General features: G+C 66.4%; 58 protein-coding genes (1 of these 58 only partly in view). 29 read left to right on the plus strand and 29 right to left on the minus strand.

Going from position 1 to position 54,669, the window contains the following annotated elements:
• Together EJI01_RS10170 and EJI01_RS10175 are read right to left on the minus strand one after the other, a co-directional pair.
• Nucleotides 1-22: the beginning of an alpha/beta fold hydrolase gene (locus EJI01_RS10170; protein WP_126836995.1), read on the minus strand. Its footprint begins 776 nt before the window's first position; 22 of the gene's 798 nt are visible here — the first part of the coding sequence; it begins with the start codon at nt 20-22; its stop codon lies off the left edge, out of view.
• Nucleotides 23-889, minus strand: coding sequence for a fumarylacetoacetate hydrolase family protein (locus EJI01_RS10175; RefSeq protein WP_126837290.1), 867 nt, complete (start codon nt 887-889; stop codon nt 23-25).
• 171 nt (nt 890-1,060) lie between these two features.
• On the opposite strand from EJI01_RS10175, the gene EJI01_RS10180 reads away from it, so the two are divergent.
• The 3 genes from EJI01_RS10180 to EJI01_RS28745 are packed head-to-tail and all read left to right on the plus strand — an operon-like array spanning nt 1,061 to nt 2,810.
• Nucleotides 1,061-1,768: a TetR/AcrR family transcriptional regulator gene (locus tag EJI01_RS10180; RefSeq protein ID WP_126836996.1), complete on the plus strand. Its 708-nt coding sequence runs from the start codon at nt 1,061-1,063 to the stop codon at nt 1,766-1,768.
• Between the two features lie 14 nt (nt 1,769-1,782).
• A complete protein-coding gene (locus EJI01_RS10185; RefSeq protein ID WP_126836997.1) occupies nt 1,783-2,667 on the plus strand; it encodes an alpha/beta hydrolase in 885 nt (294 codons plus the stop codon).
• Complete coding sequence (locus tag EJI01_RS28745) at nt 2,664-2,810, plus strand: hypothetical protein (protein WP_185878888.1); 147 nt, start codon at nt 2,664-2,666, stop codon at nt 2,808-2,810. Before EJI01_RS10185 ends, EJI01_RS28745 begins: the two co-directional genes overlap by 4 nt.
• Nucleotides 2,811-2,826: 16 nt before the next feature.
• On the opposite strand, the gene EJI01_RS10190 is transcribed toward EJI01_RS28745, so the two are convergent.
• Both EJI01_RS10190 and EJI01_RS10195 read right to left on the minus strand, forming a co-directional pair.
• Nucleotides 2,827-3,237 (minus strand): RNA recognition motif domain-containing protein, encoded by a 411-nt coding sequence (locus EJI01_RS10190; protein WP_126836998.1) that lies wholly within the window; start codon nt 3,235-3,237, stop codon nt 2,827-2,829.
• Between the two features lie 185 nt (nt 3,238-3,422).
• Nucleotides 3,423-3,638 carry a DUF3820 family protein gene (locus EJI01_RS10195; RefSeq protein ID WP_126836999.1) on the minus strand — a complete coding sequence of 72 codons (216 nt, stop codon included), beginning with the start codon at nt 3,636-3,638 and terminating at the stop codon, nt 3,423-3,425.
• Between the two features lie 40 nt (nt 3,639-3,678).
• Between EJI01_RS10195 and EJI01_RS10200 the strand changes: the two genes are divergently transcribed.
• Nucleotides 3,679-4,923 (plus strand): DEAD/DEAH box helicase, encoded by a 1,245-nt coding sequence (locus EJI01_RS10200; protein ID WP_126837000.1) that lies wholly within the window; start codon nt 3,679-3,681, stop codon nt 4,921-4,923.
• Here the strand turns inward: EJI01_RS10200 and EJI01_RS10205 are convergent.
• The 5 genes from EJI01_RS10205 to EJI01_RS10225 all read right to left on the minus strand — a co-directional run bounded on the left by EJI01_RS10205 (nt 4,918) and on the right by EJI01_RS10225 (nt 9,858).
• Complete coding sequence (locus tag EJI01_RS10205; protein ID WP_126837001.1) at nt 4,918-6,078, minus strand: acyl-CoA dehydrogenase family protein; 1,161 nt, start codon at nt 6,076-6,078, stop codon at nt 4,918-4,920. The genes EJI01_RS10200 and EJI01_RS10205 overlap by 6 nt on opposite strands.
• A gap of 46 nt (nt 6,079-6,124) precedes the next feature.
• Nucleotides 6,125-6,886 carry an MHYT domain-containing protein gene (locus tag EJI01_RS10210; protein WP_126837002.1) on the minus strand — a complete coding sequence of 254 codons (762 nt, stop codon included), beginning with the start codon at nt 6,884-6,886 and terminating at the stop codon, nt 6,125-6,127.
• Nucleotides 6,887-7,109: 223 nt separating this feature from the next.
• Entirely contained in the window at nt 7,110-7,937 is an 828-nt protein-coding gene (locus EJI01_RS10215) for an ABC transporter permease (protein WP_126837003.1), read from the minus strand.
• A gap of 65 nt (nt 7,938-8,002) precedes the next feature.
• On the minus strand, nt 8,003-8,938 hold the full coding sequence (locus EJI01_RS10220) for an ATP-binding cassette domain-containing protein (RefSeq protein WP_126837004.1): 936 nt from the start codon (nt 8,936-8,938) through the stop codon (nt 8,003-8,005).
• Nucleotides 8,939-8,973: 35 nt separating this feature from the next.
• A complete protein-coding gene (locus EJI01_RS10225; protein WP_126837005.1) occupies nt 8,974-9,858 on the minus strand; it encodes a LysR family transcriptional regulator in 885 nt (294 codons plus the stop codon).
• Nucleotides 9,859-9,972: 114 nt separating this feature from the next.
• Between EJI01_RS10225 and EJI01_RS10230 the strand changes: the two genes are divergently transcribed.
• Complete coding sequence (locus EJI01_RS10230) at nt 9,973-10,614, plus strand: glutathione S-transferase family protein (protein ID WP_126837006.1); 642 nt, start codon at nt 9,973-9,975, stop codon at nt 10,612-10,614.
• A complete protein-coding gene (locus EJI01_RS10235) occupies nt 10,611-11,573 on the plus strand; it encodes a pyridoxamine 5'-phosphate oxidase family protein (RefSeq protein ID WP_126837007.1) in 963 nt (320 codons plus the stop codon). Before EJI01_RS10230 ends, EJI01_RS10235 begins: the two co-directional genes overlap by 4 nt.
• A 6-nt stretch (nt 11,574-11,579) precedes the next feature.
• Here EJI01_RS10235 and EJI01_RS10240 read toward each other — a convergent pair whose 3' ends face one another.
• On the minus strand, nt 11,580-12,734 hold the full coding sequence (locus tag EJI01_RS10240; protein WP_126837008.1) for a cytochrome P450: 1,155 nt from the start codon (nt 12,732-12,734) through the stop codon (nt 11,580-11,582).
• A 51-nt stretch (nt 12,735-12,785) separates the two neighbouring features.
• On the opposite strand from EJI01_RS10240, the gene EJI01_RS10245 reads away from it, so the two are divergent.
• A complete protein-coding gene (locus EJI01_RS10245; protein WP_126837009.1) occupies nt 12,786-13,478 on the plus strand; it encodes an ArsR/SmtB family transcription factor in 693 nt (230 codons plus the stop codon).
• Nucleotides 13,479-13,603: 125 nt separating this feature from the next.
• Here the strand turns inward: EJI01_RS10245 and EJI01_RS10250 are convergent, their stop codons facing one another.
• The 7 genes from EJI01_RS10250 to EJI01_RS10280 form a co-directional block, all read right to left on the minus strand.
• Nucleotides 13,604-15,121 carry an AMP nucleosidase gene (locus tag EJI01_RS10250; protein WP_126837010.1) on the minus strand — a complete coding sequence of 506 codons (1,518 nt, stop codon included), beginning with the start codon at nt 15,119-15,121 and terminating at the stop codon, nt 13,604-13,606.
• A 40-nt stretch (nt 15,122-15,161) separates the two neighbouring features.
• Nucleotides 15,162-16,517 carry a glutathione-disulfide reductase gene (gene gorA / locus EJI01_RS10255; protein WP_126837011.1) on the minus strand — a complete coding sequence of 452 codons (1,356 nt, stop codon included), beginning with the start codon at nt 16,515-16,517 and terminating at the stop codon, nt 15,162-15,164.
• Between the two features lie 74 nt (nt 16,518-16,591).
• The gene (locus tag EJI01_RS10260) at nt 16,592-18,565 is read right to left on the minus strand and encodes a DUF6600 domain-containing protein (RefSeq protein ID WP_126837012.1); all 1,974 of its coding nucleotides are present in this window, start codon (nt 18,563-18,565) and stop codon (nt 16,592-16,594) included.
• A gap of 133 nt (nt 18,566-18,698) precedes the next feature.
• Complete coding sequence (locus EJI01_RS10265; protein WP_260602399.1) at nt 18,699-19,649, minus strand: alpha/beta hydrolase family esterase; 951 nt, start codon at nt 19,647-19,649, stop codon at nt 18,699-18,701.
• A 51-nt stretch (nt 19,650-19,700) separates the two neighbouring features.
• A complete protein-coding gene (locus EJI01_RS10270) occupies nt 19,701-21,650 on the minus strand; it encodes a TRAP transporter large permease subunit (protein ID WP_126837014.1) in 1,950 nt (649 codons plus the stop codon).
• Nucleotides 21,647-22,267 carry a TRAP transporter small permease subunit gene (locus EJI01_RS10275; protein WP_126837015.1) on the minus strand — a complete coding sequence of 207 codons (621 nt, stop codon included), beginning with the start codon at nt 22,265-22,267 and terminating at the stop codon, nt 21,647-21,649. Before EJI01_RS10275 ends, EJI01_RS10270 begins: the two co-directional genes overlap by 4 nt.
• A gap of 74 nt (nt 22,268-22,341) precedes the next feature.
• Nucleotides 22,342-23,457: a TRAP transporter substrate-binding protein gene (locus EJI01_RS10280; RefSeq protein WP_126837016.1), complete on the minus strand. Its 1,116-nt coding sequence runs from the start codon at nt 23,455-23,457 to the stop codon at nt 22,342-22,344.
• A 177-nt stretch (nt 23,458-23,634) separates the two neighbouring features.
• On the opposite strand from EJI01_RS10280, the gene EJI01_RS10285 reads away from it, so the two are divergent.
• Complete coding sequence (locus EJI01_RS10285) at nt 23,635-24,099, plus strand: rhodanese-like domain-containing protein (RefSeq protein WP_126837017.1); 465 nt, start codon at nt 23,635-23,637, stop codon at nt 24,097-24,099.
• Here EJI01_RS10285 and EJI01_RS10290 read toward each other — a convergent pair.
• Both EJI01_RS10290 and lysM read right to left on the minus strand, forming a co-directional pair.
• On the minus strand, nt 24,096-25,019 hold the full coding sequence (locus tag EJI01_RS10290; RefSeq protein ID WP_126837018.1) for an arginase family protein: 924 nt from the start codon (nt 25,017-25,019) through the stop codon (nt 24,096-24,098). The two genes, EJI01_RS10285 and EJI01_RS10290, sit on opposite strands and share 4 nt — an antisense overlap.
• Before the next feature lie 35 nt (nt 25,020-25,054).
• Nucleotides 25,055-25,519 (minus strand): peptidoglycan-binding protein LysM, encoded by a 465-nt coding sequence (gene lysM / locus EJI01_RS10295; protein WP_126837019.1) that lies wholly within the window; start codon nt 25,517-25,519, stop codon nt 25,055-25,057.
• Between the two features lie 120 nt (nt 25,520-25,639).
• Between lysM and EJI01_RS10300 the strand changes: the two genes are divergently transcribed.
• Complete coding sequence (locus EJI01_RS10300) at nt 25,640-26,413, plus strand: type III pantothenate kinase (RefSeq protein ID WP_126837020.1); 774 nt, start codon at nt 25,640-25,642, stop codon at nt 26,411-26,413.
• A 126-nt stretch (nt 26,414-26,539) separates the two neighbouring features.
• On the opposite strand, the gene EJI01_RS10310 is transcribed toward EJI01_RS10300, so the two are convergent.
• Complete coding sequence (locus EJI01_RS10310) at nt 26,540-27,634, minus strand: M14 family metallopeptidase (protein ID WP_126837021.1); 1,095 nt, start codon at nt 27,632-27,634, stop codon at nt 26,540-26,542.
• Nucleotides 27,631-28,845, minus strand: coding sequence for a M20 aminoacylase family protein (locus tag EJI01_RS10315; protein WP_126837022.1), 1,215 nt, complete (start codon nt 28,843-28,845; stop codon nt 27,631-27,633). Before EJI01_RS10315 ends, EJI01_RS10310 begins: the two co-directional genes overlap by 4 nt.
• Before the next feature lie 87 nt (nt 28,846-28,932).
• Between EJI01_RS10315 and argE the strand changes: the two genes are divergently transcribed.
• Together argE and EJI01_RS10325 are read left to right on the plus strand one after the other, a co-directional pair.
• Nucleotides 28,933-30,141: an acetylornithine deacetylase gene (gene argE, locus EJI01_RS10320; protein WP_126837023.1), complete on the plus strand. Its 1,209-nt coding sequence runs from the start codon at nt 28,933-28,935 to the stop codon at nt 30,139-30,141.
• A gap of 38 nt (nt 30,142-30,179) precedes the next feature.
• Complete coding sequence (locus EJI01_RS10325) at nt 30,180-31,361, plus strand: DUF445 domain-containing protein (RefSeq protein WP_260602401.1); 1,182 nt, start codon at nt 30,180-30,182, stop codon at nt 31,359-31,361.
• A gap of 342 nt (nt 31,362-31,703) precedes the next feature.
• Here EJI01_RS10325 and EJI01_RS10330 read toward each other — a convergent pair whose 3' ends face one another.
• Together EJI01_RS10330 and EJI01_RS10335 are read right to left on the minus strand one after the other, a co-directional pair.
• Nucleotides 31,704-31,988 carry a helix-turn-helix domain-containing protein gene (locus EJI01_RS10330; RefSeq protein ID WP_126837025.1) on the minus strand — a complete coding sequence of 95 codons (285 nt, stop codon included), beginning with the start codon at nt 31,986-31,988 and terminating at the stop codon, nt 31,704-31,706.
• A gap of 224 nt (nt 31,989-32,212) precedes the next feature.
• Complete coding sequence (locus EJI01_RS10335; RefSeq protein WP_260602420.1) at nt 32,213-32,761, minus strand: helix-turn-helix domain-containing protein; 549 nt, start codon at nt 32,759-32,761, stop codon at nt 32,213-32,215.
• 239 nt (nt 32,762-33,000) lie between these two features.
• On the opposite strand from EJI01_RS10335, the gene EJI01_RS10340 reads away from it, so the two are divergent.
• Nucleotides 33,001-33,309: a helix-turn-helix domain-containing protein gene (locus EJI01_RS10340; protein ID WP_126837027.1), complete on the plus strand. Its 309-nt coding sequence runs from the start codon at nt 33,001-33,003 to the stop codon at nt 33,307-33,309.
• 163 nt (nt 33,310-33,472) lie between these two features.
• Here the strand turns inward: EJI01_RS10340 and EJI01_RS10345 are convergent, their stop codons facing one another.
• Entirely contained in the window at nt 33,473-34,597 is a 1,125-nt protein-coding gene (locus tag EJI01_RS10345) for an ABC transporter substrate-binding protein (RefSeq protein WP_126837028.1), read from the minus strand.
• 71 nt (nt 34,598-34,668) lie between these two features.
• Between EJI01_RS10345 and EJI01_RS10350 the strand changes: the two genes are divergently transcribed.
• Genes EJI01_RS10350 through EJI01_RS10360 form a run of 3 tightly spaced genes read left to right on the plus strand, consistent with a single transcriptional unit; the run spans nt 34,669 to nt 38,167 of the window.
• Entirely contained in the window at nt 34,669-36,696 is a 2,028-nt protein-coding gene (locus EJI01_RS10350) for a molybdopterin-dependent oxidoreductase (protein ID WP_126837029.1), read from the plus strand.
• A gap of 9 nt (nt 36,697-36,705) precedes the next feature.
• On the plus strand, nt 36,706-37,842 hold the full coding sequence (locus tag EJI01_RS10355; RefSeq protein ID WP_126837030.1) for an aminopeptidase: 1,137 nt from the start codon (nt 36,706-36,708) through the stop codon (nt 37,840-37,842).
• Nucleotides 37,835-38,167 (plus strand): polyhydroxyalkanoic acid system family protein, encoded by a 333-nt coding sequence (locus EJI01_RS10360; RefSeq protein ID WP_126837031.1) that lies wholly within the window; start codon nt 37,835-37,837, stop codon nt 38,165-38,167. Before EJI01_RS10355 ends, EJI01_RS10360 begins: the two co-directional genes overlap by 8 nt.
• Nucleotides 38,168-38,185: 18 nt before the next feature.
• Here the strand turns inward: EJI01_RS10360 and EJI01_RS10365 are convergent, their stop codons facing one another.
• The 4 genes from EJI01_RS10365 to EJI01_RS10380 form a co-directional block, all read right to left on the minus strand.
• On the minus strand, nt 38,186-38,440 hold the full coding sequence (locus EJI01_RS10365; RefSeq protein WP_126837032.1) for an acyl-CoA-binding protein: 255 nt from the start codon (nt 38,438-38,440) through the stop codon (nt 38,186-38,188).
• A 59-nt stretch (nt 38,441-38,499) separates the two neighbouring features.
• Entirely contained in the window at nt 38,500-39,330 is an 831-nt protein-coding gene (locus tag EJI01_RS10370; protein WP_185878889.1) for a hypothetical protein, read from the minus strand.
• An 18-nt stretch (nt 39,331-39,348) separates the two neighbouring features.
• Nucleotides 39,349-40,023, minus strand: a complete 675-nt coding sequence (locus EJI01_RS10375) for a TetR/AcrR family transcriptional regulator (protein ID WP_126837033.1) — start codon at nt 40,021-40,023, stop codon at nt 39,349-39,351.
• Nucleotides 40,024-40,104: 81 nt separating this feature from the next.
• Complete coding sequence (locus tag EJI01_RS10380) at nt 40,105-40,593, minus strand: phasin family protein (protein WP_126837034.1); 489 nt, start codon at nt 40,591-40,593, stop codon at nt 40,105-40,107.
• Nucleotides 40,594-40,843: 250 nt separating this feature from the next.
• Here EJI01_RS10380 and EJI01_RS10385 point away from each other — a divergent pair, with 250 nt between their 5' ends.
• From EJI01_RS10385 to EJI01_RS10450, 14 genes are all read left to right on the plus strand, one after another.
• The gene (locus tag EJI01_RS10385) at nt 40,844-42,478 is read left to right on the plus strand and encodes a hypothetical protein (RefSeq protein WP_126837035.1); all 1,635 of its coding nucleotides are present in this window, start codon (nt 40,844-40,846) and stop codon (nt 42,476-42,478) included.
• A 72-nt stretch (nt 42,479-42,550) separates the two neighbouring features.
• The gene (rfbB, locus tag EJI01_RS10390) at nt 42,551-43,612 is read left to right on the plus strand and encodes a dTDP-glucose 4,6-dehydratase (RefSeq protein ID WP_126837036.1); all 1,062 of its coding nucleotides are present in this window, start codon (nt 42,551-42,553) and stop codon (nt 43,610-43,612) included.
• Complete coding sequence (gene rfbD / locus EJI01_RS10395) at nt 43,609-44,499, plus strand: dTDP-4-dehydrorhamnose reductase (RefSeq protein WP_126837037.1); 891 nt, start codon at nt 43,609-43,611, stop codon at nt 44,497-44,499. Before rfbB ends, rfbD begins: the two co-directional genes overlap by 4 nt.
• 22 nt (nt 44,500-44,521) lie before the next feature.
• A complete protein-coding gene (gene rfbA, locus EJI01_RS10400) occupies nt 44,522-45,409 on the plus strand; it encodes a glucose-1-phosphate thymidylyltransferase RfbA (protein ID WP_126837038.1) in 888 nt (295 codons plus the stop codon).
• Nucleotides 45,406-45,954: a dTDP-4-dehydrorhamnose 3,5-epimerase gene (gene rfbC, locus EJI01_RS10405; RefSeq protein WP_126837039.1), complete on the plus strand. Its 549-nt coding sequence runs from the start codon at nt 45,406-45,408 to the stop codon at nt 45,952-45,954. The genes rfbA and rfbC overlap by 4 nt, the downstream gene beginning before the upstream one ends.
• Nucleotides 45,951-47,036 carry a CDP-glucose 4,6-dehydratase gene (gene rfbG / locus EJI01_RS10410; RefSeq protein ID WP_126837040.1) on the plus strand — a complete coding sequence of 362 codons (1,086 nt, stop codon included), beginning with the start codon at nt 45,951-45,953 and terminating at the stop codon, nt 47,034-47,036. Before rfbC ends, rfbG begins: the two co-directional genes overlap by 4 nt.
• Nucleotides 47,033-47,863 (plus strand): NAD-dependent epimerase/dehydratase family protein, encoded by an 831-nt coding sequence (locus EJI01_RS10415; RefSeq protein WP_126837041.1) that lies wholly within the window; start codon nt 47,033-47,035, stop codon nt 47,861-47,863. Before rfbG ends, EJI01_RS10415 begins: the two co-directional genes overlap by 4 nt.
• Nucleotides 47,860-48,843: a glycosyltransferase family 2 protein gene (locus EJI01_RS10420; protein ID WP_126837042.1), complete on the plus strand. Its 984-nt coding sequence runs from the start codon at nt 47,860-47,862 to the stop codon at nt 48,841-48,843. The genes EJI01_RS10415 and EJI01_RS10420 overlap by 4 nt, the downstream gene beginning before the upstream one ends.
• 16 nt (nt 48,844-48,859) lie before the next feature.
• Nucleotides 48,860-49,633 (plus strand): glucose-1-phosphate cytidylyltransferase, encoded by a 774-nt coding sequence (gene rfbF / locus EJI01_RS10425; RefSeq protein WP_126837043.1) that lies wholly within the window; start codon nt 48,860-48,862, stop codon nt 49,631-49,633.
• Nucleotides 49,620-50,372 carry a trans-aconitate 2-methyltransferase gene (locus tag EJI01_RS10430; RefSeq protein ID WP_185878890.1) on the plus strand — a complete coding sequence of 251 codons (753 nt, stop codon included), beginning with the start codon at nt 49,620-49,622 and terminating at the stop codon, nt 50,370-50,372. Before rfbF ends, EJI01_RS10430 begins: the two co-directional genes overlap by 14 nt.
• A complete protein-coding gene (locus EJI01_RS10435; protein ID WP_126837045.1) occupies nt 50,369-50,761 on the plus strand; it encodes a GtrA family protein in 393 nt (130 codons plus the stop codon). Before EJI01_RS10430 ends, EJI01_RS10435 begins: the two co-directional genes overlap by 4 nt.
• A 171-nt stretch (nt 50,762-50,932) precedes the next feature.
• Nucleotides 50,933-51,379, plus strand: a complete 447-nt coding sequence (locus EJI01_RS10440; RefSeq protein ID WP_126837046.1) for a glycosyltransferase family 2 protein — start codon at nt 50,933-50,935, stop codon at nt 51,377-51,379.
• On the plus strand, nt 51,376-51,669 hold the full coding sequence (locus EJI01_RS10445; protein WP_221885662.1) for a dTDP-4-dehydrorhamnose 3,5-epimerase family protein: 294 nt from the start codon (nt 51,376-51,378) through the stop codon (nt 51,667-51,669). Before EJI01_RS10440 ends, EJI01_RS10445 begins: the two co-directional genes overlap by 4 nt.
• Complete coding sequence (locus EJI01_RS10450; protein ID WP_126837047.1) at nt 51,666-53,261, plus strand: hypothetical protein; 1,596 nt, start codon at nt 51,666-51,668, stop codon at nt 53,259-53,261. Before EJI01_RS10445 ends, EJI01_RS10450 begins: the two co-directional genes overlap by 4 nt.
• A 152-nt stretch (nt 53,262-53,413) precedes the next feature.
• Here the strand turns inward: EJI01_RS10450 and gmd are convergent, their stop codons facing one another.
• Nucleotides 53,414-54,451 (minus strand): GDP-mannose 4,6-dehydratase, encoded by a 1,038-nt coding sequence (gmd, locus tag EJI01_RS10455; protein WP_126837048.1) that lies wholly within the window; start codon nt 54,449-54,451, stop codon nt 53,414-53,416.
• Between the last annotated feature and the right edge of the window lie 218 nt (nt 54,452-54,669).

Below are 54,669 nucleotides of genomic sequence, written 5' to 3' on the forward strand. Positions count from 1 at the left end.
GATCGATCAATTGGAAGGCCATCTATTCGAACCTGTTCTCGATGGCGCCGATGCCGTCGATCTCGATGCGCACCCGGTCGCCGGATCTGAGCCACTGCGGCGGCGTCTGGCCCATGCCGACGCCGGCCGGCGTGCCGGTGGCGATCACGTCGCCCGCATGCAGCGTGATGCCGCGCGAGCAGGTCTCGACGAGCGTCGGGATGTCGAAGATCATGTCTTTCGTGAGTCCGTCCTGGCGCAGCGCGCCGTTGACCCAGCCGCGCACGCGCGTGGCGCGGCCGTCGAGCTCGTCCGCGCTCACGATCCACGGCCCCATCGGGCAGAAGCCGTCGAAGCTCTTGCCCAGCTCCCATTGCTGATGGCGCATCTGCACGTCGCGCGCGGTCACGTCGTTGACGATGGTGTAGCCGAACACATGGTCCATCGCACGCGAGCGCGGGATGTCGCGCCCGCCCCGGCCGATGACCACGGCCAGCTCCGATTCGTAGTCGATCTGCACCGAGATGGCGGCCGAGGGCAGGCGCACCACATCGTGCGGCCCGACCACGCATTCGCCCAGCTTGCCGAAGACGATCGGCCACGGGTCCTTTTCGGGCATGGTCTCTCGGAACACGGTGCTCGCGAGCTCGGTGGCGTGCGCGCGGTAGTTGCGCCCGATGCAGAACAGGCTGCGCAGCGGGCGCGGCAGCGGTGCGCGCAGCGTGACGACTTCAACGGGCAGCCGAGCGCCGGAAGGCTGCGGCAGCGGCTCGTCGCGGGCGAGCGCCTGGATCAGGGGCAGGGCGCCCAGCGATGCGTCGCGCACGGCCAGCGGCGTGGCCTCACGCCCGTCCGGCGAGATCGTGCCCACGTGATCGCGTCCGCCCCAACTCCAGCTGGCCAAGCGCATCGCATTTGTCTCCGTCATGTCCCGCGGTTCTTGCCGGTGACACCAGCCGCCTCGAGATCAGGGAATTGCCATTTTTGAGACTTGCGTCTCAAATCGGGATCGGTGCATCATACGTGCCGACCTCAGACCTTCACAAGTGAAGCCAAGCCCTTCCGGACCCGTACAAACCCCATGGCGCGACTGAAGCACAAGCTGAGCGAACCCCCGCTGCCGCCCGAGCGCGGCGTCAAGGCCGCCACCTTCAAGCTCCTGCTCGACACCGCCATGGACATCATTCGGCAGGACGGCCACATCCCTTCGGTGGCCGAGGCGGCGGCGCGCTCGAAGGTGTCGCGCGCCACGGCCTACCGCTACTTTCCGAGCCGCAGCGCATTGGTCACCGCGGTGATCGACAGCTCGCTCGGGCCGGTGCGCAAGCTCGCCTCCGACAACCCGAGCGGCCGCGAGCGGGTGCACGAACTGTTCGTCCAGACCTTTCCGCGCTTCAAGGAATTCGAGGCCCAGCTGCGTGCGGCCGCGCAGCTGTCGTTGGAGCAATGGGCGCTCGAGCGCGCCGGCCTGCTGGAGGAGGAACCCTATCGGCGCGGCCACCGCGTGCGCATCCTCCAGCATGCGATCGAGCCGCTAGCGCCCCAGTTGCGGCCGGCCGTGCGGGACCGGCTGCACCATGCGCTGTCGGTGGTCTACGGCATCGAGCCCTATGTGATCCTCAAGGACATCTGGGGCTTGCGCGACCGCGAGGTCGAGCGCACGGCGCTTTGGATGGCCGATGCGCTGATCGATGCGGCGCTGCGCGAGTCCGACCAGAAGCAGCCGGTTCCGCGCCCAGCCCGCGTGAACGGTGCGAAGGCCGTCGCGGCCGCGGCAAAGCGGCGCTGAGCGCGAGGGCCATCGTGCGCCGCCCATCGCCCGCCTGGTTCGATGCGCAGTACAACAACCGCGCGCGCATTCCGGAGCATCCGTCGATCCTGAAGCATTGGGCCGATGCCTCGGCCAGGGCCTACGAGTTGCCCGGCTGGGTGTGCGATCTCGCATACGGCGATGACGCCAGCGAGCGACTCGATGTGCATCCGGCCTTGCGTCCCGGCGCGCCGGTGCTGGTGTACATCCACGGCGGCTACTGGCGCGCGCTGGACAAGCGCGACCAGAGCTTCGTGGCCCCGCCCTTCGTCGATGCCGGGGCGATGGTGGTGCTGGCGAACTACGCGCTGTGCCCGGCGGTCGGCATCGAGCACATCGTGCTGCAGCTGGTGCAGGCCTTGGCCTGGGTGTATCGGCATGCGGCGGAACACGGCGGGGATCCCGAGCGCATCGTGGTGGCCGGCCACTCCGCCGGAGGACACCTGGCGACGATGCTGCTCGCCTGCGATTGGCGCGCCGTGGCGTCTGACCTGCCTGCGGATCTGGTGAAGTCTGCGTTGGCTATTTCAGGCCTCTACGAGCTCGAACCGCTGCGGCACGCGCCCTTCCTGGCTACGGACGTCCGCCTCGACGCCGCGTCGGCCCTGCGCCTGAGCCCGGCTGCGCTGCTGCCGCCGCCGCGCGGATCGCTGGCGACAGTGGTCGGCGGCGACGAGAGCGAGGAGTTCCAGCGGCAGGCTGCGCTGATCTCGCAAGCGTGGGGTCCGCGCGTCGTTGCCGCGGAGCGCGTTGCACGGCGCAACCACATGGACGTGCTCAACGAACTTGCCGACCCGCGTTCGACGACGCACCGGCTGGCCTTGCAACTGCTGGGACTGCTCAGTCCTCCACAAAGGCTTCTTAGCGCTTCGCCTTGATCGAAGGCAAGAGCACGGTGCCCGGCAGCGCCCGCGCCAGCGCCGCCGCCAGCACCCGGCCGATAGCGGCCTTGATCCTCGTCAGGCGTGTTGACGCGCAACGAAAAAAGGCTCCCGAAGGAGCCTTTTCATCGACGCTGTGAAGCGTGCGCTATGTGCTTAGTAGCCGCCGCGACCACCGCCGCCGCCGCCGTAGCCGCCACCGCCGCTGCGATTGCCGCCACCGCCGCCGCCGCCGTAACCGCCGCCGCCGCCACCACCGTAGCCGCCACCGCCGCCGCTGCGGCCACCGCCGCCGCCGAAGCCGCCGGGCGAACGGGGCTCCATCGGACGGGCTTCATTGACGGTCAGGCTGCGGCCTTCGAGGGATTGGCCATTCAGGCCTTCGATGGCTGCGAGCGCTTCCGCGTCGCTGCTCATTTCGACGAAGCCGAAGCCCTTGGAGCGACCGCTGTCGCGTTCCATCATGACCTTGGCACTGGCGACCGAACCGTACTGGCCAAAAGCCTGTTCGAGTGTGTCGTCGCGCACGGAGTAAGCGAGGTTGCCTACGTAAAGTTTCTTGCCCATGGAGGGACTCCTAATTCAAACCAACAAAACAAAGCGATGGAGTCCCTGTATCACAACAAACTAAAGCAGCGCTGTGGCGCGAAACTGACCGATCACCGGATCACGTCTTTGGCAGAAAAAATGCCAGGACGCCCCGGTATTGTCGTTCACTATTGAGAATTTGTCAGAAATGCTTTTTGTAAGGGTTAACGCGGCCTTCGCAGCGGATCCAGCAGGCCCTTCAACCCGTTGTGGTCGATCTCGTGCATCAGTGCCAGCAGGCGGCCGATCTCGCCCTTGGGAAAGCCCTCGCGCGCGAACCACTGGAGGTAGTTGCCGGGCAGGTCGGCGATCACGCAACCTTTGTGCTTACCGAAGGGCATTTCGAGCCTCACCAGGCGTTCGAGGTCATCGGGCGACATGCTGGCTATGCTCCTTCACTTGTCTTCACCTTCCTCATTCATGCCATTCAGCTCTCTGGGCCTCGATCCTGCCATGGCGCGCGCCGCAGCCGACAAGGGCTATGCCGCGCCCACCGCCATCCAGGCCGCGGCCATTGCGCCGATTCTGCAGGGCCGCGACATCCTGGGCGCGGCCCAGACCGGTTCCGGCAAGACGGCCGCCTTCTCGCTGCCGCTGCTGCAGCGGCTGGCGGGCGAGCGCCCGGACGCGCCGCGCCGGCTGCGGGCGCTGATTCTGGTGCCGACGCGCGAACTCGCGGCGCAGGTCGGTGAATCGATGCGCGGCCTGGCACGGCATCTGCCGGCGCCGGTCAAGATCGCGGTCGCGTTCGGCGGCGTCTCCATCAATCCGCAGATGATGGCGCTGCGCGGCGGCGCCGACGTCATGGTCGCCACGCCGGGCCGGCTGCTGGACCTGGTCGACCACCGCGCGCTCAGGCTTTCCTCGGTATCGATGCTGGTGCTCGACGAGGCCGACCGGCTGTTCGATCTCGGCTTTGCCGACGAGCTCGGGCGCATCCTCGCGCTCTTGCCGGCGCAGCGCCAGAACCTGCTGTTCTCGGCCACCTTCCCGGCCGCGGTGCGCTCGCTGGCCGAGGGCCTCCTGCGCGAGCCGGTCCGCATCGAGGTGCAGGCCGAAGCAGCCGAAGCGCCCGCCATCCTGCAGCGCGCGATCGAGGTCGATGCCGGGCGGCGTACGCAGCTGCTGCGTCACCTGGTCCAGCACGAGGGCTGGGCGCGGGTGCTGGTTTTCGTCGCCACCAAGCATGCGGCCGAGATCGTGGCAGACAAGCTGCGCAAGGCCGGCATCGATGCCGAGCCTTTCCACGGCGTGCTGAGCCAGGGCAAGCGCACGCAGGTGCTGGCCGACTTCAAGGCTTCGAGGGTCAAGGTGGTCGTGGCCACCGACCTTGCCGCGCGCGGCATCGACGTAGTGCAGTTGCCGGCGGTGGTGAACTACGACTTGCCGCGTTCGGCCGTCGATTACCTGCACCGCATCGGGCGCACCGGACGTGCCGGCGAGAGCGGCGTGGCGCTGAGCTTCGTGAGCGCGGACAGCGAGGCGCATTTCCGGTTGATCGAAAAGCGCCAGGGCCTGAACGTGCCGCGCGAGCGGGTGGCTGGCTTCGAGCCGGCAGAAACTCGAGCGAGCGCAAGAGCACAGGACGGCACCGGCGGCATCAAGGGCAAGCGCCCGAGCAAAAAGGACAAGCTGAGGGCGGCCAAGGCATCCTCTTCTTCATGACTGCGGCGGCCGCTTCGCGATCCCCATGGTCTTGGCCAGGATGACCAGCATCACCTCGTCGGCGCCGCCGCCGATCGAGGCCAGCCGGCCATCGCGGTACAGGCGCGACACACGGTTCTCCCAGGTGAAGCCCATGCCGCCCCAGAACTGCAGGCAGGTGTCGGCCACTTCGCGCGTGAGGCGGCCGCACTTGAGCTTGGCCATGGAGGCCAGCGCGGTCACGTCCTCGCCCTGCACGTGGAGGTCGCAGGCGCGGTAGGTCAGCGCGCGCAGCGCTTCCACCTCGGTCTGGAGCTCGGCCAGCTTGAACTGCACCCACTGCTGGTCGGCCAGTGTGCCGCCGAAGAGCTTGCGCTGCTGCGCCCACTCGATGGTGTCGGTGATGCAGGCCTCCATCGGTTCGAGCGAGCTGGCGGCGCACCACAGGCGCTCCTCCTGGAACTGCTGCATCTGGTAGACGAAGCCCTGGCCTTCCTCGCCGATGCGGTTGCGTTGCGGCACGCGCACGTTGTCGAAGTAGATGAGGCCGGTGTCGCTCGAGTGCATGCCGATCTTCCTGATCTTCTTCGCCTTTTCGATGCCGGGGCTGTCCATCGGCACGATGACCAAGGACTTGTTCCTGTGCGCCGGCCCGTCGCCGGTGTTGACCAGCATGCACATCCAGTCGGCCTGCAGGCTGTTGGTGATCCACATCTTCTGCCCGCTGATCAGGTAGTCGCCGCCGTCCTTGCGCGCATGGCTCTTGAGGCCGGCCACGTCGCTGCCGGCGCCGGGTTCGCTGACGCCGATGCAGCCCACGGTTTCGCCGGCGATCGCGGGTGCGAGGAACTCGCGCCGCAACGCGTCGCTGCCGAAGCGCGCGAGCGCCGGCGTGCACATGTCGGTCTGCACGCCGATGGCCATCGGCACGCCGCCGCAGCGCACATGGCCGAGCGCTTCGGCCAGCGCCATCGCGTAGGAGTAGTCGAGCCCGGCGCCGCCGTACTCCTCCGGCTTGTTGAGCCCCAGCAGGCCGAGCGCGCCGAGCTTCCTGAACACCTCGTGCGCGGGAAAGCTCTCCGCCGCTTCCCACGCGTCGACATGCGGGTTGATCTCCTCGTCGATGAAGCGCCTGAGCGTCTTCTGGATCTCGAGGTGCTCGTGGGTGTACTGCATGCCTCACTCTAGGCGCGCGGCCTGGCGCACCGCTTGCGCAAACTGGCTATGCGTGCGCCGTGGCCCGTGGCGAGCTGTCGATCGCGCGGCCTGTCACCACCCAGAGGATAAAGATCAGCACGATGCCGGCGATGCCGAACACGCCCAGCCCGATGTTGCTGCCGCCGACGGCGAAGGCGCTGGGGGCCGTGGGCGCGATGCAAACCATGCTGGCCGCCGTCATGCCGACGTAGTGCATCGAGCAGACGGCGACGCCCATCACGGCGGCCGCCACCACCTGGTGCGTCAGCTCGGTCAGGTTGAAGGCCAGCCACAGTGCCGAGGCGGCGGCGATGACGGCGATGGCGAAGGAGCCCGCCACGATGTTCCCATCGAGGCTCATCGTCGCGCGCAGACTCATCGCGAACATGCCCATGTAGTGCATCACGCAGACGCCCACTGCCGCCAGCAGGCTGCCGGCGACCCAGCCCTTGGCGTTGAAGCGCTTGCCGCCCGCCAGGTACAGGGCGATGCCGGAAATGACGATCGCGGCCACCAGCGAGAGGACGGTCAAGGGCAGGTTGTAGGCAATGGGAATGGGCAGGCGGTAGGCCACCATGCCGATGAAGTGCATCGACCAGATGCCGATGCCGCCCAGGGCCACGGCGCCGGAGGCCAGCATGGCGAAGTCCACAGTGCCGTCGGCACGGACCATCTTTCTTGCGCACAGAAGGGCGAGCAGCGAGCCGAAGAACGAAATCACGTACGAGAGCACCACCGTCCCGAGGGCGTATTTCGGAGTCAGCAATTGGCCGATGAGGGGGTCCATGACTTTCCTTCCAAGAAAAACCAAGAAAGGTCGGTCCACGTGAAAGACCGACGCGGCGCCCGAGGGGCTGCGCCAGTCTGTAACAACTGTTTCTGTAAGTAAATTAAGCGCTTGTTACTCAGATCGATGCCGGCGTGTGACTTATTTCCGCTTTCGCCGCGCTTGAAGGCCGGCGGTGAGCCGGTGCCCATCCCGGACCTCCCCCAGATGGGGAGGGAGTAAGTCAGGCCCTGAAGCGCTTTCTGGTCAAGGCCAGCGCGACCCAGAACGATGCGACGGTGTAGACCACCAGCACCACCGCATGCCGCCACCACTCCGCCGGCCACTGATCCATGAACAGCGGCCTCACCAGCGCCACCGCATTGGCAAGCGGCAGCCAGTCCGCCAGCATCCGCACCGCGCCCGGCAGCTGCTCCAGCGGAAAGAACACGCCCGAGAGAAACATCATCGGCGTCATGAACAGCGTGAAGTAGTAGGTGAAGAAGTCGTAGCCCTTGGCGAGCGCATTGAAGATCAGCGCGATGCACGAGAAGGTGACGCCCACGCCCGCCAGCACGAACCAGGCGGCCAGGAGCTTGGGGCTGTGGCTGATGCCGAGGCCCAGCATCACGAACAGGATCGCGGTGGTCGTGAAGATGGCCTTGAAACCGGCCCACAGCATTTCGGCCAGCACCACGTCGTCGAGCCCCACGGGGGCATTCATGATGCCGTCCCAGGTCTTCTGCACATGCATGCGCGAGAAGGCCGAGTACAGCGCTTCGAAGGAGGCCGCGTTCATCGAGCTCATGCAGATCGAGCCGCTGGCGAGGAACAGGATGTAAGGCACGCTGGTGCCGTTCACCTCGACCTGGCCGACCAGTGCGCCCATGCCGTAGCCGAACGCCACCAGCCAGATCAGCGGCTCGGCGATGTTGCCGATCAGGCTGGGGATCGCGAGCTTGCGCCAGACCAGCAGGTTGCGCAGGAACACCGGCCACCAGCGCATCGAGAGCTCGGGGGCGCGCCAGACCGAGGGCGCCGCGGGCAGTGTCGTATCGATCGTCGTGCTCATTGGGTAACCTCCGCGCTCTGCGCTGCGGTGCCATTCGACCAGGGGGCGGCCCGGCGTCTCATGCTTCAACCGTCCTCGCGGATTTGCCGGCCGGTCAGCTTGAGGAACAGATCCTCCAGGTTCGCCGGTCGATGGAAGGTGCGAAGGCCGCTGTGGCTCGCCAGTGCAGCCAGCAGGCCGCGTGCATCCTGCGTATAGAAGAAGACCGTTTCGCCGCTGACCTCGACGCGGGCCGCGAACTTCTTGAGCGGCGAATGCGCGAGCCCGAGCGCGCCGTTGCCGTACACCTCGACCACGTCGGGCTCCAGGTGTTCGGCGATCAGGTCGCGCGGGCGCCCTTCGGCGATCTTGCGCCCGTGGTCGAGCACCAGCAGGCGCGAGCACAGGCGCTCGGCCTCGTCCATGAAATGCGTGGTGAGCAGGATCGACTTGCCCTGCTGCAGCAACAGCTGCAGCCGCTCCCACATCAGGTGCCGCGCCTGTGGATCCAGGCCGGTGGTGGGCTCGTCGAGCATCAGCAGCTTCGGGTCGTTGACCAGCGCGCGCGCCAGCGACAGGCGGCGTCGCATGCCGCCCGAAAGCTCGCCCGGCCTCGCATCGGCCTTGTGCGAGAGCGCCGCGAACTCGAGCAGCTGCGGAATGCGCGGTGCGATCTGCGCGCGGCGCATGCCGAAGTAGCGCGCATAGACCATCAGGTTCTCGGCGCAGCTGAAGTCCGGGTCGAGCGTGTCGAATTGGCTCACCACGCCGAGCTGCGCCTTGATGGCACGCGCATCGCGCGGCATCGAGAGTCCGCCGAGCGCATCGATCGTGCCGCCGTCGGGCGTGGTGAGCCCCAGGCACATGCGGATGGTGGTGGTCTTGCCGGCGCCGTTGGGGCCGATCACGCCGAGGCACTCGCCGCGCGCGATCTCGAAGGACAGGTCGTCGACCACGGTGGTCGCGCCGTAGCGCTTGTGCAGGTGGCTGGCGTGGAAAAGAGGGGGAGCGAGGCTGGGCACCGCGGCATTGTGGCGCAAGCGGGCAGCGCCTCGCTTCAGAGATGCAGGCCCTCGAACTCCTTCTTCATCCACTCGATGAACGCGCGCGTGCGTGCGGGCAGCAGCCGCGCGTGCGGATAGATCACGCTCACCGGCCGCGGCTCCAGCTCGAAGTCCTCGAGCACGATGGCAAGCCGCCCCTGCGCAACGAAGGGCTGCACCTGGTAGGAGAAGAATATGCCGAAGCCCATGCCCGCGGCACAGGCTTCCACCACCGGGGCGATGTGGTTGAACTCGAGGTTGCCCTTGGCCGCGACCGCGAAGCTGCGGCCGTTTTCGCGAAAGTGCACGGGCGCGCTCGGATGAATGCGCACGCAGTTGGCCTTCAGCAGTTCCCGCGGATGCCGCGGGATGCCGTGCTGCTGCAGATAGGCCGGGCTCGCGACCACCACGCGGCGGATGCTGCCGAGCTGCTGCGCGACCAGCGAGGAGTCCTCGAGCGGGCTGATGCGGATTCCGACATCGATGCCTTCCTCCAGCAGATTCACCGTGCGGTCGTGCAGCAGCACGCTGCAGCGCATCCTGTCGTAGCGCTGGAGAAAGCGAACGATCGCCGGCGCCACGTACATGTGGCCGAACAGCACCGGCGCCGTGACCGTGAGCTGCCCCGCGGGCTCGGCCGCATCGACCGTGAGCGCGCGGTCGGCGGCGTCGGCCGCGGCCAGCACTTCGCGGACGCTTTCGAGGTAGCGGCGGCCTTCCTCGGTCAGCGAGATGCGCCGTGTCGTGCGGTGGAACAAGCGCACGCCGAGATGCGCTTCGAGCGCGGCCAGCGAGCGCACCACGGCCGGCAGCGAGCTTTCCAGCGCATCGGCGGCCCTGGTCAGGCTGCCCTGATCGGCGATCTGCACGAAGGTCTGCATGGCTTTGAGGCGGTCCATGAGGCCGATTAGACCGGAAATCGCAGCAGTGAAATACAGCAATGGCCATTACTCCGAAGCACGTATCAAAGAAGAATCGGCTTCATCCACCCACCACCAGCCAGGAAGAAAGCCATGCCCACCCGTCCCGCCCGTCCCATCACGGTCTACAGCTCGTCGATCTCCGGTCACTCGCATCGCGTGCGTCTGTTTCTCGGGCTGCTCGGGCTGCCTTTCGAAGTCGTCGAGATCGATCTCGCAGCGCGCGCGCAGCGCAGCCCCGAGTTCCTGCGCCGCAACCCCTTCGGCCAGGTGCCGGTGATCGAGGACGGCGAGGTCACGCTGGCCGATTCGAACGCGATCCTGCTGTACCTCAACGAGCGCTATGCACCCGAGCCGGCGCGCTGGCTGCCGCGCGACCCGCTCGGCGCGGCGCGCGTGCAGCGCTGGCTCTCGGTCGCGGCCGGCCCGCTGGCGCAAGGCCCTTCGATGGCGCGCGTGATCGTGCTGTTCGGGCTGGCCACCGATCCGTCCGACGTGATCGCGCGCTCCCACAACCTGCTGAAGGTGATGGAGACCGAACTCTGCGACCGTCTCTTCCTCGCGGACGACTCTTCGACGCTCGCCGACATCGCCAACTACAGCTACGTCGCGCATGTGCCCGAAGGCAATGTGTCGCTGGATCCCTACCCGAAGGTGCGCGACTGGCTGGCGCGCATCGAGGCGCTGCCGGGCTTCGTGCCGATGGTGGCGTCGCGCATCGGGCTCAGAGCGTGAACGCCGCTGCCGCCACCTGGCACGAGGGCGAGCGCGCGCTGCAGGCGCGCGCCGGCATCGGCGAGCGCCTGGCCGAGATCGGTCCGCGCGTGGTCCGCGATCACATGCCCGACCAGCACCGCAGCTTCTTCGCGCAGCTGCCCTTTCTGATCGCGGGCAGCCTGGATGCCGAGCGCCGGCCCTGGGCCAGCGTGCTGGCGGCGCCGCCGGGCTTTGCGCATTCGCCCGACCCGACGCACTTGCGCATCGACGCGCTGCCGCTGGCCGGCGACCCGCTGGGCGCCGCGCTGAAACCCGGCGCGCCGATCGGGCTGCTCGGCATCGAGCCGCACACGCGCCGGCGCAATCGCATGAACGGCGCGATCGAGGCGGTCGACGCGCGGGGCTTCTCGGTCGCGGTGGATCAGAGCTTCGGCAACTGCCCCAAGTACATCCAGGCGCGCGAGCCGTTGTTCGTCGGCGGCGCGGGGGATGCGCATGTCGGGCCGCGCACCGATGGCCTCGATGCCAAGGCGCAGCGCATGGTGCGCGCGGCCGACACCTTCTTCATCGCCACCGCGCATCCTTCGGCCGGCGATGCTGGCTCGCCGAGCCATGGCGTCGATGTCTCTCACCGCGGCGGCCGGCCGGGCTTCGTGCAACTGAGCGGCGAGGGCACGCTCACCGTGCCGGACTTCCTTGGCAACGCCTTCTTCAACACGCTGGGCAATATCGCGATCAATCCGGTCGCCGGCCTGCTGTTCATCGATTTCGAAACCGGCGACCTGCTGCAGCTCTTCGTGCTGGCCGAGGTCGTCTGGGACGGGCCGGAGGTCGATGCCTTCGCGGGCGCCCAGCGCTTGTTGCGCATGCAGGTGGTCGCCGCGCAGCATGCGCCGGCCGCGCTGCCGCTGCGCTTCGGGCCAGCGGCCCTGTCGCCGCATCTCGAGGCGACGGGGCGCTGGCCGGCGGCCGCGTGAAGCGGATCAGCGGAACACGGGGATGCGGGCGTTGACCGACGGCCGGTAGTCCCAGCCACGCTCGCGCAGCGATGCGGTGTCGACGCCGCCTGCCCTCAGCGCCTGCACGCCTGCCGCCGCCACGGTGCAAGCCAGCGCCTGGCCCGGGCAGGTGTGCGCGCCATGGCCGAAGCCCAGGGTCTGGCGATCGGCACGCTTCAGTTCGAAGGTCGCGGGTGCGGGGTTCAGCGCGGGGTCGCGGTTCGCGGCACCCAGCACCAGCAGCACCGCGTCCCCCGGCGCGAGCGCCGTCCCGGCAACGATGGTCGTTTCGGCGACGAAGCGGCGCGTGTTTTGCACCGAAGGATCGTGGCGCGCGGTTTCCTGCACCAGCGCATTCAACAGCCCGGGCTGCGATCCGATCGTGCGGCCGAGCCCTGGCTCGCGCGCGAGCGCCACCAGGCTGTTGCCCAGCAGGCCGGCCGTGGCCTCGCAGGTCTGCGACAGCAGGCCGGCCAGGTTGGCCAGCAGGGCGCGCGAGTTGTCGTTCGGCGCCTGGGCGCGCACCGCAGCCAACAAGCTGCCGTCCCGCGCGGGCTGCGCGGCCACGAGCTGCTCGAAGCGCATCATCAGCACCTCCGCGGCCTCGCTCGCGGCCTGCAACTGCGCTGCGGTGGACAGCGGCGACAGGCAGGCCACGAAGTCGCGCATCCAGTCCGAGATGCGCGGCAGTTCCTCGTCGGCGAAGCCCAGCAGGTGCGCGACGCCCGCGACCGGCAGCGCGAAGCAGGTGTCGGACAGGGCGCCTGCAGGCATCTGCGTGGCGACCTTCGAGACCTGCGCGTGCGCCGACTGGAGATCGAGCCCGGCCAAGGCACGCTGCAGCACCGGCTTGTGTTGCGCATGCGGCGCGCCGTCGTTCATGCGCACCAGCCGGCCGAAAAGCTCGCCGGCCGGCGTGCCGGCGATGGCGCGTGGCACCGGCTCGGCGGCGGGGCGCACGCGCAGCGCAGGATTGGCGAGCAGCTCGCGCACGGTCTCGGCGCGGCTCGCGACCCAGAGGCGCAGGCCTTCGTCGTAGACCAGCGCAGGTCCTTGGCGCAGCACGGCGTACCAGGGGTAGGGGTCGGGATGCGCGACGGCCGCGATGGCGTCGGCTGGCGGGGCGATGTCGTGGTTCATGTCCGAAGTGTGATGCTCCCTGCACGGACACACTTCGCTTAGCATCGAAGCATGGATGCATCCACCGCCGACACTCACCTGGCGCGACTGGCCGGCGCCATCGCCGAGCCGGCGCGTGCGCGCATGCTGTGCTGCTTGCTCGATGGCCACGCCCGGACCGCGACCGAGCTGGCGGCCGTGGGCGAGGTCGCGGCCTCGACCGCGAGCGCGCACCTGGCGCGGCTCAAGGAGCAGCGGCTGGTCGAATCGGTGGCACAGGGCAAGCACCGCTATTTCCGGCTCGCGGGCAGCGAGGTCGCCGCCGTCCTCGAAGGGCTGCTGGTGGTCGCCGGTGCGCCGGCGAACGAGTTCCAGCCGACCGCGCCAAGCCGCCTGCGTGCGGCGCGCACCTGCTACGACCACATGGCCGGCACGGCCGGCGTGGCGCTGCACGACCGGCTGCATGCGCAGGGTTGGCTCCACACGGCGGCCGAAGGCGGCGTCTACGAGCTCACGGCCGAGGGCGCGGTCGCGCTCGAAAGCTTGGGACTGGACATCGAGAATGCGCGCCGCTCGCGCCGGCGGTTCGCCTGCGCCTGCCTCGACTGGAGCGAGCGGCGGCCGCACCTGGGCGGTGCGCTCGGCGCAGCCTGGCTGCAGTTGTCGCTGCGGCGCGGCTGGGCGCGGCAGGAGCTGGACGGCCGGGCGCTCGCGCTCACGCCCAAGGCCAAGCGCGAGATGCCGGAGCTGTTCGGCCTGGCCTGAGGGACCGGCGACGGTCTTGCCGGACTCCACTGCCGAGACCACCTGCGCGCCGCCGGGAGGAGATGACGGCTGTCGCGCGGAAGCGCCACTCGCCCGCCGACAGAATCCCGAAGCCAGCGCTCCGCCTACTGGAAGGCCACTTCGGCGAAGCTGCGCAGCTTGCGGCTGTGCAGCCGGCTGGAGCCTTCGCGGCGCAGCACGTCGATCGCGGCCATGCCGATGCGCAGATGCTGCTCCACGCGCTCGCGGTAGAAGTGGTTGGCCATGCCGGGGAGCTTGATCTCGCCGTGCAGCGGCTTGTCGCTCACGCACAGCAGGGTGCCGTAGGGCACGCGGAAGCGGAAGCCGTTGGCCGCGATGGTGGCGCTTTCCATGTCGAGCGCCACCGCGCGGCTCTGGCTGAAGCGCCGCTGCGGCTGGTTGCCCGGCAGCAGCTCCCAGTTGCGGTTGTCGGTGCTGGCCACCGTGCCGGTGCGCATGATCTTCTTGAGCTGAGCGCCCTGCATGCCGGTGACGTCCGCCACCGCCTTCTCGAGCGCGAGCTGGATTTCGGACAGCGCCGGGATCGGCACCCACAGCGGCAGCTCCTCGTCGAGCACGTGGTCCTCGCGCACGTAGGCGTGGGCCAGCACGTAGTCGCCGAGCTGCTGCCCTTGGCGCAGGCCGGCGCAGTGGCCGAGCATCATCCACGCGTGCGGGCGCAGCACCGCGACGTGGTCGGTGATGGTCTTGGCGTTGGCCGGGCCGACGCCGATGTTGACCATCGTGATGCCGCTGCAGTCCTCGCGCACCAGGTGGTAGGCCGGCATCTGCGGCAGGCGCCCCGGCGGCGTGCCTTGGGTGCCGTCGAGCAGTGCGCCGAAGGTGCCGCTCGAGCCCGCCGCGAGGCCGCGCCTGCGCGTGATCACGTTGCCGGGCTCGATGAAGGCGATGTATTCGCTGTTCTCGTCGGTCATCGCCTCGTGCCCGAGGCGCACGAACTCGTCGATGTAGAACTGGTAGTTGGTGAAGAGCACGAAGTTCTGGAACCACTCGGGAGCCGTGCCGGTGTAGTGGCGCAGCCGGTGCAGCGAGTAGTCCACGCGCGCCGCCGTGAAGAGCGAGAGCGGCTGCGCCTCTCCGGCCTTGGGCTCGAAGGTGCCGTTGGCGATGCCGTCGTCCATCGCGCCGAGGTCGGGCAGGTCGAACACGTCGCGCATCAGCGCGCGCCGCTCGACGCTCATCGTGCCTTCGATGTGCTCGTTCTCGGCGAAGGAGAAGTGGATCGGGATCGGCTGCGTGCTGGTGCCGACTTCGAGCTCGACCTCATGGTTCTCGAGCAAGAGCCGGAACTGCTCGCGGTAGTAGCGGTGGAACAGGTCGGGCCGCGTCAGCGTGGTTTCGTAGCGGCCCGGCCCGGCGACGAAGCCGTAGCTCAGCCAGGCATTGGCGGCCGGCGTGCGGCGTGAGACCGTGTGCGTATGAACGCGCACGAAGGGGTAGCAGGCGCGCACGCGGCCGGCCAGGCTGTCCCCGGCCACGAAGCGCTGCATCGCGTCGCGCAGGTGCTGCAGGCCGCCGTTGTAGATGAGCCGCACCTGTTCGAGGGCTGCGTCGGGGTCGGTGAAGCGGGCGGGTGCGACGAAGGCGGGCATGTAGGGCATCGCCGCATTGTGCAGCGGCCCGGCGGCGACTTGCGCGGGGCTACCCCGGCATCGGCTCGCGCATCGTGACGAACTCCTCTGCCACGGTCGGGTGGATGCCGATGGTGCTGTCGAACATCGCCTTGGTGGCGCCGGCGCGCATCGCGACCGCGAAGCCCTGCACCACCTCGCCCGCGTTGGGCCCCACCATGTGCAGGCCGACCACGCGGTCGCTGGCGCGCTCGACGATCAACTTCATGAAGGTGCGTTCGCCGCTGCCCGAGAGCGTGTGGCGCAGCGCCTTGAACTCGCTGCTGAACACGCTGACCTTGCCGAACTTGGCGCGTGCCGCGGCCTCGGAGTAGCCGCAGGTACCGATGTTCGGATGGGTGAAGACGGCCGTCGGCGTGAATTCGTAGTCGAGCTGCCGCGGCCCCTTGCCGAAGAGCGTGTCCACGACCACCATGGCCTCGGCCAGCGCCACCGGCGTCAGCTGCTGCCGCGTCGACACGTCGCCCACCGCGAAGACCGAGGGCACCGAGCTGCGGTAGTGCATATCGACCACCACGCCGCCGCGCTCGTCGAGCGCAACGCCCGCGGCTTCGAGGCCCAGCCCCTGCGTGTTGGGCACGCGGCCGGTCGCGTAGAGGATGGTGTCGGCCTCGACGCGCTGGCCGCGCGAGAGCATCGCGCACAGGCCGCTGTCGAGGCGCGTGATCATGTCGATCTCGCAGTTGAAGCGAAGGTCGATGCCGGTGCGCGTCATCTCCTTGGCCAGGAACTGGCGCAGGTCCTCGTCGAAGCCGTTGAGCAGGTGCGCGCCGCGGTACAGCTGCGTGACCTGGGCCCCCAGGCCGTTGAAGATGGAGGCGAACTCGCAGGCGATGTAGCCGCCCCCCACCACCAGCAGCCGCTTCGGAAAAGGGTCGAGGTCGAACATCGCGTCGGAAACCACCAAGTGCTCCCGACCCGCCACCTCGGGCACGAAGGGCATGCCGCCGGTGGCGACCAGCACGTGGCGCGCCGTGTGCTTCTTCTCGCCGATCTGTACCGTGTGGGCATCGGCCAGTTGCGCCCAGCCCTGGATCAGCGTGACGCCCGCGCCTTCGAGCAGGCTGCGGTAGACGCCGTTGAGCCGCGTGATCTCGCGTGCGCGGTTGGCCTTGAGCCGGTTCCAGTCGAAGCGCGGTTCACCGCCCTGCCAGCCGAAGCCGGCGGCCTCCTCGAAGGATTCGGCGTAGCCGGCCGCGTAGCTATAGAGCTTCTTGGGAATGCAGCCGACATTGACGCAGGTGCCGCCCAGCTCGGCGCATTCCGCCAGCGCCACGCGCGCGCCGCGCTGGGCCGACATGCGTGCCGCGCGCACGCCGCCGCTGCCGCCGCCGATCACGAAAAGGTCGAAGTCGAATGTGCGCATGGGTGCTCCTTGCGGCCGACTGTAGCCGGCCGAGGGAGCGGCTGCGGCGCCGGTTCGTGATGGGCCGCGGTCTCTCAGGGCCGGTCGCCCTGCTGCGCGGAGTCGCGCGATATCCCGCGCTGCTGCAGCATCTGCTGCCGCTGCTGCATGGCGCGCTGCTGGGCTTCCTGGGCTTGGCGCATCGCGTTGTGCTGTTGCTGCTGCATCTGCAGTTGCTGAGCCTGTTGCTGTGCGCGCAAGGCCTGCTGCTGTTGCAGCTGCTGCATCTGCTGGGCCTGTTGCTGCGCCTGCATCTGCTGCTGCGCACGCAAGGCCTGCTGCTGTTGCAGCTGTTGCATCTGTTGGGCCTGCGCCTGGGCAGCGGCACGCTGCTGCATCTCCTGCTGCTGGCGTACGGCCTGCAACTGCATCTGCTGCTGGGCGTGGGCCTGTGCCTGTGCCTGGGCTTGCGCGGCGCGCTCCTGTTGCTGCTGGCGCAGCCCGTCGCGTTGCTGCATCTGTTGAAGCTGTTGCGCCTGCTGGAGTTGCTGCGCCTGTTGCGCCTGTTGCAACTGCTGGGCCTGCTGGAAGCGCTGCGCTTGCTGCAACTGAAGTTGCTGCTGCGCCTGTGTCTGGGCGGCGCGCTGCTGAAGCTGCTGCTGCGCTTGCTGCGCTTGCTGCGCTTGCTGCTGTTGCCGTGCCTGCTCGAACTGGAACTGCTGCTGCTGCCGTGCCTGGAAGGCAGGCGGCGAGGCGGCCGGACGCCCGAAGCCGCCGAAGTGCCGATCGCCGCGCGGCGGAATCGGCACCGCCGGTGCGACCTGCATCTGCGCGATGCGGTCCTCGGGCATGCGCAGGAAGTCGCGGCGGGCGATGGGGCCGCGGCCGAAGATGTCCACCGGAACGACCGAGAGCGCGCCCGGCGTGTTGCGGTGCAGGTACTCGGCGCGCGCCAGTTGCCGCTGGTAGGCGATCGCGCGGTTGACCTCGTCGATGTAGCGCTGGCTGGCGCGGTAGCCCGGCCGCCACGGCTCGCCCGGCGCGAGCGGGAACCAGCCCACGCCGTTGCGGCCGCCGCCGATGTGGGCGCCGCCCACGAAGCCGACCAGCGCCGGCGCATAGATCGGCCGCACATTCGGCCGGCCCGGCACCCAGGCCCAGCGCGGGCCGATGCGTGCCCAGCGGCCGTAGTGGGAAGGCGCAAAGCCCCACGGCTGGGCATCGACCCAGGTCCAGCCCCAGGGCGCGACCTCGACCCACTGGCCGTCGCGGTAGGGCGCCCATTCGGCGTCCACATTGCGCGGGTACCAGACGTTGCCGTATTCGGGAACGCTCTGCCAGTCGCCGTAGTTGTCGAGCTGCTGGTAGCCGACCACTTCGCGCGAGACGTAGCGCGCCGAGATCGACTGTTCCTCGATGCGGTCGCGCTCGGCCACCCAGCGCTCGAAGGCGTCGTTGCCCGCGCGCACCGGGCCTGCGCTCACCGCCGCCAGATTGCGCCCCGTTACCGTGAGCTGCTGGCGTGCGCCGAGCGGCACCGACTCGCCGCCCTCGCCGTGGAGCGTGGCGCTGCCGGCGGCAATGGCCACGCGCGTGGTGCCGGCGGCCGGATCGGTTTCGATGCGGTAGTCGCCGGGTGCGTCGATCACCACGGCGAGGTTGCCGGTATCGATCTCGAAACGCCGGCCCTCCAGCGGATCGCGCACGCGGACCTGAAGGCTGCCCTGCTGAGCGGTGATGCGGGCCGTGTCGTCGTCGAGCTCGGAGATCGCGATGCCGGTCTGGTCGTCCATGCGCAGCGTGGCGGAGCCCACATGCAGCTCGGCGCGGGCATTGCGATCGGTCCAGAGGCGGTCGCCGGTGGTGATCGGCCGGTTCGGGACCACGTCGTACCAGCTGTCGTCGCCGGCCGGCGAGAAGCTGATGGTGCCCTGGTGGAAATTGAGGCGGGCCACGCGGCCCGGCGGATCCTGCTGGGCAAAGGCCGCAAGCCCGGTGAGGAGCAGCGCCAAACCCAGCAGCCAGCCGATCGCGCGGCGGCCGGACGTCGAGGTGGTGCGGTGTTTCATGGTCGATCCCTTCGTGAATCGCTTCTGGCTTCCATTAACGCGCGAGTGGGGCCCGGCGCTGGCGTCGGCTTTGCAAAGCTTTGGCAAATATCGCTCGCCGGCGCAACCTGATGTAAACGCGGGCTGGCGGCGGCTAGGACGTCTGGGGATGCGAGAGAAAGAAGCGCAGCATTTCGGCGCTCGCGTCCGGCCCGGCGGGATCGGTGAACGAACCCTCGGCGCTGCCGCCGGCCCAGGCGTGGCCGGCGCCGTGCAGCAGCCAGTGCTCGACCGCGATGCGGCCATGGGCATCGGCGTAGGTGCGGCGGGCATAGGCGCGGCCTTGCTTGGACCGGCCCTGCATCTCGTGCATTCGCGGCGCATCGGCGCCGGCCTCGGCGGCGAGCGCGGCCGTCGCCACCTCTTCGCCGTTGCTCGGATGCACCGTCTCGTCGGCATCGCCGTGGAACACGATGGTCGGCCGTATCGCGCCGGTCCTCGCGGCCACCGGCGCGCCGTTCTTCATTGCGGCCAGCGCGGACATCAAGTCTTTCGCCGCGCCAATCGGCAGGCCCGAGTGCACGCCGACTGCGGCGAAGAGCTCGGGGTGGGTGCGTCCCATGATGTCGGCCATCGCGCCGCCGGCCGAGAGGCCCGCCACGTAGACGCGCGCGGGGTCCACCGCCTGCTCGGCCATCACCGATCGCGTGAGCGCGGCCAGGAGCGCAGGCTCGCCGCGCTCGCGCTGCTGGTGCTGCGGCAGGAACCAGTTCCAGCATTTCGCCGCGTTGTGCTGCTTCGTCTGCGTCGGGTAGAGCACCATGAAGCCGTGCTGGGCGGCGAGCCGGTTCATCTGCGTGCCGGCCGCGAAGTCATCCGGGTCCTGCGTACAGCCATGCAGCATGAGCAGCAGCGGGCGCCGCCGGCCAGCGTCCCTGGCCGGCACGAAGAGCTTGTAGTCGATGCTGCGGCGCTGGTGCTCGAAGCTGCCGTCCAGCCACAGCCCAGGTGCGGCTTCTGCGGCGGGCGGCAGCAGGCCGATGCGTCGCAGGGCATGCGGGACGGCGCGCGTCCAGCGCGCCAGGCGTTCGAGCAGAGGATTCATGACAGGGGTTCGGAGAAGGGCGGCGGCCATTGCCGGCCGCCGCGCCAGCGTCTACTTGTACAGCAGCTGCGGCAGCCAGAGGCCGATCTGCGGCCAGATGTAGAGCATCAGGATGGCGATCACCTGGATGCCCATGAAGGGCAGCATGCCGAGGAAGATCTGGTTCAGCGTCACGTGCGGCGGACTCACGCCCTTCAGGTAGAAGGCAGCCATCGCGACCGGCGGCGAGAGGAAGGCCGTCTGCAGGTTCAGCGCCACCAGCAGGCCGAAGAACAGCGGATCGACGCCGAAGTTGTCCAAGAGCGGAATGAAAATCGGCATGAAGATCACGATGATCTCCGTCCATTCGAGCGGCCAGCCCAGCACGAAGATGATGATCTGGCTCAGCACCAGGAACTGGATCTTCGAGAGGTTCATGCTGAGCACCCATTCCTCGACCAGCGCCTGTCCGCCGAGCAGCGCGAAGGCGGCCGAGAAGATGGCCGAGCCGACGAACAGCCAGCACACCATGGCCGAAGTCTTGGCGGTCAGGAAGACCGACTCCTTCAGCACGCTCATCGTGAGCCGGCGATAGGCGGCTGCGAGCATAAAACCGCCCAGCGCTCCCATGGCCGCAGCTTCGGTCGGCGTCGCGAGGCCGAGCACGATCGAGCCGAGCACGGACAGGATCAGCAGCATCAGCGGGAAGAAGGATGCCAGCAGCATCTTGAAGATCTCGAGCCGCGCGAAGCTCAGGAACAGGTAGAACAGCGCGGTGATCGCGCCGAGCACGGCGAAGCAGACCCACCACCAGGTCGGCGCCGCGCGGATGGTGTCCGCGTCGGCGGCCGGCGCGCTGCCTGGTTCGGCTGCGGCTGCCGGCGCCGGCGGCGCCGCGGCAGCGCCGGGCGGCTCCTGCACGCTGCCGGAAGAAGAGGGCGGTTCGGCCAATCCACCCTCGCTCGGCGGCTCCTGCAGGCCGCCTTCGTTGTCGACCGGCGGTTCCTGCAGGCCGCCCGCCTGTTCGTCCGGCGCGCTGCGCGAGGCGCCGATCTCCTGGATTTCGTAGCGTTCCTCAGCCGCCACCGTGGTCACGGCGCGGTAGCTGGTCAGCGCCAGGATCGCGAAGATCAGGCCCGGAAGCAGCACGATGGCCATTTGCCGCAGCAGGTGGCCGACCGGAACGTCGGCATTGCGGCGGCCCTTGAACGCGGAGACCAGACCCCCGAGCGCATGCTTGCCGGAGTCGGTCGTGAGCCGTTGCGTGAGCGGCGGCAGCGGCACGGCCCGGTCGGCCGCCGACAGCGGCGGCGCCCAGGCCGGCTTGAGCTTGGCGACCAGGATCACGTACAGCACGTAGAGCGAGGCCAGCATCACGCCGGGAAAGAAGGCGCCCGCATAGAGCTGCACCACCGAGACGCCGGCGGTCGCGCCGTAGACGATCAGCAGCACCGAAGGCGGAATCAGGATGCCGAGGCAGCCGCCCGCCGTGATGGAGCCGGCGGCGAGCGGAATGCTGTAGCCGGCGCGCAGCATCGCCGGCAGCGCCAGGAGGCCCATCAGCGTGACCACCGCGCCGACGATGCCGGTCGCGGTCGCGAAGATGGTGCAGGTGACCAGCGTCGCAACCGCCAGCGCGCCCGGCAGGCGTGACATCGCCAGGTGCAGGCTCTTGAACAAGGTCTCGATCAGGTTGGCGCGCTCGACGAGGTAGCCCATGAAGACGAACAGCGGCACCGCGATCAGCACGTCGTTGGCCATCGTCTTGTAGGCCGCCTGCACCATCAGGTCGAGCGTGTTGGTGGTGTTTCGGTCGTAGGCGAACCAGGTGAAGATCATCCCCATGCCCATCAGCGTGAAGGCGGTGGGAAAGCCCAGCATGATCGCGACGACCACCAGCGACAGCATCAGCAGGCCGAGGTGCCCGTTGGTGATGGTTTCCACGCGCAGCAGCATGGTCGCCGCCGCGGCGACGATCAGGAACATGAACGAGAGGCCGAACCAGAGTTCGCGGCGGATCATTTCCTCGCCTCCTTCGAGGCGACGACGGCGTCGAGCGCCTGGATGTCCTTGTCATCCACGTGCACCATCTCCTTGAGCTTCTCGACGTCGACCTCTTCCACGTCCTGTTCGCGCGAGGGCCAGACGCCGTCCCTGATGCACAGCACGCAGCGAACGATCTCGACGAAGCCTTGCAGCAGCAGCGTGATGCCGGCGAGTGGGATCACGTACTTGAAGGGATAGAGCGGTATCGGGTCGGCCGAGAAGGTCTGTTCGCGAATGGCGAGCGATTCGCCCGCATAGATCCAGCCGGCCCAGGTCAGCGCGACGATGCCGGGCAGGAAGAAGAGGATGTAGAGCGCCAGGTCGAAGATGGCCTGCGTGCGCTGCCGAAAGAAGCCGTAGAGCACGTCGCCGCGCACATGACCGTTCTTGCTCAGCGTGTAGGCGCCGGCGGTCATGAACAGCGTGCCGTACAACATGATCTGGACATCGAGAACCCAGGCGTGCGGCCGGTTGAGCACGTAGCGGGAGAACACCTCGAGGCTGATGAGCACGGTGAGCAGCACCGCGCACCAGGCAAAGGTCTTGCCGACCAGGGTCGAGAAGCGGTCGACCCCCAACATAAAAGATTGCATAACGGATCCTGGCCGCGTGGGGCCGCAAAAAGAAGGAGGGGCACCTCAGGTGCCCCTCGCCGCATGACCGTGAATCAGGACTTCTTGGCTTGCCGCCCGAAGTAATGGTTGTAAGCCATCTTGAAGTCGACGGTGTAGTCGTTGTACCACTGGCCGGCCCGTTCCGCGAAGGCCTTTTGCGAGTCCAGCACCTTCTTGAACATCGGGTTCTCGGTCGCCTTCTTGGCCACCGTCTTGTCCCACGACGCGAGCTGCGCGCGCAGGATCGGATCGGGCGTCTTGTAGAACTTGACGCCCGCCTTCTTCAGCTCGATGTAGTCCTGCGAATTGCGCTCGATCGCCTTCCAGCTCATGTCTGCGCTGGCCGCCTGCACGCCGTACTCGATGATCGCCTTCAGCTCGGCCGGCAGCGCGTTGAGCTTGCCTTTGTTGAACAGGATCTCGAACTGCTCGCCCGACTGGTGGAAGCTTTGCAGCATGCAGTTCTTGGCGACGTCGGGGAATCCGAGCACTCGGTCGCTGGATGCGTTGTTGAACTCGGCCGCATCGATCAGCCCGCGGTCCAGCGCGGGCACGATCTCGCCGCCCGGCAGCGGATTCACCGCAGTTCCCATGTCGGTGAACACGTCCACCGCCAGGCCGACGGTACGGAACTTCAGGCCCTTCATGTCCTCGGCCTTCGCGACCGGCTTCTTGAACCAGCCCAGCGGCTGCGTGGGCATCGGGCCGTAGAGATAGGACGCGACGTCGAGGTTGAGGCCCTTGTAGATCTCATCGAGCAGCGCCTTGCCGCCGCCGTAGTTGTGCCAGGCCAGCACCGTGTTGGCGTCCATGCCGTAGCCGGGGCCCGAACCCCACAGCGCGAGTGCGGAGTTCTTTCCGTACCAATAGGCGACAACGCCGTGGCCGCCGTCGAGCGTGCCCTTGGCCACAGCATCCAGCAGTTGGAACGCCGGCACGACCGAGCCCGCAGGCAGCACCTCGATCTTGAGACGCCCGCCGGCCATGTCATTGACCTTCTTTGCGAAATCCTGGGCGTACTCGTGGAAGATGTCCTTCGAAGGCCAGGTGCTCTGGAAGCGGAAGGACGTGGTCTGCGCCATGCTGACCATGGGCGCGGACATGGCGCCGGCCGCCACGGCTGCGCCTTTGAGCAGGCTTCGGCGGCGGTTCGGTTTGTTCTCGGTCATTGCGTATTTCTCCGTTGGTACCTGGAAAACCCCAGACTGCCATCTTTGACACGTGAACATTCGGGACAAAGAGGGTTTTCACGAACTGGTGAAAAATCATGGGTCCGGGAGCGGACTTCCATGGCAAATGGCAACCGCTTCTAAGCAGTAACCCTAGCAAACAAAGGATGAAGTGTCATGACGCAGCCGGACCCGAAGAGCACCAGCGCAGGCAACGCGCCAGCCGGTGAACGCGCGGGCGTGCGGCCGGCCGAGGGCTATGCCGGCGACGTGACGCCCGAGCAGGCTTATGCGTGGGTCGCCGGCGGAGAAGCGGTGCTGGTCGACGTGCGCAGCGACGCCGAGCGCGAATGGGTGGGCTATGTGCCCGGCGGTGTGGGCCTGGCCTGGAAGCAGTGGCCGGGCATGGCGCTCAATGCCGGTTTCGACGAGGGCCTCAAGGCTGCCGTGCCGGCGGGCAAGAAGGTTGTGATGCTGTGCCGCAGCGGCGTGCGTTCCATCTCGACCGCGCGGCGCGCCACCGAACTGGGCCTCGAGGCCTACAACATCCTCGAAGGTTTCGAAGGCGATGCCGACGCGGAGGGCCACCGCGGCCGCAAGGGCGGCTGGCGCCTGCGCGGCCTCCCGTGGAAACAGAACTAGCTAAAAGTGCTTTGCCATCGGGGTGATGCAGCCAGAGCATCAGCCAAGGCTCCAGCAAAGGTCCGCAGGGTCGAGCCATCGATTTCGCCATGGTCAGGGTTCAGCTCGCAAACGGTGAGCGCCGTCCAGTTCGGCGCGCACAGCAAGGGGCGGAGCGACGCCATGAGCTGATCGAACCGGAGGCCTACGTTACGGCGATTGTTCTCTGCGAGCGGCATATCGACGTAGTCGAGCACGTCGACATCCAGGTGGACGAGCAGGCGCTCGAACTGCCGCGCCCAGCCGCTCACGACGGCTTCCGCAGCACTTGACGGGTCGGCGGCGACGTCCGCAAGCCGAACTTCGGCGATGCCGAGTTCGTCGATGATCTGCCGCTCGAAGGGCTCGACGTTGTCGTTGGCGAAGAAGAGCACTTGCTCCGGGCGGAGCATCGGCACGCGCGGCCCCAGCGAGGCGAGTTCCGGCACCGTGCCCTTGACGTTCAGCATGTGCGCGACACCCATCCAGTCCAGGGCGCCGTCCTGCGTGCTGTGGGGCGTGTTCAAGTCGGTATCGAGGTCGATGTAGACGACGCCGACACTTTGCGTCTCTCGAAGCGCACCGGCTACCGTGCCGAGCTCGACAGTGCAATCACCCCCGAGGACGAGCACTGCCGCGTCTGAAGTGAGGGCGCACGCGACACGCTCTGCGGTGGCTTTGGCCACCGTCGAGGCTGCATTCACATTCATGGCGCGCGGGTTCACCCTGTCCGCACGCCAGCGGAAACCCGGAACGTCTCCATGATCGTCGACCGTGATGCCACGGGCGGCCAGATACGCCGGCAGCCCAGCAGCTCGGAGAGCAGCCGGGGCCTTCTCTTGGCCAGGCGCATAGGCTCCTGCGCTGCTTGGTGCGCCAATGATGGCCAGGCGCTTGAACATGGTAAGAGCGCACCGGATGAGGGTGCGCGTCGGTCCTACTTCAGCGGCGGAATCCGTAGCTTCTGGCCCGGATAGATCTTGTCGGGATGGCTGAGCATCGGCTTGTTGGCTTCGAAGATCGCGTTGTACTTGTTGGCATCGCCGTAGTACTTCTTCGAGATGGCCGACAAGGTGTCGCCTTTGACCACGTCGTGGTACTGCGCCGGATCGGCCGCGGGTGCCACCAGCTTGTTGTCGACCTGGGTCACGTTGGCCACGTTGCCCGCCGCGAGCGATGCTTTTTCGCTGGCCTCCTGCGAGGGCGCATTGCCCGCGAGCGTGACGACCCCCGTGGCGGCGACGTAAGTCACTTCCAAGCCGGTCAGGCCCAGGTTCTGGGTCTCGATGTAGGTCCTGATCGCGGCGGATGCCTTCTGGTTGGCATCCGGTTCGGCCGCCTGGGCCGACGAGCCTCCGAACAGTTTTTCTCCCGCCTCTTTGATGAAACTCAGCAAACCCATGGTGTTCTCCTTGCGCCTTGTTGATCGGAAGGGCACTGTACCGTCGGAAAGTGACCGCCGTGCGTAGGCTGCGACCGCATCTGCAAGCGCCCGTAAGCACAACTCGCAATAATGCCGCGCATGGCATTCCTCGCGATCGACATCGGCAACACCCGCCTCAAGTGGTCCCTCTACGATGCGGCGCGGCCGGGCGCGTCGCTGCTGGCGCACGGTGCCGAGTTTCTCGACCACATCGAGCGGCTGGCCGACGGCCCGTGGGCCGACCTGCCCGCGCCGGCCTCGATGCTGGGTTGCGTGGTGGCCGGCGACACGGTGCGGCGGCGCGCCGAGGAGCAGGTGGTGGAGCGCTTCGACTGCTCGCCGCGATGGGTGGTTTCCAGCGCCGCCGAGGCCGGCATCGTGAACGGCTACGACCATCCGACGCGACTGGGCGCCGATCGCTGGGTCGCGATGATCGGCGCGCGCCACCGCATGCTGTCGCAGGGGCCCGCGCGTGCGATGGTGGTGGTGATGATCGGCACCGCGGTGACGGTCGAAGGGGTGGACGCCAACGGCAAGTTCCTCGGCGGCCTGATCCTGCCGGGCCACGGCATCATGCTGCGCGCGCTCGAATCGGGCACCGCGGGCCTGCACGTGCCAACCGGCGAAGTGCGCGAGTTCCCCACCAACACCAGCGATGCGCTGACCAGCGGCGGCACCTACGCGATCGCGGGTGCGGTGGAGCGCATGGTGCAGCATGTGCGCTCGCATTGTGGCGTGGAGCCGGCCTGTTACATGACGGGCGGGGCGGCCTGGAAGATGGCGCCGAGCATGAATGGGGAGTTCGAGCTCGTGGATGGGTTGATCATGGATGGGTTGCTGGTGATTGCGCAGGAGCGCCTCTTGGCGTCCTGACGCTTTCCCCCAAGGCTTCGCCCACTTCGTGTCGCTACGCCAGCCCCCTCACTGGCGGCAACACCAGCGGCCCGGCGGATCCGGTTCCGCGGTGTTTCTGGAAGGGTCCCCGGAGCCCCCGCAAACTCAGGAAGACAATCCGTCCGCCGCCTGAAACATCGCCTGCCGCGCCTGGCTGATGACCTGCCCTCGCCAGGCATCCGTGTCCGTATAGAAGGTCTCCAGCATCTGCGACCGGATGGCCGCGGCCAGTTCGGCCGGCGCCTCCGGATGCTTATGGAGCCAATGATCGGCGCGCAGGGCCTGGGTCACTTCGAGCATGGACAAGGTTCCGTACTCGAGCGCCATCGAGGTGTGCTCGGCCAGCGGGCATTCGTCGTCGAGCGAATAGCACATCAGGCCGGTCAGGAAGGCCGAGGTGGAGGAGCCGTCGTACATCGAAGTCACCGGCGCCGCCGCAGTGCCCCACCAGGCATTGGCGCGCGCATAGGCGGCCTTATCGTCCCTGCCGGCGAAGATGCGCTCGCCGATGCCGGTGGGGCCGAGGCCGGTGTGGAAATCGATCCAGCCGATGCGCCGCGCGCTGCCGGCGCGGGTGCGAAGCACTTCGCGCAAGGTCCTGTTGCTCCAGGTCGGCGCGTCGCCGCCGTAGAACAATCCGTCGGCGAACTGGTACTGCCCGCGCGTCACCGCGGCCTGGTAGAAGGCCAGGCCCTCGCGTTCGATGAGGCTGCCGATCTCCGCCTGGTTGGCCGGCGTCGGCGGCCATTCCTCGGGCAGCAGCAGCGGGTGCAGCCTGGCGTACGCCTCGTTGACGGGCCGCGGCTGCGAGAAGTCGAGGAAGTTGCGGTTCAGGTCCACGTTCTCGTGCGTCACGCGCCGGCTGTATGAAAAGCCGTGCGGGTTCAGCGCATGCACATAGAGCACGGCCACGCCCTGGTCGCGCGCCTTCTCGCGCCACTCCGCGTCGTGCAGCGCGAAGGCCTGCGCGCCGCTGCCGCAATGGCCCTCGACGCCATGGCAGGCGCTGCTCACGATCAACAGCTTCTCGGCCTTCGCTTCGCCGTCTAGCGCTACGTCCATCGCGAGCTCTTCGCCGTCGCGCCCCTCGAGGGGATGGACATGGGAGCGCACGGCCAGTCCGGCGCTCGCGCAGCCCTGCAGGAACTTCTGGCGCGCCTGGGCGTAACGGGACGAAAAGGCCTCGGCGACGCCGATCACGTCGAAGCCCCTTCAGGTGCCTTCGGGCCCTGGAGGAACTCTTCGGCCAGCCGGACCCAGCAGGTCGCACCCAGCGGAATCAGATCGTCGTTGAAGTCGTAGCTCGCGTTGTGCAGCATGCAGGGCCCGCCGCCGTGGTGCATGTCGCGGTGGCTGCCGTCGCCGTTGCCGATAAAGGCATAGGCGCCGGGCTTGGCCTGCAGCATGAAGGCGAAGTCCTCGGCCGTCATCGCAGGCTCCTGCACCAGCACGTTGTCCGCGCCGACGATGCCGGCCATCACGCGGCGCGCGAAGTTCGCCTCGTCGGCGGTGTTGATGGTCGGCGGGTAGTTGCGGTGGAAGCGGAACTCGCACTCGGCGTCGTGCGCCGCGCAGACGTGCTCGGCGATCTTCTGCATGCGGGCCTCGATCAGGTCGAGCACCTCCAGCGTGAAGGTCCGCACCGTGCCTTTGAGCTCGCAGCTGTCGGGAATCACGTTGTTGGCTTCGCCCGCGTGGATCATCGTGACCGAGATCACGCCCGCGTCGGTGGGCTTCTTGTTGCGCGTGATGATGGTCTGGAAGGCCTGCACCATCTCGCAGGCGATCGGCACCGGGTCGATGCCCGTGTGCGGCAGCGCCGCATGGCCGCCCTTGCCGCGGATGGTGATGGTGAACTCGTTGCTCGAAGCCATGGCCGGCCCCGGACTCACGGCGAACTGGCCGGCCTTCATGCCCGGCCAGTTGTGCATGCCGAACACGGCCTCCATCGGGAACCGCTCGAAGAGACCTTCCTTGACCATCTCGCGTGCACCGCCGCCGCCTTCTTCGGCGGGTTGGAAGATCAGGTAGACGGTGCCGTCAAAGTTGCGGTGTCTGGCCAGGTGCTGTGCCGCCGCCAGCAGCATCGCCGTGTGGCCATCGTGGCCGCAAGCGTGCATCTTGCCGGGGTGCTTGCTGGCATGGGCGAAGGTATTGAGCTCGGTGACCGGCAGCGCATCCATGTCGGCGCGCAGGCCGACGGCGCGCTTGCTGTTGCCGTTTTTGACGATGCCGACCACGCCGGTGGTGCCGAGGCCGCGGTGGATCGGAATGCCCCACTCAGTGAGCTTGGCCGCCACCACGTCGGCGGTGCGTACTTCCTGGAAGCAGAGTTCGGGATGGGCATGCAGGTCACGTCGAACCGCGGCGATGCCGGCCGCCTGGGTGACGAGGGAATCGATGAGTTTCATGGGCAAGAGTCTAGGCTTTGCGCCTGAGGCTCGCAAAGACCGCGCCCTTCGTCTCCGACCGGCCGGACTTCCGGGAGAATGCTTCGCATGTCCTACGTGCTTTCCCCCCGCAGCCTCGAACTCGCGCAAACGCTGGTACGCATGAACACCGTGAGCGCCAACAGCAACCTGGAGCTGATCGACTTCGCGCGCGACCACCTCGCCGGCATGGGCGTGCGCAGCCGGCTCACCTACAACGCCGACAAGACCAAGGCCAACCTGTTCGCCACGCTCGGCGCCGGCAAGAAGGCCGGCGTCATCGTTTCGGGCCATACCGACACCGTGCCCTGGGACGGCCAGGACTGGAGCATCGACCCGCTCTCAGCCACCGTGCAGGACTGGCCGCAGGATGGCCACGACGGCGAGGCGGTGCATGCCGAGCCGCGCCTCTACGGCCGCGGGTCGGCCGACATGAAGAGCTTCATCGCGATCGCGTTGGCCAATGCCGAGCGCTTCATCGAGAGCGAGTCGCCCTTCGCGGTGCACTTCGCCTTCAGCTACGACGAGGAGGTGGGCTGCTTCGGCGTCAAGGAAATGATCGCTGACATGAAGGACCAGGGCATCAAGCCGCTGGCCTGCATCGTCGGCGAGCCGACCCTGATGGTGCCGGCCATCGCGCACAAGGGGGTCTACCGCTACCGCTGCTGCGTGCGCGGCAAGGAGGCGCATTCCTCGCTCACGCCGCAGTCGGTCAACGCGATCGAGATGGCGGCGCGCGTGGTCGGCAAGCTGCGCGACATGGCCGAAGGCTTCGAGCGCGACGAGCCGCGCTACGCGGGCTTCGACGTGCCCTTCAGCACCGCCAGCGTGGGCCAGTTCCACGGCGGCATCGCGGACAACGTGGTGCCGCGCGACGCCGAATTCCGCTATGAATTCCGTGACCTGCCCACCGCCGACGCGCAGCAGATGCAGAAGGAGCTCCGCGGCTACGCGAGCCGCATCGAGGCCGGCATGAAGAAGATCGCGCCCGATGCCGGCTTCAGCTTCGAGACCATCTGCGAGATCCCGAGCTTCCTGACCACCGCCGACGATCCCGTGACGCGTCTTGCCCAGCGCCTGGCCGGCGAAGCGCGTACCACGCTGGTGGCCTTCGGTACCGAGGCCGGCATCTTCAAGAGCGCCGGCATCCCGACCGTGGTCTGCGGGCCCGGCAGCATCAGTCAGGCGCACCAGCCCGACGAGTACGTGACGCTGGAGCAACTGGCGCGCTGCGAGCAGTTCCTGCAGGGGCTCGCGACGACGAAGGAAATCCGCTGAAGCGCATTGCCTTCGGCCTGCTCTGCGCCGCCGCGCTGTTGTACGCGGCGGCGACGGCGCTTGAAGCGCGGCATCCGGCATGGGGCTATGTCGCAGCCTTCGCCGAGGCCGCGATGATCGGCGCGATCGCCGACTGGTTCGCGGTGGTCGCGCTGTTCCGGCATCCGCTGGGCCTGCCGATTCCGCACACCGCGATCATCCCGGCCAACAAGGACCGCATCGGTGCCAAGCTCGCCGGCTTCATCTGCAACAACTTCCTGAGCACGTCGCAGGTGCTGGCCAAGCTCGAGCAGCTCGATCCGGCCGGCCGGCTGGCCCACTGGCTTTCCGGGCCCGAGCATGCGGCCAAGCTCGGCGAGCATCTGGTGGCTGCCGCGCGCTACGGGCTCAGCGCTTTCGACGATGCGCGCGTGCGCGACTTCCTCGGCCGCATCGCAACCGCAGGCTTGGCGCAGGTCGACGTCTCGCGGCTGGCGGGCCAGGCGCTCGATGCGCTGACGGCGGACGGGCGGCATCAGGCGCTGCTCGACGACGTGCTGGTGCAGGTCGCCGGCGTGGTCGAAGGGGACGAAATGCAGGAGCAGATCACCGAGGCGATCGCGCGCGAGATCAGGGCGCTGCGCTACGTCGGCCTGGACCAAGTCGCCGCCAAGCTGGCCACGCGCAAGATCGTGGCCGCGGTGGCGCGCACCATCGCGGAGATGGCGGCCGAGCCCGGACATCCGCTGCGCCTGCGCTTCGATGTCTTCATGCACGCCTTCATCGCGAAGCTCAAGACCGACCCGGAATTCCATCGCCGGGGCCTTGCCATTCGCGCCGAGCTGCAGGCGCATCCTGCGCTGGGCGACTACCTGCATGGCCTCTGGGGCGAGCTGCTGGCCTGGCTGCACGACGACTTGGCGAAGACCGAGTCGGGCATTCGCCAGCGCATCGTCGCGATGGCGGGTGCACTGGGCGCTCGCCTTGCGGCCGACGAGGCGATACGGCGCTGGATCAACGAGCAGATCGTGGACGCGGCGCCGCGCGCGATCGAGCGCTACCGGGAGGACATCCGGCGCTACATCGTCGAGCGGGTCGAAGCGTGGAACGCGGACGAGATGACGCTCGAGCTCGAACGCCACATCGGGCGGGACCTGCAGTTCATCCGGGTGAACGGAACTCTGGTGGGTGGATTGGTGGGATTGATCATTCACGCGCTGACGCAGGTGACGAGGGCGTAGTAGTCCGACGAGCCATTCGAAGGGCGCGATGCCCAAGGTCGCTTCGCAGCGGCCGAACACCCTTGGTGAGATGCACGTCCACGCCCCCAAGACGCCCAGGCGCCAGCGCGTTCGTACTCGTGCTTCAGGCGCATTGACTCGCCCGATGCGGTGGGCGGGCTCGGAGGTATGCGCAGTCGGAGCCTGGATACTGGTTTTCTCGTCGGTCGAGATGACGAACTCGTCCTTGCGCAGCGACTGCCCTTGCCAGCGCCGCTCGTACAGGTCCAGGATCTGGAAGTGCGGGTCGCGCGCAAAGCTACAGCATCGATGCCGCCACGGGCGAATCGCGTCCTCGTGCGATCAACGCCAGAGCGTGCTGTTGGTTATGCGCGCCACCACGCCGGAGCGCTGCGCGTATCGCGCCACGTCAGCGACGCTTAGGCGCGACAACGGCAAGCCCAAGGTAGCAGGCAACTCGCATGCGAGCGCATTGATCTCAACCGTGACCTCTGGGGGAAAGACCCGGCGTCCCGGGCGGGCTCTCTCTTCGAGACCCGCCAATCGCTCTTTGAAGAAGTGCTGGCGCCACAGACTGACCACCTCGCGCAGGGTGTCCTGCCGCGCGGCGATCGCATCGTTGTCCATGCCGTTGGGGGGCCATCAGGATCATCTTGGCTCGAACAACCTCGAGATGCGGCAACGTATATCTGGTCGCACGACGATTCAACTCGGCCGCGTCCAGTGCCGACTCGATAGGGAGCGGACTCTTCCTTGGCATATGCAACCCCTGGTCGAAGGATCGCAACAAGATGTCATGCGCGGCCGAATTTATCAATCACATACGTGGCCGTATTCATAAAACAGCCTACTTAGTCTCGCATCGTGAACACGATCGACAGATACTTCACCGGGCCAGCCTCAATGGCCTCGATGCCATGCAACGCTGTGGCATCGAACTGCAGCGAGTCTCCTGGTTCCAGCTTCACCACCCTCGCCCCGTAGCGGTAGCAGACTCGGCCCGAGAGAAGGTGCAGGAACTTCACGCCTGGGTGCTGGAAGGTGACGTAGGGCTCAGCCTCCGGCAGCAGCGTGACCAGATAGGGCTCGACGAACAGGTTGCCGGAGAGCTGATGGCCGAGCAGCTCATAGCGGTAGCCGGCCACAGCACCGACCCGATCCACCAAGATCCCGCGGCCTGCGGGTACGTGCGAGAAGTCGGTGCGGCTGGACTGGTCGCCGAAGAAGCGAGAGACGGGCACGCCCAGGCCAGTGGCGATGCGATCCAAAGTTTCGACGGAAGGGGACACGAGACCGCGCTCGATGCGGGAGAGCATGGAGCTCGAAACGCCTGCAGAGGAAGCCAGCTCGCCACCGGAAGCGCCAGAGGCGATCCGTAGGGCGCGTACTTGCTGGCCGATGCGCGTTGCTGAATTGCTGCGCGAAGGTGGGGACACTCGGGGCAAGCGCGCGCGAAGCACTGACGCCGGCAGACGAAACGGCTGAGCGGTCGGGAACGGCGAGGCAAGTTGCTTATCGCCCATGTGCTATTCAGCTTCCTTGCTGATTAAGGGGGCCAGGAAGAACATACATCCGCCTAGGACAACCTGAGTTAAAGATAACGTGGTTTTTATTATTTCAAACCCTGACGCTTCTGTCCATGCAGAAGCGGACTACTCAGAGGGGGCGACCGGCTGGTGCGACCACCTTTGAAGTCGCGCCAGCTCGCGCGTTTGGCGCTGTGATTCGCGCGCTACGGCTTGAAGATGGAGTAGCGCAAGAAGCCCTGGCTCATCGAGCAGGCATCGAGCGCTCGCATATGGGGAAGATCGAGCGTGGCGAGCATATGCCGACCCTGGCGTTGATTTTGCGGCTCGCAAGGGCCCTTGGGCGAAGTGCAGGGGAGCTTCTTATGGAGACGGAAGCAAAGCTCGTTGAGAGGCCGCATGCGCCTAGAGCGGAATACTAGTCCGCTGGCCCAACCCCGCAGCAGGTCGCTGTCGTCGAGGTCGTTGCACTAGCCTAGCCAGGGCGTGATCGGCCTGTGTGAGAGGCTTCACACTAGGCGCAGCGTACAAATCAAAGGCCCGAGTGCCCTCACCCCAACCCTCTCCCAAGGGGAGCGGGAGCCATCAGGTCCGAATTCGCCCATCCCCCGTAATCATCGACAGCTCGACGAACTTCGACGCCACGTGGTTGCGCGGCGAGAAGGACACCTCGAAGCCGCCGAACTGCTGCCGGTCGATGGATTCCAGCCCCGCGATCAGGCCTTCGCGCGTGACCTTGCCCGGTGCGCGGCGCAGGCCTTCGGTCAGCACCTTGGCGGCCAGATAGCCTTCCATGCTGGAGAAGTTGGCCTTGGTGGTGCCGCCGCTCTTCTTTACCGCGTCGTTGAACTCGCGCGTGATGCCGTTCGCGGCGTAGTAGGGCGAGGGCACGACCTGGGTGACGACGACGCCGGCGCCGTCCTTGCCCAGTTCGTCGGCCAGCGCCTGCGTGCCGACGAAGGACACGTTGTAGAAGGTGCCGCCATAGCCCGCCTTGCGCGCCTCGCGGATGAAGGCGGCGCAGGACTTGTAGGCGCTGACCTGGACCACGGCGTCAGGCTTCGCGGCCACGATGGTCCTGACCGCCGCCGCGACGTCGACCGAGTTGCGCTCGACCGTCGCGAGCGCTGCCGGCTTCAGGTCCAGCTGCGACAGCGCGAGCGTCGTGCCGTCGAGACCGGCCTTGCCATAGGCGTCGTTCTGATAGAACACCGCGATCTTCTTCAGGCCCAGGTGGGTGAGCTGCTTCACGATCAGCGCGGTCTCGTCGTTGTACGAGGCGCGCAGGTGGAACACGTTTCTGTGGAAGGGCTCGCGCAGCGCCATCGCACCGGTGAAGGGCGCAATGAACGGGATCTTTGCCCCCACGGCCAGCGGCAGGGCCGCCAGGCTGGTAGGCGTGCCGATGTAGCCGAAGAGCGCGAAGGCCTCCTCGTCGATCAGCTTCCTGGTGTTGGCGGCGCAGCGGTCGGGCTCGTAGCCGTCGTCGAGGAACTTGATCTGCACGTCGCGATGGCCCGGCATCGCGTTGTACTGGTCCAGGTACAGCTTGGCGCCTTGGTAGAACTGGATGCCCAGTTGCGCCGCCGGCCCCGAGAAGGGCGCCGACTGCCCGAGCACGATCGGCGTTTCGCCCTGTGCCCGCGCGATATGAAAGCCGCCGAGCGCTGCAGCGCCCGCCGCGACCGAAAAATGCCTGCGATTGATCATCGTGAAAACCCCTCAGCGCATCCTCGGCGCACAACTTAGACTCGACCGGATACTCGTTGCCCCCGCCCACCATGACTTCTTCGATCCAGGTGCTCGGCGCCTGTCCACACGACTGCCCCGACACCTGCGCGCTCTTGACCACCGTTCAGGATGGCGTGGCCGTCAAGCTGCAAGGCAACCCCATGCATCCGCACACCGCCGGCGTGCTCTGCACCAAGGTCTCGCGCTACATCGAACGCAACGACCATGCCGAGCGTCTTGTCCAGCCCTTGAAGCGCATGGGCCCCAAGGGCAGCGGGCGCTTCGAAGCGGTGACATGGGATGCAGCCCTCGACGACATCGCCGCGCGCTTGAGCGAGTGCAAACGTAACAATCCGGAAACGATTGTGCCTTACAGCTACGCCGGAACGATGGGTTTAGTGCAGGGCGAATCGATGGACCGTCGTTTTTTTCACAAGCTCGGGGCATCGCTGCTCGACCGCACGATCTGCTCGACCGCCGGTGGTGAAGCCTTAAGTTTTACTTTGGGCGGCAAGGTCGGCATGCGGATCGAGTTTTTTGCCGAGGCGAAGCTGATCCTGATCTGGGGCAGCAACTCGATCGCGAGCAACCTGCATTTCTGGCGCCATGCGCAGGCCGCCAAGCGCGCCGGCGCGCGGCTGGTATGCATCGATCCGCGCAAGACCGAGACCGCCGACAAGTGCGACGAGCACATCGCGCTCCTGCCGGGCACCGACGCAGCGCTGGCCTTGGCGCTGATGCACGAGCTGATCGAGAACGACTGGCTGGACCACCACTACATCGCGCAGCACACGCTCGGCTGGGAGCAGCTTCGCGAGCGCGCCCTGCAATGGCCGCCGGCTCGCGCGGCCGAGGTCTGCGGCGTGCCCGAGGCGCAGATCGTGGCGCTCGCGCGCGCCTACGGAACGACGAAGCCGGCCGCGATCCGCCTCAACTACGGCATGCAGCGCGTGCGCGGCGGCGGCAATGCGGCACGCGCGATCGCCTGCCTGCCCGCGCTGGTCGGCGCCTGGCGCGACCGGGCCGGCGGCCTGCTGCTGAGCAGCTCGGGCCTGTTCCCGGTGGACCGCGCCGCGCTGCAGCGGCCCGATCTGCTGGCCGGGCGGCGCCCGCGCACCATCAACATGAGCACGATCGGCGACGCGCTGCTCGATACCGCGAATCCGATCCACGCGCTGGTGGTCTACAACAGCAACCCGGTCGCGGTCGCGCCGGAGTCGGGCAAAGTGGTGGCCGGCTTTGCGCGCGAGGACCTGTTCACCGTGGTGCTCGAGCAGTTCCAGACCGACACCGCCGACTACGCCGACTACGTGCTGCCGGCCACCACGCAGCTCGAGCACTGGGACATCCACACGAGCTACGGCCACACCGACGTGTTGCTCAACCGGCCCGCCGTGTCGCCGCGCGGTGAAGCACGCAGCAACACCTGGGTGTTTCGCGAACTCGCGCGGCGCATGGGCTTCGACGAGCCCTGCTTCTCGGACGATGACGAGACGCTGTGCCGCAGCGCCTTCAGGCCCGGCGCGATCGACTTCGAGCAGCTGCAGGCGCAGGGCTTCACCAGCCTCGCGCTGCCCGATGCGCCCTTCGCCGCGGGCGGGTTCCCCACGCCCTCGGGCCGCTGCGAGTTCTTCAGCGAAGGTCTGGCCGCAACGGGCCAGGACGGCTTGCCCGGCCATGTGCCGAACTACGAACCGGCCGGCAGCTCGAAGGCGTTTCCGCTCGCGATGATCTCGCCGCCGGCGCGCAACTTCCTCAATTCCAGCTTCGTCAACGTCAAGAGCCTGCGTGCGATCGAGGGCGAGCCGCTGCTCGAGATCCATGAAGCCGATGCGGCCGCGCGCGGCATCGTCGACGGCGCCACGGTGCGCGTGTTCAACCAGCGCGGCGAGCATCGCTGCCGCGCCGAGGTCTCGCGCCGGGCCCGGCCCGGCGTGGTGCACGGCCTCGGCATCTGGTGGCGCAAGCTCGGCCTGGACGGCACCAACGTCAACCAGCTCACGAGCCAGCGGTTGACCGACATCGGCCGCGGCCCCACCTTCTACGACTGCCTGGTCGAGGTGGCCCTCGATGCCTGAAAGGCGCGCGTGAGCAGGAGGCGCGCGGTCTTCGCGGCGGCAGCCTTGCTGTGCCTGGCCGGCTGCGCCGACCTTGGCTATTACTGGCAGTCGGCCAGCGGCCATCTGGGCCTGATGCGCGCGGCGCGGCCGGTGCCCGAATGGCTGCAGGATCCGGCCGCGTCCGAAGCGCTCAAGGCCAAGCTGGAACTCGCGCAGCGAATCCGTCGCTTCGCCTCCTCCGAACTCGGCCTGCCCGACAACCCGAGCTACAAGGCGTATTCCGATCTGCGTCGCCCGGCCGCGGTCTGGAACGTGGTGGCCGCGCCGCCGTACTCGCTCACGCTCAAGACCTGGTGCTTCCCGGTCGCGGGCTGCGTCGGCTATCGCGGCTACTACAACGACGCCGATGCCAGGGTCGAGGCGGAGGCCCAGCGCGCGCTGGGCCTGGAGGCGGCGGTTTATCCGGTGCCGGCCTATTCCACGCTCGGCTGGATGAACTGGGCCGGCGGCGACCCGCTGCTGTCCACCTTCATCGGCTACCCCGAAGGCGAGCTGGCGCGCATCGTGATCCACGAGCTGGCGCACCAGGTGCTCTATGTGCCGGACGACACCATGTTCAACGAGTCCTTCGCGACCGCGGTGGAGCGCATCGGCGGTGCGCGCTGGCTGCAGACCCAGGCCGGCGAGGCCGCGCGGCTCGAGTATGCGCAGTTCGATGGCCAGCGCCAGCAGTTCCGCGGCCTCGCGGCGCAAACGCGCCGCACGCTCGCGGGCATCTATGCCTCGAAGGAGGCGCAGGCCGGAGATTGGGCGGCGGTCGATGCGATGAAGCAGGCGGCCATGGACGACTTCCGCCAGCGCTACGCCGTGCTGCGTGCAGGCTGGACCGGCCCGCGCCAGGGCGCCTACGACGCCTGGGTGGCGCGCGCCAACAACGCGATGTTCGGTGCGCAGGCCGCCTACGACGAACTGGTGCCGGCCTTCGAAGCGCTGTTCGAGCACGAAGGCCGCGACTGGCCGCGCTTCTACGCCGCGGTCAAGCGCTTCGCCGCGCTGCCCAAGGCCGGGCGCGCGCAGGCGCTGAAATCCGCTGCCGTCCCCGCCACGGCGGATACGCATACCCCACAACCCCGCAACCACGACAAGGGAGGCCGCGGTGCCTGATATCCACATCGAACGCAGCCACACGCTGGGCATCGAGGCCGCACGCGCGGTGGCGCGCCAGTGGATGAAGAAGGTCGAGCGGGACTACGGCCTCGCCTGCAGCTACGAGGAAGGCGCGCGCCGCGACGTCGCCCAGTTCACGCGGCCCGGCATCGACGGCAGCGTCGAAGTCACCGCCGACAGCTTCAGGCTGCGTGCGACGCTAGGCCTTCTGTACGCCAGCTTCAGCGATCAGATCGAGCAGCGGCTGCAGCGCAACCTCGACGAGCTGCTGGGCGCGAGCGAGGCGGACGACGACGCCTACAACGACAAGGATTGGCTGTAGGCGCGGGCGCGTTTTTTTTCAGCGCAGCGACTCGATCAGGACGATGTATTTCTGCTTGGCCTCGTCGGCGCCCAGGCCCTTCTGGGCCGTCCAGGCATCCCACTTGGCGCGCGCGACGATGTCGCTGAAGCTGGGTTTCTTCTCGGTGTTGTCGCCCTGGGTCGCCTGCTTGAAGAGGCCGTAGATCTTGAGCAGCGTCGGGTTGTCCGGACGCTCGGCGAGCAGTTTGGAATTGGCTTGGGCAGCTTCGAACAGGGCGTTCAGATCGGACATGGCGGCGGGCAGGTTGCAACAAAGACGCGCATCTTAAGTGACGCTGTCGTTGATAAAGATCAGTCGGAGAGCCCCGCGCGCGCCAGTTCCACGTCGAGCCGTTCGCGCGCATCGGCCGGCTCCAGGGCGGCCGCTTTCTCGTAGAGCCGCGTGGCTTCGGCCATGCGCGCATCGCCCTCCAGCATCAGAAGACCGCGGGCGTATTCCATCAGCGCGCTGGCCGAGTGGGGGTTGAGCCGCAGGCCGCGCTCGAACAGCTCGATCGCGGTTTCGGCGCGCACCCCGTAGGTCATGCGTCCCACCAGCATCCCGACCTTGTCGATGACTTCGGAATGGAAAGCGGCGAGCGCGATATGCGCATCGGCATGGTGCGGCTGCAGCTCGATCACGCGCTCGAGCGCGCCCTTGACCTTGCTGCCCAGCCCCTGCGCCAGCGCACGTGCCACGCTGATGCCCTGGCTATAGCGCCCCAGCGCATAGGCTTGCCAGTACAGCGCCTGGCAGTTGTCGGGCTCGATCGCGACCTGAGCGGTGGCGCGCTCGACCACCTGCCTGAACAGGGCTTGCCGCACGGCTTCGCGCGGTTCCAGGTAGTTGGCATAGATGGCGGTGGCCTGGTTGGCGAGCGCCAGGCCCTCGCGGCCGTGCCGCAGGCCCACGGCGGCGGCTCGCTCGAACGCGCCGCTGTGGTACAGCGCCCAGCCCTCGGCCAGCGGTCCGGGCACCGGCGGCTGCAGGCCCTGGCCGGCATGCAGCCGCGGCCAGCGGCTGAGCAGGTTGGCCGTGTCGAAGGAGGGCGCGTCGCTGTAGGGCAAAAGTATCCATGGCTCCGTCGCAGGCACCGCGCCGGTCGACAACAGCGAAAGGGGTTGGATGTCGTGGTGGGGCATGCGATGGAAGGATGGAATTCAGACCGTTGCCGTTTGATCTTCGCCCGTGTAGGCGCTGCTCAGTGTCAGCAAATGCCGCCGTTGTTCCGTCGCCAGGTAGGGTGCCAGCAGATGCAGCGTGTGGTGGGCGCCGCGCAGCAGAGCGCCCTGGGCGTGCGCCGGCTCCAGCGCTTCGCGCGGATTGCGCACGTACTCGTAGCTGAGCCAGTAGGTCAGCACCACCACCATGCTCTGCGCCAGCGGGTCGACCTCGCGCATGTCGATGTCGAGGTGGCCGGCGCGGCTCATGCCGGCGAGCAGGGTGCGGATGGCGCGCGCCTTGTTCTTCAGGACCAGTTGGAACTGCGTTTCCAGGTGCCGGTTCTTGCTCAGCAGATCGTTGAGGTCGCGGTAGAGAAAGCGGTAGCGCCAGATCAGCTCGAACAGGCTGTGCATGAAGAACCAGGCGTCCTCGACGTCGTGCACGCCCTCGCTGGCGTGCAGCAGCTCGTTGAGCTCGGTCTCGTAGCCCTCGTAGAGCCGGTTGATCAGCTCGTCCTTGGCGGGGTAGTGGTAGTAGAGATTGCCGGGGCTGATGTTGAGCTCGCCAGCCACCAGCGTGGTCGAGACGTTCGGCTCCCCGAAGCGGTTGAACAGGTCAAGCGCGGCTTCGAGGATGCGTTGTGCAGTGCGGCGTGGCGCCTTCTTGGCCATGTCGTAGCCCCGGTTTTTTTGTCTCCCGGGACCACTCTAGCGCAAGTCCGTGCCGGCCGGGGTGGGTGTTCTTCCTGTCTCTTAGGCCCCGCTGCCGGGCTTATGCCGCCGTGACGGCTTCGCGGCCTCAGGCGGCGTGCGCGCGGCGGTCTTGCGCGCCGCGCGCGGCGCGTTCTTGCGTTTCAACTCAGCCTCGAGCGCCTCGATCCGCGCCTGCAGCGCGGCCACTTCCTGGGCCGACGGCATGCCGAGCTTTTCGAGGGCGCGCGCCACTCGGTCCTCGAAGATGTTCTCCAGCTTGCCCCAGCCGCCCGCGGCCTTGGTGCCGAACTCGCTCGCGAAGCCCGTCATCCGGGCCTGCGCCTGCGCCAGCGTCTCCTCGGCGGCTTGCTGCGTCTTCTTCTGCACGCCCACGCCGTCCTTGACCAGCGCTTCGAAGGCCTTGCTGCCTTCCTGCTGCATCTTGGCGAAGGCGCCCAGGCCGGCTAGCCAGATTTGCTGGGCGGAGTCTTTGATGCGGTCGGACTTATCTGCTGCGGCCTCGTCGGTTTTGTGTGTGGGCTTTTCCATGGATGGACCTCCTTATGGTCGGTTCGACTGTAGGACACAGGTCTTGCGGTTTTTAGAGCCCAGCGCCAATCGGCGCTTCGAGGGATTCAAGGCCTTACCAGGACTTAACCGTCTGGTGCGCGACGGTCGTAACATCTAGTAAGGCCGCCTTGGCTAAAGGGTTGAAACCATAGCTCAAAAGTCCTGCCAGAGGATGTTTGCTATTCACAGATGTTTTCAGATGAGGTCTCGCTTTCATCAAGTCGTCTTCATGGACGACTTTTTTCGTTCGTCCGACAACGGGCTGCTTTCTCACCCATCGAATCGCCAGTTTCTGCGCAAGCTGTTCGAGTCTGCAGCGATGCGGCTCGGCTTGCAGTGCCGCGAGGAGTTCGCCCACTCAGATGGAGGCACTGTCGATGTGGCTGCCGTCATGGATGCGCTGTCGCTGCCTCGTTCGGCAGAAGGCTGGGCTCAGGCCATGATTGCCGATATTTCCGTCGCCAGGGAAGCCGGCCGGCTCCCCGTCCTGAACAACGGTAGCCTGGTGATCGGATGGGGAATGCCACCTTCCTTGATGAACTACATCGACAGCAGTGGCGCTGCGTTCATCGATCTCGAAATCGATCCGATCCGCTTCACGAAGCATCTCAGATTCTGCGCACGGACCAATGACCGGGCAACGGCAGGCGTGCTTGCAAGACTTCGCGGCAACGACGAACACTGCTGGAATGACGCCGCCGCTCTCAAAGGGTATTTCGCCCGTCGCGGCGCCCAATCCCTGTTTGATCCTCGCACAAGCGTCGGACTTTTCATCGGTCAGACCTCGTTGGATTTGGCTCTCGTCACGCATGGCAGGCTGGCTCGCCCAGCCGATGCGAGCGACCGCGTGCGAAAGCTCGCACAAAGCGTCGATCTGCTCGTGATCAAGCCGCATCCCTATGAGACATCCACGTCGCATCTGTCCGAGCTTGCCTCTGATATCACGAACGTGGCATGGACGAGCCATAACGTCTACGCATTGCTGTGTGCGGAAAACCTTAGCTTCGTCTGCGGTTTGTCGTCGGGCACGCTGCAAGAGGCGAAGTACTTTCTGAAATCGTCAGAACGCTTGATCGAGCCAGACCGGAATGATCGGCAGGCCTTGCCGAAGGCCTGTTCTGATTGGATTCCAGTGCCGGCTGCGGTCGCGTCAATCGAGGCGATGACCGAAATCTGCAGGCCTTTCGCGAACCTGAAGCAGGCGTTTCGCTCCCTGTCCCCGAAACGGACGAAGCTGCCTCTATCGGTTGGCCGCTTTAGAGACGACGCGCTGGACCATGCATTCGGAATGCGTTGGGGATTGGACGCGACACAGGCTGGCTTGCCGGCATCGCCCCGGCTACAGCCCGACCACATCTATCGGTTCTCTGACAGGAGCCCCGCCAGGGCTTGGCTTGGCATCGGCTGGTCGACTCCGGAGCCGTGGGGCGTTTGGAGCGACGGAGCGCGCGCCTGTGTCGTGATTCCGCTGGACGAAGAACTGCTGAAGGATTCGGACAGCGTGGAGGTCCAGTTCGAAGGACAGGTGTTCAGCCCCGCGAACGCGACCCCCTCGGACGTTCTGGCATGCATCAACGGCAATAGGGGGGACGCGGTCGTTTTCGGAGGAGAGGGGTCGGAGACGCCCGTTCGCATTTCCCTGCGGGTGGCCTTGGACAGTCCACGCACCAAGCGCGTGCTGCTCATCGAGTTTGCTATTCGCACGCCCATGAAACCCACCGACTTGGGCATGAGTCCGGATGCGCGGAGCCTGGGCTTCGGGTTGCAACGGCTTTGCATTTCAACGCAATTCGCTGTTCCGACAAGGGCGCAGGATGTGGCGGGCGGCGGAGCCGAGAGAGAAGCCGAACTCCAAGAAACATAGGCCAGTTGGCAAGGCGAGATAATCCTGCCTTGCCCTCCGCCGCGAGGGCGCAATCCCTCGGCAAGGAGACCTATGGTTTTGGTTACCGGCGGCGCCGGCTTCATCGGCGCCAATTTCGTTCTCGACTGGGTTGCGCAAGCCGACGAAGCGATCGTCAATCTAGACAAGCTCACTTACGCGGGCAACCTCGAGACGCTGGCCTCGCTCAAGAACAATCCGAAGCACGTGTTCGTGCAGGGCGATATCGGCGACAGCGCCTTGGTTGACCGGCTGCTGGCCGAGCACAAGCCGCGCGCCGTGCTCAACTTCGCAGCCGAATCGCATGTGGACCGCTCGATCCACGGTCCCGAAGACTTCGTGCAGACCAATGTGCTTGGCACCTTCCGCCTGCTCGAATCCGTGCGCGGCTACTGGAGCGCGCTGCCGGCGGACCAGAAAGCGGCATTCCGCTTCCTGCACGTCTCGACCGACGAGGTCTACGGCTCGCTGTCGGCTACCGATCCGGCCTTCACCGAAGAGAACAAGTACGAGCCCAACAGCCCCTATTCGGCCAGCAAGGCCGCCAGCGACCACCTGGTGCGCGCATGGCATCACACCTACGGGTTGCCGGTGCTCACCACCAATTGCTCGAACAACTACGGCCCCTACCATTTTCCCGAGAAGCTGATCCCCCTGATGATCGTCAACGCCCTCGCCGGCAAGCCTCTGCCGGTGTACGGCGACGGCATGCAGGTGCGCGACTGGCTCTACGTCAAGGACCACTGCAGCGCGATCCGCCGCGTGCTCGAGGCCGGTAGGCTCGGCGAAACCTACAACGTCGGCGGCTGGAACGAGAAACCCAACATCGAGATCGTCAACACCGTCTGCGCGCTGCTCGACGAACTGCGTCCGCGCGCCGACGGCAGGAGCTACCGCGAGCAGATCACTTATGTGACGGACCGCCCCGGCCACGACCGGCGTTACGCCATCGACGCGCGCAAGCTGGAACGCGAGCTGGGCTGGAAACCGGCCGAGACCTTCGATACCGGCATCCGCAAGACCGTCGAGTGGTACCTGGACCACGCCGAATGGGTGCGCAACGTGCAAAGCGGCGCGTACCGCGAATGGGTGCAGAAGCAGTACGAGGCGACATGAAGTTATTGCTGCTCGGCAAGATGGGACAGGTGGGCTGGGAATTGCAGCGCAGCCTGGCGCCGCTCGGCGAGCTGGTCGCGCTGGATTCCGCGAGCAGCGAGTTCCACGCCGACTTCCGGCACCCCGAGCAGGTGGCGCAGACGGTGCTGAAGCTGCGGCCCGATGTGATCGTCAATGCCGCGGCGCACACGGCGGTCGACAAGGCCGAGAGCGAACCCGAACTCGCGCGCACGTTGAACGCCACTGCCCCCGGCGCGATCGCCCAGGCCGCGCAGCAGGTCGGCGCGCTGATGGTTCATTACTCGACCGACTACGTGTTCGACGGCAGCGGCAGCAAGCCGTGGCAAGAAGACGATGCCACCAGCCCGCTCAGCGTGTACGGCCGCACCAAGCTCGAGGGCGAGCAACTGATCGCCGAGCATTGCCAGCGCCACCTGATCTTTCGCACAAGCTGGGTCTACGCCGCGCGCGGCGGCAACTTCGCGAAGACCATGCTTCGGCTGGCCAAGGAACGCGAGCGGCTCACCGTCATCGACGACCAGTTCGGCGCGCCGACCGGTGCGGAGCTGCTCGCGGACGTGAGCGCGCACGCGATCCGCGAGACATTGCGCGATCCGGCCAAGGCAGGGCTCTATCACCTGGCGGCGGGCGGCGTAACCAGCTGGCATGGCTATGCCCGCTTCGTGCTTCAACAGGCACTGGACGCGGGTGCCGAGTTGAAGGCAAAGCCTTCCACCGTCGATCCGGTCCCGACCAGCGCCTTCCCTACGCCCGCCAAGCGGCCGCACAATTCGCGCCTGAGTACCATCAAGCTCCAGTCGAGCTTCGGCTTGAAGCTGCCGCCCTGGCAGGCCGGCGTCGCGCGCATGCTGCACGAGACGCTCTGACTACGACCCGAAAAAGAAACCCATGACGCAACGCAAAGGCATCATCCTCGCCGGCGGCTCCGGCACACGCTTGCATCCGGCAACGCTCGCTCTGAGCAAGCAACTGCTGCCGGTGTACGACAAGCCCATGATTTACTACCCGCTCAGCACGCTGATGCTCGGCGGCATGCGCGACATTCTGATCATCAGCACCCCGCAGGACACGCCGCGCTTCCAGCAGTTGCTGGGCGACGGCAGCCAGTGGGGCATCAACCTGCAGTACGCAGTGCAGCCGAGCCCCGACGGGCTGGCGCAGGCCTTCATCATCGGCGACAAGTTCGTGGGCAATGCGCCGAGCGCGCTGGTGCTGGGCGACAACATCTTCTACGGCCACGACTTCGTGCATCTTCTTTCCGATGCGGATGCCAAGGAAGCCGGCGCGACGGTGTTCGCATATCACGTGCATGATCCGGAACGCTACGGTGTGGTGGCTTTCGATGCCCAAGGCAAGGCCAGCAGCATCGAAGAAAAGCCCCTCGAACCCAAGAGCAGCTATGCCGTGACGGGGCTGTACTTCTACGACAACCAGGTCGTCGACATCGCCAAGGCCGTGAAGCCGAGCGCCCGCGGCGAGCTGGAGATCACCGCCGTCAACCAAGCCTACCTGGACCTCGGCAAGCTCAACGTGCAGATCATGCAGCGCGGCTACGCATGGCTCGATACCGGCACGCACGACAGCCTGCTGGAAGCCGGCCAGTTCATCGCCACCCTCGAGCATCGGCAGGGGCTCAAGATCGCCTGCCCCGAAGAAGTGGCATGGCGCAACGGGTACATCAGCACCGAGCAGCTTGCAGCGCTCGCGAAGCCGCTGGAGAAGAGCGGGTACGGCAAGTATCTGAACCACCTGCTGACGGACGAGGTGCGCTCGTGACGGTCACGCCGACTGCGATTCCCGATGTGCTCGTCATCGAACCCAAGGTGTTCGGCGACGCGCGGGGGTTTTTCTTCGAGAGCTTCAACGCCAAGGCCTTCGATGAAGCCGTCGGGCGCCATGTGGAGTTCGTCCAGGACAACCATTCGCGTTCGGTGAAAGGCGTTCTGCGCGGGCTGCATTACCAGATCCAGCAACCGCAGGGGAAGCTGGTGCGCGTGGTGCGCGGCGCGGTGTTCGACGTGGCGGTGGACATCCGCAAGTCGTCGCCGACTTTCGGACACTGGGTCGGCGAGGAACTCACTGAAGAGAACCACAAGCAGTTGTGGGTGCCCGAAGGCTTTGCGCACGGGTTTCTGGTGGTGAGCGAATCGGCGGACTTTCTGTACAAGACGACGGACTACTACGCCCCAGCGCATGAGCGGGCGATCCGATGGGACGATGCGCGCCTTGGCATCCAGTGGCCGGATACCGGCGTTGCGCCCCGGCTGTCGGCGAAGGACCAGCAGGCTTCGATACTGGACGACGCGGAGTTGTTCACATGAAGGTGGTGACGGACCTCGAAGCGGCTCTTAAGGGCCGCAAGGTGTTCGTCACCGGCCACACTGGCTTCACGGGCGGATGGGCGTGTCTCTGGCTGCGATCGCTCGGCGCCACCGTCGCGGGCTATTCGCTGCCGGCCGACACTGCCCCATCGCTCTTCGCCGTGGCGGGCGTCGAGGCCGAGATGCATTCGAGCACGCTCGGCGACATCTGCGAGTACGCGCCTCTGCTCGATGCGATGCGCAAGTTCGAGCCGGAGCTCGTGCTGCACCTGGCCGCACAGCCGCTCGTGCGCCGCTCGTACCGCGAGCCGCTGCTGACCTTCCAGGTCAACGCCCAGGGTACAGCCCATGTGCTCGAAGCGGCGCGCAGCACCGGCAGTGTGCGCGGCGTGGTCTGTGTGACCACCGACAAGGTCTACCGGAACAACGAATGGCCGTGGCCCTACCGCGAGAACGATCCGCTGGGCGGCAAGGACCCCTACAGCGCCTCGAAGGCGGCGGCCGAGATGGTGATCCAGAGCTATGCGGCTTCCTACCCCTTCGCCGAAGGCAAGGGGCCGGCCATCGCGACCGCGCGCGGCGGCAACATTGTCGGCGGCGGGGACTGGTCGGAAGACCGGCTCGTTCCCGACTTCGTGCGCAGCGTGGTCGACCGCACGAAGCTCACGCTGCGCTATCCAGAAGCCACGCGGCCCTGGCAGCACGTTCTGGCACTCGTGCATGGCTACTTGCTGCTGATGGCGAAGCTGCTGGGCCCGCGGCCACAGGACTACGCGCGCGCATGGAACCTCGGGCCGCAGGAGCTCAAGCACTACCCGGTTCGCGAGGTGCTCGAGCTCATGAGCAGCGAGTGGCAGCGTCCGGAACTCGAATTCATGAACAACCCGCTGCCGGAAGCCGGCGCGCTCGCGCTCGACAGTTCGCTCGCACGCAACCTGCTGGCCTGGCAGCCCGCTTGGGACACTCCACGCGTGATCCGCGAGACGGCAGCCTGGTATCGCAACTACTACGCGGCGCCAGACACCGCGAAGGCGTTCACGCTCGGACAGATCGACGCCTGGCGCAAGGACATCGCCGCATGATCTACGTGATTGGTGGACGTGGCCGGCTTGGGCGTGCAATCTGCGCCTCGCGACTCGCAGGGGAGGTCCTTGCCCTGGATCGCGAGATGTATCAGAACTGGTGGCAGAGGGACTCGGTTCTGTCGATCGCCCGCTTCTTCGAGGTTTCGCCCCCCGGCTCGGTGGTTCTGGTCGCGGCGGGCCTGCTCGACCCGGCGCTGCCGCGCGCCGAGCACCGGCGTGTCAACGTCGAGCTGCCCGCTCGCGTCATCGAAGGCGCCTGCGCAGCCGGCCTGCGCGTGGTCACCTTCGGCACGGTGATGGAGCGGCTGCTCGAGCATCCTAATGCCTACATCGCCACCAAAGCCGAACTGGGTGACCTTGCAGCGGAGCGCGCCGCTGCGGGCGATGCGGTCATCCACCTGCAGCTGCATACGCTGTACGGAGGCGGCGAACCCCCGCCTTTCATGTTCCTCGGCCAGCTCTGCAGCGCGCTGCGCGAAGGGCGCCCGTTCGAGATGTCTCCGGGCCGCCAGTTGCGCGAGTACCACCATGTGAGCGACGACGTGGCCGCGATGCATGCAGTGCTCGAGGCAGGCTCCAGCGGGATCACGGCGTTGAGCCACGGCACACCCTGCACGCTGCGCGAGTTGGCAAGCTATGTCTTCACTTCGCTGGAGCGGGCCGATCTGCTGCGCATCGGTGCTCGCCCCGAACCGCCCGACGACAACTACGCGACCGTGCTGCAGCGGCCGTGCATGCTCGAACACATCCACTTCCGTCCGGCACTGCACGGCGTGACGGCCTACGTGAAGGCCGTGCTGGCCGGCGCACCGAAGCAAGCATGAACGACGAAGCCACGCTTGCGACCGCGCGCCGACCGCTGATCTCGATCGCCATCCCCGTGCTCAACGAGGCCGGCAACCTCGACGCGCTTTACGCACGGCTCGTTGCCCTGGCCGATCGCATGGTCGACCGCTGCGACCTGGAATTCGTCTTCACCGACAACCATTCGGACGACGAGACCTGGCCAATGCTGGCCCGGTTCGCCGCCGCCGACCTGCGCGTGCGCGCGATGCGCTTCTCGCGCAACTTCGGCTTCCAGAACTCCATCCTGGCCAACTATCTGCATGCGCGAGGCGATGCAGTCATGCAGATTGACGCCGATCTGCAGGATCCGCCGGAAATGCTGGAGCAGTTCTTCGCGCTGTGGCAGCAAGGCTTCCACGTGGTCTATGGCATCCGGCGAAAGCGGCCGGAAGGCCGGCTCCTGAACTTGGTCCGCAAGTGCGGCTACTGGGTGATCGACAAGGTCGGCGAGCATCCGATCCCGCGCGACGTCGGCGACTTCCGGCTCGTCGATCGCGCGGTGATCGAAGCCGTAGCCAGATTCCGCACGGCCAGCCCCTACCTGCGCGGCATGATCGCCGGTCTCGGTTTCAACCAGACTGGCATTCCCTACGATCGCGATGCGCGGACCGTGGGCGAGAGCAAGTTCAACGTCATGCGGCTGACGCGGCTCGGGCTGACCGCCGTGTTCAACCACTCGACGGTGCCTCTGAGAATGGCGTCCTTCCTCGGCATAGTGATCCTGCTGGGAAGCCTGGTCGGCTCCGTGTACTACGTCATCCTGCACTTGCTGCAGCCCGATCTCCCGCGCGGTTTCGTGAGCATCCAATTGATGGTCCTTTTCGGCATCGGCCTCAACGCCTTCCTGCTGGGGATCCTCGGCGAGTACATCCTCCGGATCTATCGTGTCCTGCGATCGGACCCGATCGCCATCGTCGAGCGCAGCCTCAACATGCAGCCAGACGAGCTCAGGCTCTAGACAACGAAGAGAACATATGAAGGCAGTCATTCTCGCCGGCGGCCTCGGTACCCGCATCGCCGAGGAGTCCGATACCAAGCCCAAGCCCATGGTCGAGATCGGCGGCCGGCCCCTTTTGTGGCACATCATGAAGATCTACGCTCATCACGGGGTCAACGACTTCGTGATCTGTCTTGGCTACAAGGGCTACGTGATCAAGGAGTTCTTCTTCAACTACTACCGGCACATGTCGGACATGCACATCGACCTCAGCACGGGCGATCACCAGATCCTCAACAGCCACGCCGAGGATTGGCGCATCACGCTGGTTGACACCGGCGCCGACACCATGACCGGCGGGCGCCTCAAGCGCGCCGCGAAGTACCTGGACGACGAAACCTTCTGCCTGACCTACGGCGACGGCATCTCCGACGTTGACGTTGGCGCGGAGCTGGCCTTCCACCGCCGCCACGGCAAACTGGCCACAGTGCTCGCGGTGCAGCCACCCGGACGATTCGGCGTGCTGAACGTCGACGCGCAGCAGCACGTCACCAGCTTTGAGGAGAAGCCGAGCGACGAGATCGGCTGGATCAATGGAGGCTTCTTTGTCCTCGAGCCTAAGGCGATCGACTATATCGCCGACGACTCGACATCATGGGAGCGTGCGCCGCTCATGAACATCGCCCGAGATGGCCAACTTGCCGCTCATCAGCACACAGGCTTCTGGCAGCCCTGCGACACGCTGCGCGACAAGCGCGAACTCGAAGATCTCTGGAGCAGCGGAAAGGCGCCCTGGCGTGTCTGGGACTGATCGCGGCGCGAAGGCGCTCCCTCCAACCGCGGCCACTTCGAGCGAGGCCAAGGGCGCTGCGCCCGGCAAGATCGATTTCGACGACTATTCGGCCGACTACGACGAGCTGTTGCGCGAAAGCACAAAGCTCTACGCGGAAGACTCCGAGTATTTCGCGCGCTACAAGGTCGACCTGATCCGGGACGCAGCGCGCGGTCCGATCAGACGCGTGCTCGAGTACGGCTGCGGAACCGGCCGCAACATCGGCTACCTCCAGGCCGCGTTCCCCGATGCCAGGATCGTCGGCACTGACGTCTCCGCTGCGAGCTTGCAGGTTGCGGCTGCTAACAATCCCAAGGCGGAGTTCGAGGTCGAAGGCGAAGGCCTGGAGCTCGGTGCCTTCGACCTGATCTTCGTGGCGAGCGTGTTCCACCACATTCTGCCGGCCGAGCGAGCCGCCGTGATGGCGACGCTCGCGCGACGGCTTGCGCAGGGCGGTTCGATCAACGTCTTCGAGCACAACCCCTTCAACCCCGTGACGCGGCGCATCGTGAGCACCTGTCCCTTCGACGCTGACGCGATCCTGCTCAAGCCGGCCGAACTGCGCTCGCTGTTGCGCCACGCCGGCCTTCACCTGCAGCGCCAGACCTACTGCCTGTTCGTGCCGCCGCGGCTTTCGTGGTTTCTGCCGGTCGAGAAGTTCCTTGGCTGGCTTCCGCTCGGCGGGCAGTACTGGGTCAGCGCGGGCCACGCCGGATGAAACAACTGCTCAGGTTCGCCGCGGTCGGCGTCGTGAACACCGGCCTCGGCTATGCGGTGATCTTCGCGTGCATGTACCTCGTCGGTCTGGGCGCGGTGACGAGCAATGTTCTCGGCTACGCCGTCGGGTTGGTCGTTTCGTACCTGCTGAACCGCAGCTTCACTTTTCGCAGCGTGGAGGCGCCACGGCGGGAGATCATCCGCTTCGTGGCCATCTTCCTGTTGGCGTACCTCGCCAATCTTGCGGTGCTCATCCTGTTGGTCCACTATGCCGGCGTGCACGAGGGCGTGGCGCAGGTGCTGGCAGGCATCGTATATTTCGGCCTGTCCTTCGTGTTGAACAAGTACTACGTTTTTGCAGCGCCGCTGGCGAGCGTGGCCGATCGTTGATGTAGGGCGGCTGGATCGCGGTTCTCAACCGCGCATACGGTGCATGAGACAATTTCCCGTGGAACGATATCGCGCGGGTTCGACAAGTTCGCTTGAGCGTGCCGATTCAGGCGGGACGGCCTTGCCAATCGGCCCCATCGCTTCGCCTCTTTGCTCGGATCGATACCTCCCATGACTCGTCAAACCGACCACACCATCACGGTTGTCATTCCGACCTTCAACCGGAGAGCGCACCTGCAAACGGCGGTTGAGAGCGTGCTTGCGGAGCGCCGAGTTCCGATCGCCCTGCACATTTTCGACAACGCCTCAACAGACGAGACCGAAAAATACGGCCGAGCACTTGCTGCGCAGGACCTTCGTGTTTCGTACACGCGCAGGTCCGAGAACATCGGTGCCACCGGAAACTACTCGCAGGCACTTGCCAGTATTTCGACCGAGTATTTCGTGCCCCTGGCCGACGATGACTGCTTGCTGCGGGAGGAGCGCGCCAGGATGCTCGCAGAGCAGAATGATCGCAAGCGGATAGACGCTGAAACTGAGCTTGAATCGCTCGGCGGCCATCCATTGCTAGAAGCCATGAAGAAGCTCCGACTTCTTCGATTTTCGAAAGCGGCATGAGCGTGCTGTTGTCGATGTCCAAGTTTACGGTTGCTGCGACGGCGCTGGATGGCCTCGTGTGCATCGAGCGCCAAAGACATGAGGATGCGCGTGGCTTCTTCAGTCGCTTCTTCTGCGCTGACGAGTTGGTCGCTGCCGGATTTCGCCAGCCTGTCCCCCAGATCAACCACACATTGACGCGCCGACGAGGCTCCGTGCGCGGACTCCATTTCCAGCTGGTGCAGACCGAGGACTCTGCTCTGTCGGCGCCCGCGAATACCGTCAAATCGAGTAGGTGCATCGCTGCATGATCGAGAAAACGACGCGCCCGGCGGTCCTCTGGCTGCTCTCGATCGTTATTGCAGCCCTTTTTGCCGCGTTTCAGATCCAGTCATCGCTGCATAGCGGATCGTTGTCACTGCCCGTGACGTACGACGACGTCGGTTATCTCAATGACGCCTTGGGCCGGCTCGATGTCCTGTACCGCAACGATGGCTGGACCTTTCTGAGGAGCTTTTGGATCAATCCTCCTCACGCTCCGCTGCAGACGGTCTTGGCACTGGTGGGCTTTGGCATTTTCGGGCCCAGGCCTTGGGCGGCCGATGCCATGAATGCGCTTCCCCTATCCGGCGTTCTATTCTTATTTCTCGGCTTTGCCTGTCGCTCCTTGCCTTTGGCCGTCGCGGCAATGTTGGCAGTCGCATTGCTCGGATATCCGCTTCTGAGCCTGTTCGTTCTCGAGTTTCGTCCCGACATGTTGTGCGCGCTGCTCACTTCCATCGGAGCGCTCATCGTGGTTGCAGATCCGCGTTGGAGAAAAGGCGAGAAAGTCTCTTTGGGGACGACGGTCGCTTTGTTCGTTGGCGCCCTTCTGGCGAAACCAACCTTGGCACCCGTGACGGTGGTGGTGTTTGGTGTAGCCATCCTCGCCGTCATTGCCCTCCATTCAAGTTCGTGGGACGACACCAAGCGGATCGCGTGGATCGCTGTGATGTGCGGCGGTCTCGGGGCGTTGATCGTTCTTCCGTACTATGTCGCGGTTCTGCCGCGGCTCATCGACTACATCTCGATCAACGCATTTGGAGCTCACGCCAACCTATGGCGCGCGAACATCCCCTGGTCGGAACACGTTCTCTACTACTTGAGCGGCTCCGGCGGCGAGGTCGCGATCAGCCGCAGCTGGCTTGCGCTGGGCTGTGCGACTCTGATTTTGGCGTTGCCGATACTGATTCGAACTCGGCGAACAGCGTTGGCCATTTTTCTCGTTGCCTTGGCCGGGTATGCCAGCGTGACCGTGCCAGCAATGAAAAGTCCGTTTCTTGGCGTGATCGTCGCTGCTTTCGTGCTTTGCATTCTTGCGGTCTTGGTTGTGAAGCTGCTGGATCGCTTGCCGGTACAGCTCTCGCTTGTGGCGGCTCTTGCGCTTCTCGCATTTTCAGTGGTGATGTGGCGCCCGGCCGCCCTGGCGCTGCGCAACGCTTCCACGCCCACCAATGCAGCACAGGCCCAGCACTACTCGAGGATCTACGCGCAGACGGCCGGCGTGATTGCATCGATACCAGATCTCGATCGACGCCAGCTCTACTTCCCGGTCATTTCGCAGTATCTAAATCCCGACAATATCGAGTTTGCGTTGCGACGCCGTGCACTCCCCGTGCCGGGGATGCCGCGTGTGTACCAGGACGGAGACATCTCTTCTCACGAGGCTCTCTTGGGCAAGTCCGATTTGGTGGTGCTGTTCTCAGACGAAAGCACATTGCCCATGCCTTGGCCTGCCAGTTCGGTCATTCGCAAGGAGATCGGTGCGGCGGTGGCTGCATCCAACTCGTTCGAACCCGTCGCAACCGTGGATGGTGGTCTCTTTCCAGGCCGGGTGGTTGTTCTCAAGCGCAAAGGAACTTGAGGCTCAGGGCTGCGTCGTCGCTTGCCGCAGTTCGCCTCCCCCTGCGCCGGCGAGAGGAGGGGCCAGGGAGCGTCCGTTCGGATGAGCCGCTGCTCATGCGCTCACTTGCGCAGCACTTCTCGCGGCGGTCCGAGTTACCGCCGCGCCTCGTCCTAGAACGAACGCCCGTCAGCGTTTCGGCGGAGATCCGCTTCAACCATCATCTTGCAGAGTTGTTCAAGTGTGGTCGTAGGCTCCCACCCCAGCTTTTCCTTGGCTCGCGCGGGATTGCCGATCAACAGGTCTACTTCGGCCGGCCTGTAGAACTTAGGATTCACACGCACCAGCGTCTTTCCGGTTTTCACGTCGACGCCAACCTCGTTCTGCTCCGCGCCCTCGAAGCGGAGCTCATAGCCCGCCGCCTTGAAGGCCATGTCGACGAACTCCCGGACCGTCTCAGTCCGGTTGGTGGCGAGCACGAAGCTGTCGGGTTCCTTGGCCTGCAGCATCATCCACATGCCTTCGACATACTCCTTGGCAAAGCCCCAGTCGCGCTTGGCACCCAGGTTGCCCAGTTCCAACACGTCGGCCTTGCCGAGCTTGATCTTGGCCACCCCGTCGGTGATCTTGCGCGTGACGAACTCGCGGCCGCGCAGCGGGCTTTCGTGATTGAAGAGGATGCCGCTGCAGCCGAAGATGTCGTAGCTCTCGCGGTAGTTGATGGTCATCCAGTGCGCGAAGAGCTTCGCCACGCCGTAGGGGCTGCGGGGGTAGAAGGGGGTGTCTTCCACTTGGGGAATGGCTTGCACCTTGCCGAACATTTCGGAGGTGGAGGCCTGGTAGAACCGGATCTTCGGGTTGGTCAGGCGAATCGCTTCGAGCAGGTGCAATGCGCCCATGGCCGTGATCTGGGCCGTGGCGTCGGGCTGGTTGAAGCTCACGCCCACGAAGCTCTGCGCGGCCAGGTTGTAGACCTCGTCGGGGGCGGCTTCCTTCATGAGCGTCATCGAGCTGCCGAGGTCCGTGAGGTCGTACTCGATCAGGTGCAGGTCGGGGTTGTCCTGGATGCCCAGTTCCTCGATACGCCAGAAGTTGACGGAACTGGTCCGGCGATAGGTTCCATAGACGACATAGCCCTTGCTGAGCAGTAGCTCCGCCAAGTAGGCGCCGTCCTGGCCGGTGATGCCTGTAACCACGGCACGTTTTTTCATCGGAACTCCTTGTAGATCTGATCGATGACGCAGGGCAGACCGCTTAAGGCCTCACGCTGCGCAAAGCTGACAATTTTGCCCGAAAGCGAATACGTGTCCGTGTGTTACTCAAAGACGCACCGCCTCTGCCATCTAGCACGCCTCTCGAACTCGCGGGGACTTCGAGCTGAAGTCCGGACCTGCGATGCCCATAAAATGGCCAGCGCCCTCCTCCTCGT

The organism is Variovorax sp. MHTC-1, from assembly GCF_003984645.1.
In the GTDB taxonomy this organism is placed as follows: Bacteria; Pseudomonadota; Gammaproteobacteria; order Burkholderiales; family Burkholderiaceae_C; genus Variovorax.

Excerpts from the sequence above, each read along its gene's own strand:
- EJI01_RS10175 (WP_126837290.1), bottom strand. The coding sequence starts at position 889 with ATGCGCTTGGCCAGCTGGAGTTGGGGCGGACGCGATCACGTGGGCACG.
- EJI01_RS10180 (WP_126836996.1), top strand. The coding sequence starts at position 1,061 with ATGGCGCGACTGAAGCACAAGCTGAGCGAACCCCCGCTGCCGCCCGAG.
- EJI01_RS10190 (WP_126836998.1), bottom strand. The coding sequence starts at position 3,237 with ATGGGCAAGAAACTTTACGTAGGCAACCTCGCTTACTCCGTGCGCGAC.
- EJI01_RS10195 (WP_126836999.1), bottom strand. The coding sequence starts at position 3,638 with ATGTCGCCCGATGACCTCGAACGCCTGGTGAGGCTCGAAATGCCCTTC.
- EJI01_RS10200 (WP_126837000.1), top strand. The coding sequence starts at position 3,679 with ATGCCATTCAGCTCTCTGGGCCTCGATCCTGCCATGGCGCGCGCCGCA.
- EJI01_RS10205 (WP_126837001.1), bottom strand. The coding sequence starts at position 6,078 with ATGCAGTACACCCACGAGCACCTCGAGATCCAGAAGACGCTCAGGCGC.
- EJI01_RS10210 (WP_126837002.1), bottom strand. The coding sequence starts at position 6,886 with ATGGACCCCCTCATCGGCCAATTGCTGACTCCGAAATACGCCCTCGGG.
- EJI01_RS10215 (WP_126837003.1), bottom strand. The coding sequence starts at position 7,937 with ATGAGCACGACGATCGATACGACACTGCCCGCGGCGCCCTCGGTCTGG.
- EJI01_RS10225 (WP_126837005.1), bottom strand. The coding sequence starts at position 9,858 with ATGGACCGCCTCAAAGCCATGCAGACCTTCGTGCAGATCGCCGATCAG.
- EJI01_RS10230 (WP_126837006.1), top strand. The coding sequence starts at position 9,973 with ATGCCCACCCGTCCCGCCCGTCCCATCACGGTCTACAGCTCGTCGATC.
- EJI01_RS10240 (WP_126837008.1), bottom strand. The coding sequence starts at position 12,734 with ATGAACCACGACATCGCCCCGCCAGCCGACGCCATCGCGGCCGTCGCG.
- EJI01_RS10245 (WP_126837009.1), top strand. The coding sequence starts at position 12,786 with ATGGATGCATCCACCGCCGACACTCACCTGGCGCGACTGGCCGGCGCC.
- EJI01_RS10250 (WP_126837010.1), bottom strand. The coding sequence starts at position 15,121 with ATGCCCTACATGCCCGCCTTCGTCGCACCCGCCCGCTTCACCGACCCC.
- gorA (WP_126837011.1), bottom strand. The coding sequence starts at position 16,517 with ATGCGCACATTCGACTTCGACCTTTTCGTGATCGGCGGCGGCAGCGGC.
- EJI01_RS10260 (WP_126837012.1), bottom strand. The coding sequence starts at position 18,565 with ATGAAACACCGCACCACCTCGACGTCCGGCCGCCGCGCGATCGGCTGG.
- EJI01_RS10265 (WP_260602399.1), bottom strand. The coding sequence starts at position 19,649 with ATGAATCCTCTGCTCGAACGCCTGGCGCGCTGGACGCGCGCCGTCCCG.
- EJI01_RS10270 (WP_126837014.1), bottom strand. The coding sequence starts at position 21,650 with ATGATCCGCCGCGAACTCTGGTTCGGCCTCTCGTTCATGTTCCTGATC.
- EJI01_RS10275 (WP_126837015.1), bottom strand. The coding sequence starts at position 22,267 with ATGCAATCTTTTATGTTGGGGGTCGACCGCTTCTCGACCCTGGTCGGC.
- EJI01_RS10280 (WP_126837016.1), bottom strand. The coding sequence starts at position 23,457 with ATGACCGAGAACAAACCGAACCGCCGCCGAAGCCTGCTCAAAGGCGCA.
- EJI01_RS10285 (WP_126837017.1), top strand. The coding sequence starts at position 23,635 with ATGACGCAGCCGGACCCGAAGAGCACCAGCGCAGGCAACGCGCCAGCC.
- EJI01_RS10290 (WP_126837018.1), bottom strand. The coding sequence starts at position 25,019 with ATGTTCAAGCGCCTGGCCATCATTGGCGCACCAAGCAGCGCAGGAGCC.
- lysM (WP_126837019.1), bottom strand. The coding sequence starts at position 25,519 with ATGGGTTTGCTGAGTTTCATCAAAGAGGCGGGAGAAAAACTGTTCGGA.
- EJI01_RS10300 (WP_126837020.1), top strand. The coding sequence starts at position 25,640 with ATGGCATTCCTCGCGATCGACATCGGCAACACCCGCCTCAAGTGGTCC.
- EJI01_RS10315 (WP_126837022.1), bottom strand. The coding sequence starts at position 28,845 with ATGAAACTCATCGATTCCCTCGTCACCCAGGCGGCCGGCATCGCCGCG.
- argE (WP_126837023.1), top strand. The coding sequence starts at position 28,933 with ATGTCCTACGTGCTTTCCCCCCGCAGCCTCGAACTCGCGCAAACGCTG.
- EJI01_RS10330 (WP_126837025.1), bottom strand. The coding sequence starts at position 31,988 with ATGGACAACGATGCGATCGCCGCGCGGCAGGACACCCTGCGCGAGGTG.
- EJI01_RS10340 (WP_126837027.1), top strand. The coding sequence starts at position 33,001 with ATGCAGAAGCGGACTACTCAGAGGGGGCGACCGGCTGGTGCGACCACC.
- EJI01_RS10345 (WP_126837028.1), bottom strand. The coding sequence starts at position 34,597 with ATGATCAATCGCAGGCATTTTTCGGTCGCGGCGGGCGCTGCAGCGCTC.
- EJI01_RS10350 (WP_126837029.1), top strand. The coding sequence starts at position 34,669 with ATGACTTCTTCGATCCAGGTGCTCGGCGCCTGTCCACACGACTGCCCC.
- EJI01_RS10365 (WP_126837032.1), bottom strand. The coding sequence starts at position 38,440 with ATGTCCGATCTGAACGCCCTGTTCGAAGCTGCCCAAGCCAATTCCAAA.
- EJI01_RS10370 (WP_185878889.1), bottom strand. The coding sequence starts at position 39,330 with ATGCCCCACCACGACATCCAACCCCTTTCGCTGTTGTCGACCGGCGCG.
- EJI01_RS10375 (WP_126837033.1), bottom strand. The coding sequence starts at position 40,023 with ATGGCCAAGAAGGCGCCACGCCGCACTGCACAACGCATCCTCGAAGCC.
- EJI01_RS10380 (WP_126837034.1), bottom strand. The coding sequence starts at position 40,593 with ATGGAAAAGCCCACACACAAAACCGACGAGGCCGCAGCAGATAAGTCC.
- EJI01_RS10385 (WP_126837035.1), top strand. The coding sequence starts at position 40,844 with ATGGACGACTTTTTTCGTTCGTCCGACAACGGGCTGCTTTCTCACCCA.
- rfbB (WP_126837036.1), top strand. The coding sequence starts at position 42,551 with ATGGTTTTGGTTACCGGCGGCGCCGGCTTCATCGGCGCCAATTTCGTT.
- rfbD (WP_126837037.1), top strand. The coding sequence starts at position 43,609 with ATGAAGTTATTGCTGCTCGGCAAGATGGGACAGGTGGGCTGGGAATTG.
- rfbA (WP_126837038.1), top strand. The coding sequence starts at position 44,522 with ATGACGCAACGCAAAGGCATCATCCTCGCCGGCGGCTCCGGCACACGC.
- rfbG (WP_126837040.1), top strand. The coding sequence starts at position 45,951 with ATGAAGGTGGTGACGGACCTCGAAGCGGCTCTTAAGGGCCGCAAGGTG.
- EJI01_RS10415 (WP_126837041.1), top strand. The coding sequence starts at position 47,033 with ATGATCTACGTGATTGGTGGACGTGGCCGGCTTGGGCGTGCAATCTGC.
- EJI01_RS10420 (WP_126837042.1), top strand. The coding sequence starts at position 47,860 with ATGAACGACGAAGCCACGCTTGCGACCGCGCGCCGACCGCTGATCTCG.
- rfbF (WP_126837043.1), top strand. The coding sequence starts at position 48,860 with ATGAAGGCAGTCATTCTCGCCGGCGGCCTCGGTACCCGCATCGCCGAG.
- EJI01_RS10435 (WP_126837045.1), top strand. The coding sequence starts at position 50,369 with ATGAAACAACTGCTCAGGTTCGCCGCGGTCGGCGTCGTGAACACCGGC.
- EJI01_RS10440 (WP_126837046.1), top strand. The coding sequence starts at position 50,933 with ATGACTCGTCAAACCGACCACACCATCACGGTTGTCATTCCGACCTTC.
- EJI01_RS10445 (WP_221885662.1), top strand. The coding sequence starts at position 51,376 with ATGAGCGTGCTGTTGTCGATGTCCAAGTTTACGGTTGCTGCGACGGCG.
- EJI01_RS10450 (WP_126837047.1), top strand. The coding sequence starts at position 51,666 with ATGATCGAGAAAACGACGCGCCCGGCGGTCCTCTGGCTGCTCTCGATC.
- gmd (WP_126837048.1), bottom strand. The coding sequence starts at position 54,451 with ATGAAAAAACGTGCCGTGGTTACAGGCATCACCGGCCAGGACGGCGCC.